The 57,671-nt window shown below is 71.2% G+C and carries 55 protein-coding genes (1 of these 55 running past the window's edge); 48 read left to right on the plus strand and 7 right to left on the minus strand.

Going from position 1 to position 57,671, the window contains the following annotated elements:
* The 9 genes from EDF19_RS09530 to rbfA form a co-directional block, all read left to right on the plus strand.
* Positions 1–1,287: RIP metalloprotease (locus EDF19_RS09530; protein WP_260217070.1), on the plus strand; the 1,287-nt coding region annotated here is incomplete at its 5' end.
* 24 nt (positions 1,288–1,311) lie between these two features.
* On the plus strand, positions 1,312–2,784 hold the full coding sequence (locus tag EDF19_RS09535) for a cytosine permease (protein WP_123294297.1): 1,473 nt from the start codon (positions 1,312–1,314) through the stop codon (positions 2,782–2,784).
* On the plus strand, positions 2,781–3,341 hold the full coding sequence (locus EDF19_RS09540; RefSeq protein WP_123294298.1) for a cysteine hydrolase family protein: 561 nt from the start codon (positions 2,781–2,783) through the stop codon (positions 3,339–3,341). The genes EDF19_RS09535 and EDF19_RS09540 overlap by 4 nt, the downstream gene beginning before the upstream one ends.
* Before the next feature lie 74 nt (positions 3,342–3,415).
* Positions 3,416–4,549 (plus strand): flavodoxin-dependent (E)-4-hydroxy-3-methylbut-2-enyl-diphosphate synthase, encoded by a 1,134-nt coding sequence (ispG, locus tag EDF19_RS09545; RefSeq protein WP_111083888.1) that lies wholly within the window; start codon positions 3,416–3,418, stop codon positions 4,547–4,549.
* A 201-nt stretch (positions 4,550–4,750) separates the two neighbouring features.
* Positions 4,751–6,502 carry a proline--tRNA ligase gene (locus tag EDF19_RS09550; RefSeq protein ID WP_123680688.1) on the plus strand — a complete coding sequence of 584 codons (1,752 nt, stop codon included), beginning with the start codon at positions 4,751–4,753 and terminating at the stop codon, positions 6,500–6,502.
* Between the two features lie 173 nt (positions 6,503–6,675).
* Positions 6,676–7,671: a transcription termination factor NusA gene (gene nusA / locus EDF19_RS09555; protein ID WP_123680689.1), complete on the plus strand. Its 996-nt coding sequence runs from the start codon at positions 6,676–6,678 to the stop codon at positions 7,669–7,671.
* Positions 7,672–7,737: 66 nt separating this feature from the next.
* Positions 7,738–8,049 carry a YlxR family protein gene (locus EDF19_RS09560; protein ID WP_123680690.1) on the plus strand — a complete coding sequence of 104 codons (312 nt, stop codon included), beginning with the start codon at positions 7,738–7,740 and terminating at the stop codon, positions 8,047–8,049.
* A gap of 73 nt (positions 8,050–8,122) precedes the next feature.
* Positions 8,123–10,966 (plus strand): translation initiation factor IF-2, encoded by a 2,844-nt coding sequence (gene infB / locus EDF19_RS09565; protein WP_123680691.1) that lies wholly within the window; start codon positions 8,123–8,125, stop codon positions 10,964–10,966.
* A 150-nt stretch (positions 10,967–11,116) separates the two neighbouring features.
* On the plus strand, positions 11,117–11,578 hold the full coding sequence (rbfA, locus tag EDF19_RS09570) for a 30S ribosome-binding factor RbfA (RefSeq protein WP_123680692.1): 462 nt from the start codon (positions 11,117–11,119) through the stop codon (positions 11,576–11,578).
* Between the two features lie 21 nt (positions 11,579–11,599).
* Here the strand turns inward: rbfA and EDF19_RS09575 are convergent, their stop codons facing one another.
* On the minus strand, positions 11,600–12,454 hold the full coding sequence (locus EDF19_RS09575; RefSeq protein WP_123680693.1) for an A/G-specific adenine glycosylase: 855 nt from the start codon (positions 12,452–12,454) through the stop codon (positions 11,600–11,602).
* 139 nt (positions 12,455–12,593) lie between these two features.
* Here EDF19_RS09575 and EDF19_RS09580 point away from each other — a divergent pair, with 139 nt between their 5' ends.
* From EDF19_RS09580 to EDF19_RS09600, 5 genes are read left to right on the plus strand one after another with little or no spacing between them, the layout of a single operon-like run.
* Positions 12,594–13,040 carry a hypothetical protein gene (locus EDF19_RS09580; protein ID WP_123680694.1) on the plus strand — a complete coding sequence of 149 codons (447 nt, stop codon included), beginning with the start codon at positions 12,594–12,596 and terminating at the stop codon, positions 13,038–13,040.
* Between the two features lie 22 nt (positions 13,041–13,062).
* Complete coding sequence (gene truB, locus EDF19_RS09585) at positions 13,063–14,004, plus strand: tRNA pseudouridine(55) synthase TruB (protein ID WP_123680695.1); 942 nt, start codon at positions 13,063–13,065, stop codon at positions 14,002–14,004.
* The gene (locus EDF19_RS09590) at positions 14,001–14,366 is read left to right on the plus strand and encodes a hypothetical protein (RefSeq protein WP_123680696.1); all 366 of its coding nucleotides are present in this window, start codon (positions 14,001–14,003) and stop codon (positions 14,364–14,366) included. The genes truB and EDF19_RS09590 overlap by 4 nt, the downstream gene beginning before the upstream one ends.
* A gap of 45 nt (positions 14,367–14,411) precedes the next feature.
* Positions 14,412–14,891 (plus strand): hypothetical protein, encoded by a 480-nt coding sequence (locus tag EDF19_RS09595; RefSeq protein ID WP_260217072.1) that lies wholly within the window; start codon positions 14,412–14,414, stop codon positions 14,889–14,891.
* Between the two features lie 8 nt (positions 14,892–14,899).
* Complete coding sequence (locus EDF19_RS09600; RefSeq protein ID WP_123680697.1) at positions 14,900–15,862, plus strand: bifunctional riboflavin kinase/FAD synthetase; 963 nt, start codon at positions 14,900–14,902, stop codon at positions 15,860–15,862.
* A gap of 302 nt (positions 15,863–16,164) precedes the next feature.
* Here the strand turns inward: EDF19_RS09600 and EDF19_RS09605 are convergent, their stop codons facing one another.
* Both EDF19_RS09605 and EDF19_RS09610 read right to left on the minus strand, forming a co-directional pair.
* Positions 16,165–17,397, minus strand: a complete 1,233-nt coding sequence (locus EDF19_RS09605; RefSeq protein ID WP_185022768.1) for a DUF349 domain-containing protein — start codon at positions 17,395–17,397, stop codon at positions 16,165–16,167.
* Positions 17,398–17,509: 112 nt separating this feature from the next.
* Positions 17,510–18,322: a peptidylprolyl isomerase gene (locus EDF19_RS09610; RefSeq protein ID WP_185022769.1), complete on the minus strand. Its 813-nt coding sequence runs from the start codon at positions 18,320–18,322 to the stop codon at positions 17,510–17,512.
* Between the two features lie 129 nt (positions 18,323–18,451).
* On the opposite strand from EDF19_RS09610, the gene EDF19_RS09615 reads away from it, so the two are divergent.
* The 9 genes from EDF19_RS09615 to aroB all read left to right on the plus strand — a co-directional run bounded on the left by EDF19_RS09615 (position 18,452) and on the right by aroB (position 28,885).
* Positions 18,452–19,804, plus strand: a complete 1,353-nt coding sequence (locus EDF19_RS09615; RefSeq protein ID WP_123680988.1) for a replication-associated recombination protein A — start codon at positions 18,452–18,454, stop codon at positions 19,802–19,804.
* A gap of 237 nt (positions 19,805–20,041) precedes the next feature.
* A complete protein-coding gene (gene rpsD / locus EDF19_RS09620; protein WP_071255814.1) occupies positions 20,042–20,671 on the plus strand; it encodes a 30S ribosomal protein S4 in 630 nt (209 codons plus the stop codon).
* 123 nt (positions 20,672–20,794) lie between these two features.
* Positions 20,795–20,977, plus strand: coding sequence for a hypothetical protein (locus EDF19_RS09625; RefSeq protein WP_123680699.1), 183 nt, complete (start codon positions 20,795–20,797; stop codon positions 20,975–20,977).
* 55 nt (positions 20,978–21,032) lie between these two features.
* Positions 21,033–23,690 carry an alanine--tRNA ligase gene (gene alaS, locus EDF19_RS09630; RefSeq protein WP_123680700.1) on the plus strand — a complete coding sequence of 886 codons (2,658 nt, stop codon included), beginning with the start codon at positions 21,033–21,035 and terminating at the stop codon, positions 23,688–23,690.
* Between the two features lie 8 nt (positions 23,691–23,698).
* Positions 23,699–24,142, plus strand: coding sequence for a Holliday junction resolvase RuvX (gene ruvX, locus EDF19_RS09635; RefSeq protein WP_185022793.1), 444 nt, complete (start codon positions 23,699–23,701; stop codon positions 24,140–24,142).
* A 71-nt stretch (positions 24,143–24,213) separates the two neighbouring features.
* Entirely contained in the window at positions 24,214–25,839 is a 1,626-nt protein-coding gene (mltG, locus tag EDF19_RS19380; protein WP_260217073.1) for an endolytic transglycosylase MltG, read from the plus strand.
* Between the two features lie 42 nt (positions 25,840–25,881).
* Positions 25,882–27,102 carry a chorismate synthase gene (aroC, locus tag EDF19_RS09645; protein WP_123680702.1) on the plus strand — a complete coding sequence of 407 codons (1,221 nt, stop codon included), beginning with the start codon at positions 25,882–25,884 and terminating at the stop codon, positions 27,100–27,102.
* Entirely contained in the window at positions 27,099–27,791 is a 693-nt protein-coding gene (locus EDF19_RS09650; RefSeq protein ID WP_311317103.1) for a shikimate kinase, read from the plus strand. Before aroC ends, EDF19_RS09650 begins: the two co-directional genes overlap by 4 nt.
* Positions 27,788–28,885 carry a 3-dehydroquinate synthase gene (gene aroB, locus EDF19_RS09655; protein WP_185022770.1) on the plus strand — a complete coding sequence of 366 codons (1,098 nt, stop codon included), beginning with the start codon at positions 27,788–27,790 and terminating at the stop codon, positions 28,883–28,885. Before EDF19_RS09650 ends, aroB begins: the two co-directional genes overlap by 4 nt.
* Positions 28,886–28,939: 54 nt before the next feature.
* On the opposite strand, the gene EDF19_RS09660 is transcribed toward aroB, so the two are convergent.
* On the minus strand, positions 28,940–30,253 hold the full coding sequence (locus tag EDF19_RS09660) for an LLM class flavin-dependent oxidoreductase (RefSeq protein WP_123680703.1): 1,314 nt from the start codon (positions 30,251–30,253) through the stop codon (positions 28,940–28,942).
* 443 nt (positions 30,254–30,696) lie between these two features.
* Between EDF19_RS09660 and EDF19_RS09665 the strand changes: the two genes are divergently transcribed.
* Positions 30,697–31,311 carry a deaminase gene (locus tag EDF19_RS09665; RefSeq protein ID WP_123680704.1) on the plus strand — a complete coding sequence of 205 codons (615 nt, stop codon included), beginning with the start codon at positions 30,697–30,699 and terminating at the stop codon, positions 31,309–31,311.
* 10 nt (positions 31,312–31,321) lie between these two features.
* On the opposite strand, the gene EDF19_RS09670 is transcribed toward EDF19_RS09665, so the two are convergent.
* A complete protein-coding gene (locus tag EDF19_RS09670) occupies positions 31,322–31,501 on the minus strand; it encodes a hypothetical protein (RefSeq protein WP_123680705.1) in 180 nt (59 codons plus the stop codon).
* 434 nt (positions 31,502–31,935) lie between these two features.
* Here EDF19_RS09670 and EDF19_RS09675 point away from each other — a divergent pair, with 434 nt between their 5' ends.
* From EDF19_RS09675 to EDF19_RS09740, 14 genes are all read left to right on the plus strand, one after another.
* Positions 31,936–33,627, plus strand: a complete 1,692-nt coding sequence (locus tag EDF19_RS09675; protein ID WP_185022771.1) for an AarF/ABC1/UbiB kinase family protein — start codon at positions 31,936–31,938, stop codon at positions 33,625–33,627.
* 114 nt (positions 33,628–33,741) lie between these two features.
* On the plus strand, positions 33,742–34,305 hold the full coding sequence (gene efp, locus EDF19_RS09680) for an elongation factor P (RefSeq protein WP_017887175.1): 564 nt from the start codon (positions 33,742–33,744) through the stop codon (positions 34,303–34,305).
* Between the two features lie 11 nt (positions 34,306–34,316).
* Positions 34,317–34,769 carry a transcription antitermination factor NusB gene (nusB, locus tag EDF19_RS09685; protein WP_123680707.1) on the plus strand — a complete coding sequence of 151 codons (453 nt, stop codon included), beginning with the start codon at positions 34,317–34,319 and terminating at the stop codon, positions 34,767–34,769.
* A gap of 24 nt (positions 34,770–34,793) precedes the next feature.
* On the plus strand, positions 34,794–35,393 hold the full coding sequence (pyrR, locus tag EDF19_RS09690) for a bifunctional pyr operon transcriptional regulator/uracil phosphoribosyltransferase PyrR (protein WP_311317105.1): 600 nt from the start codon (positions 34,794–34,796) through the stop codon (positions 35,391–35,393).
* Positions 35,393–36,352, plus strand: a complete 960-nt coding sequence (locus EDF19_RS09695; RefSeq protein WP_123680708.1) for an aspartate carbamoyltransferase catalytic subunit — start codon at positions 35,393–35,395, stop codon at positions 36,350–36,352. The genes pyrR and EDF19_RS09695 overlap by 1 nt, the downstream gene beginning before the upstream one ends.
* Entirely contained in the window at positions 36,349–37,707 is a 1,359-nt protein-coding gene (locus EDF19_RS09700; protein ID WP_123680709.1) for a dihydroorotase, read from the plus strand. Before EDF19_RS09695 ends, EDF19_RS09700 begins: the two co-directional genes overlap by 4 nt.
* Positions 37,704–38,267 carry a hypothetical protein gene (locus EDF19_RS09705; protein ID WP_123680710.1) on the plus strand — a complete coding sequence of 188 codons (564 nt, stop codon included), beginning with the start codon at positions 37,704–37,706 and terminating at the stop codon, positions 38,265–38,267. The genes EDF19_RS09700 and EDF19_RS09705 overlap by 4 nt, the downstream gene beginning before the upstream one ends.
* On the plus strand, positions 38,264–39,463 hold the full coding sequence (gene carA, locus EDF19_RS09710) for a glutamine-hydrolyzing carbamoyl-phosphate synthase small subunit (protein WP_123680711.1): 1,200 nt from the start codon (positions 38,264–38,266) through the stop codon (positions 39,461–39,463). Before EDF19_RS09705 ends, carA begins: the two co-directional genes overlap by 4 nt.
* Entirely contained in the window at positions 39,463–42,756 is a 3,294-nt protein-coding gene (carB, locus tag EDF19_RS09715; protein ID WP_123680712.1) for a carbamoyl-phosphate synthase large subunit, read from the plus strand. Before carA ends, carB begins: the two co-directional genes overlap by 1 nt.
* A gap of 11 nt (positions 42,757–42,767) precedes the next feature.
* Positions 42,768–43,652: an orotidine-5'-phosphate decarboxylase gene (gene pyrF, locus EDF19_RS09720; protein ID WP_260217075.1), complete on the plus strand. Its 885-nt coding sequence runs from the start codon at positions 42,768–42,770 to the stop codon at positions 43,650–43,652.
* A complete protein-coding gene (gene gmk / locus EDF19_RS09725; RefSeq protein WP_395859840.1) occupies positions 43,649–44,572 on the plus strand; it encodes a guanylate kinase in 924 nt (307 codons plus the stop codon). The genes pyrF and gmk overlap by 4 nt, the downstream gene beginning before the upstream one ends.
* Before the next feature lie 27 nt (positions 44,573–44,599).
* Complete coding sequence (gene rpoZ / locus EDF19_RS09730) at positions 44,600–44,863, plus strand: DNA-directed RNA polymerase subunit omega (RefSeq protein WP_114849971.1); 264 nt, start codon at positions 44,600–44,602, stop codon at positions 44,861–44,863.
* A gap of 5 nt (positions 44,864–44,868) precedes the next feature.
* Positions 44,869–46,080, plus strand: a complete 1,212-nt coding sequence (gene metK / locus EDF19_RS09735; protein ID WP_123680714.1) for a methionine adenosyltransferase — start codon at positions 44,869–44,871, stop codon at positions 46,078–46,080.
* A gap of 8 nt (positions 46,081–46,088) precedes the next feature.
* Entirely contained in the window at positions 46,089–48,089 is a 2,001-nt protein-coding gene (locus tag EDF19_RS09740) for a primosomal protein N' (RefSeq protein WP_123680715.1), read from the plus strand.
* A 238-nt stretch (positions 48,090–48,327) separates the two neighbouring features.
* Here EDF19_RS09740 and EDF19_RS09745 read toward each other — a convergent pair whose 3' ends face one another.
* Positions 48,328–48,783 (minus strand): DUF4383 domain-containing protein, encoded by a 456-nt coding sequence (locus tag EDF19_RS09745; RefSeq protein ID WP_123680716.1) that lies wholly within the window; start codon positions 48,781–48,783, stop codon positions 48,328–48,330.
* Between the two features lie 96 nt (positions 48,784–48,879).
* Here EDF19_RS09745 and EDF19_RS09750 point away from each other — a divergent pair, with 96 nt between their 5' ends.
* Complete coding sequence (locus EDF19_RS09750) at positions 48,880–49,815, plus strand: methionyl-tRNA formyltransferase (protein ID WP_123680717.1); 936 nt, start codon at positions 48,880–48,882, stop codon at positions 49,813–49,815.
* Positions 49,812–51,386, plus strand: a complete 1,575-nt coding sequence (locus EDF19_RS09755; protein ID WP_260217077.1) for an RsmB/NOP family class I SAM-dependent RNA methyltransferase — start codon at positions 49,812–49,814, stop codon at positions 51,384–51,386. Before EDF19_RS09750 ends, EDF19_RS09755 begins: the two co-directional genes overlap by 4 nt.
* A gap of 16 nt (positions 51,387–51,402) precedes the next feature.
* Here the strand turns inward: EDF19_RS09755 and EDF19_RS09760 are convergent, their stop codons facing one another.
* Complete coding sequence (locus EDF19_RS09760) at positions 51,403–52,056, minus strand: NAD(P)-dependent oxidoreductase (RefSeq protein WP_123680719.1); 654 nt, start codon at positions 52,054–52,056, stop codon at positions 51,403–51,405.
* A 62-nt stretch (positions 52,057–52,118) separates the two neighbouring features.
* On the opposite strand from EDF19_RS09760, the gene EDF19_RS09765 reads away from it, so the two are divergent.
* The 8 genes in view from EDF19_RS09765 to EDF19_RS09800 are tightly spaced (at most 59 nt apart) and all read left to right on the plus strand, a layout consistent with a single transcriptional unit that may run on beyond the window.
* Entirely contained in the window at positions 52,119–52,721 is a 603-nt protein-coding gene (locus tag EDF19_RS09765) for a TetR/AcrR family transcriptional regulator (protein ID WP_123680720.1), read from the plus strand.
* 47 nt (positions 52,722–52,768) lie between these two features.
* On the plus strand, positions 52,769–53,428 hold the full coding sequence (gene rpe / locus EDF19_RS09770; RefSeq protein ID WP_123680721.1) for a ribulose-phosphate 3-epimerase: 660 nt from the start codon (positions 52,769–52,771) through the stop codon (positions 53,426–53,428).
* Positions 53,429–53,487: 59 nt separating this feature from the next.
* The gene (locus EDF19_RS09775) at positions 53,488–53,751 is read left to right on the plus strand and encodes a phosphoribosyl-ATP diphosphatase (RefSeq protein ID WP_111084162.1); all 264 of its coding nucleotides are present in this window, start codon (positions 53,488–53,490) and stop codon (positions 53,749–53,751) included.
* A gap of 44 nt (positions 53,752–53,795) precedes the next feature.
* Positions 53,796–54,635, plus strand: coding sequence for an ATP phosphoribosyltransferase (gene hisG / locus EDF19_RS09780; protein WP_123680722.1), 840 nt, complete (start codon positions 53,796–53,798; stop codon positions 54,633–54,635).
* The gene (hisF, locus tag EDF19_RS09785) at positions 54,632–55,429 is read left to right on the plus strand and encodes an imidazole glycerol phosphate synthase subunit HisF (protein ID WP_185022772.1); all 798 of its coding nucleotides are present in this window, start codon (positions 54,632–54,634) and stop codon (positions 55,427–55,429) included. The genes hisG and hisF overlap by 4 nt, the downstream gene beginning before the upstream one ends.
* A 25-nt stretch (positions 55,430–55,454) precedes the next feature.
* On the plus strand, positions 55,455–55,856 hold the full coding sequence (gene hisI / locus EDF19_RS09790; RefSeq protein ID WP_123680723.1) for a phosphoribosyl-AMP cyclohydrolase: 402 nt from the start codon (positions 55,455–55,457) through the stop codon (positions 55,854–55,856).
* Positions 55,853–57,397: an anthranilate synthase component I gene (locus EDF19_RS09795; protein WP_123680724.1), complete on the plus strand. Its 1,545-nt coding sequence runs from the start codon at positions 55,853–55,855 to the stop codon at positions 57,395–57,397. Before hisI ends, EDF19_RS09795 begins: the two co-directional genes overlap by 4 nt.
* Positions 57,394–57,671, plus strand: the start of a protein-coding gene (locus tag EDF19_RS09800) for a Trp biosynthesis-associated membrane protein (protein ID WP_123680725.1). The gene runs 412 nt beyond the window's last position; only the first 278 of its 690 coding nucleotides appear in the window; the start codon lies at positions 57,394–57,396; its stop codon lies beyond the right edge, outside the window. The genes EDF19_RS09795 and EDF19_RS09800 overlap by 4 nt, the downstream gene beginning before the upstream one ends.

The raw sequence follows: 57,671 nt of genomic DNA on the forward strand, positions 1-57,671 counted from the left end.
ATCATCGGCCTGCTGGTCTCGATCGGACTCCACGAGCTGGGGCACCTGTCCTTCGCGAAGCTGTTCAACGTCAAGGTGACGCAGTACTCGCTGGGGTTCGGCAAGGCCATGTGGTCGTTCAAGCGGGGTGAGACCGAGTACGGCATCCGCCCGATCCTGCTCGGCGGCTACATCTCGATGGTCGGCATGCTCAAGCCGCGTGCCTCCGGCCGCCCGAGTGCGATCACGAACACCGGCATGTACGGCGCGTTCGTGCAGGACGCCCGCCAGGCCAGCGCGGAGCAGATCGCAGACTCCGGCGGCGACGACTCCCGCGCGTTCTACCGACTCACCCCGTGGAAGCGCATCATCGTGATGGTCGCTGGACCCGCGATGAACCTGGTGATCGGGATCGTGCTGTTCGGCGTGCTGCTGTGCGGCTTCGGGTCGCCGACCACGACGTTCACGTCGAGCGTCGACTGCGTCCTGCCGACCAGCCAGACGACAGAGTGCACCTCGGGCGATGCGGAGTCGCCGGCGAAGCAGGCCGGCATCGCGTCGGGCGACGTCGTGCTGTCGGTGAACGGTGAGCAGGACCCGACCATCGCGCGCGTCTCCGAGGTCTTCCAGAAGTCGGCCGGCGAGCAGGTGACCGTCGTCGTCGAGCGTGACGGTGCCCGGAAGACGCTCGAGATCACCCCGACGACCGCCACCCGCGACGTCTACGACGCCGAGGGCAAGGTCGTCACGAACGACGACGGCACGACGAAGACCCAGCGGGTCGGTGTCGTCGGCGTCAGCATCGGGCAGTCGCTCGTGCGGCAGTCGCCGGCCGAGGTCCTGCCCGCGACGGGTGCGCAGATCGCCGCGTCGGCGCACCTCATCATCGACCTGCCGCAGCGCCTGGTCGCCGTCTGGAACGCGGCGTTCGGCGCGCAGGAGCGGTCGCAGGACAGCCCCGTGTCGGTCGTCGGTGTCGGCCGCGCGATCGGCGAGGTCTCGTCGATGAGCGGTGTGCCGGTGGTGGACAAGGCGTACACGATCCTCGGGCTGCTGGCCTCGCTGAACATCGGCCTGTTCGTGCTGAACATGGTGCCGCTGCTGCCGCTCGACGGCGGGCACATCGCCGGCGCCCTGTGGGAGGCGATCAAGCGACGGTCCTTCAAACTCGTCGGCAAGGCGGACCCGGGCCCCATCGACCTGGCGAAGACGATGCCGCTCACGATGGTCGTCGTGGTGCTGCTGGCGGGGATGAGCGCGCTGCTGATCTACGCCGACATCGTGCGGCCCGTGAACCTGTTCGGGTAGTCGCTGCGGCGCTACGCTCAGCGGATGAGCACAGCGCCCACGAACTCCGGGCCCACCACCGCCGCGCCCGAGGTCCGCACCGTCGAACGGCAGGGCCTCGACGTCATCGCCGAGTCCGACCGCAAGGGCACCCCGCGGGGACTCTTCTGGCCGTGGTTCGCGGCGAACATCTCCGTCCTCGGCATCGCCTACGGGTCCTTCGTGGTCGGCTTCGGCATCTCGTTCTGGCAGGCCACCGTCGTCTCGGTCATCGGGGTGGTGTTCTCGTTCCTGCTGTGCGGCGTCGTCGCGATCGCCGGCAAGCGGGGGTCGGCGCCGACGATGGTGCTGAGCCGCGCGGCCTTCGGGGTCCGCGGCAACCGGGTGCCCTCGTTCCTCAGCTGGATCCTCACCGTCGGGTGGGAGACCGCCCTCGCCGCACTGGCGGTCCTCGCGACCTCGACGGTGTTCACCGAGCTCGGCTGGGACGGCGGGGTGCTGACGAAGGTCGTCGCCCTCGTCGTGGTCGCCGCGCTCGTGGTCGGTGCCGGCGTCGCGGGCTTCGACGTGATCATGCGCCTGCAGACCTGGATCACGGTCATCACCGCTGTGCTCACGGTCGTCTACGTCGTGCTCGCGGTGCCGTCCATCGACTTCGCCGCGATCGCCGCGATGCCGACGGGCAGTGCCCAGCAGTTCATCGGTGCGCTCGTGCTCGTGATGACCGGCTTCGGGCTGGGCTGGGTGAACGCCGCTGCCGACTACTCGCGGTACCTGCCGCGGTCGTCGTCCACCGGGGGAGTCGTCGGGTGGACGACCTTCGGCGGTGCCCTCGCACCGGCGATCCTCGTGGTCTTCGGTGTCCTGCTCGCCGGGTCCTCGCCGGACCTGAGCGCGGCGATCGGTGCCGACCCGATCGGCGCGCTCACCACGATCCTGCCGGTGTGGTTCCTCATCCCGTTCGCCCTCGTCGCGATCCTCGGGCTCGTCGGCGGCGCGGTGCTCGACATCTACTCGTCGGGCCTCGCGCTGCTGAGCGTCGGCGTGAAGATCCCGCGGCCGGTCGCCGCCGGGGTGGACGGCGTGTTCATGGTGGCGGGTGCGATCTACATCGCCTTCTTCGCGACGGACTTCGTCGGCCCGTTCCAGGCGTTCCTCATCACCCTCGGCGTCCCGATCGCCGCCTGGGCCGGCATCTTCGTCGCGGACGTCCTGCTCCGGCGCACGGCCTACGCCGAAGGCGAGCTCGACGACCGTCGCGGCCGCTACGGCGACGTCCGGTGGGGCGCGATCGCCCTGGTCGCGGTCGGCACGGCGCTCGGGTGGGGCCTCGTCACGCTGGCGTCACCGGCGTGGCTGTCGTGGCAGGGCTACCTGCTCGGGCCGTTCGGGCTCGGCGGACGCGACGGCGCCTGGGCCTACGCGAACCTCGGTGTGCTGGTCGCGCTCGTCGTCGGGTTCCTCGGCACCCTGCTGTTCGCCCGGGGCTCCGTCCGGCGCCAGGAAGCACAGCGGTGAGCACGGGCGTCCTCGACGACGCCTGGCTCGTCGTCATCGACATGCAGCAGGTCTTCACGGGGGAGTCTCCGTGGGCGGCGCCGCGGTACGACCACGCCGGGGTCGGTATCGAACGCCTGCTGCCCCGGTTCACCGGACGCACGGTGTTCACCCGGTTCGTCGCGCCCCAGCGCCCGCAGGGCGCCTGGGTGCCGTACTACCGCGAATGGCCCTTCGCCCTCGTGCCGGACGCCGACCCGCTGTACGCGCTGACCGAGCCCTTCGCGAGTGCGGCAGGGGACCGGAACGACCCCGTCGTGACCGAGCCGACGTTCGGCAAGTGGGGGACGGGCCTCCAGGCAGTCGTCGGTGACCACCCGCACCTGGTGCTCACGGGGGTGTCGACCGACTGCTGCGTGCTGTCGACCGCCCTGGCGGCGGCGGACGCCGGAGCGACCGTGACGGTCGTCGCGGACGCCTGCGCCGGGGCGAGCGACGCGGACCACGAGCGGGCGCTCGACGCGATGCGACTGTACGCGCCGCTCATCACCGTGGTGGACAGCGCCGCTCGGCTCTGAACGTCCGGTGTGACCGGGCCGGGACGCTCGGAGCGAGCGCGTAGAGTGCTCACGTGCCCGCTGTGAACCTCGGTATGCCCAAGTCGCCCGAAACCCTCGCCCCCCGACGCAAGTCGCGCCAGATCCGGGTCGGCAAGGTGCTCGTGGGCGGCGATGCTCCGGTGTCCGTCCAGTCGATGACCACGACCCCGACGACGAACATCAACGCGACGCTGCAGCAGATCGCCGAGCTCACGGCCTCGGGCTGCGACATCGTCCGGGTCGCCGTGCCGACGCAGGAAGACGCCGACGCGCTGCCGATCATCGCGAAGAAGTCGCAGATCCCGGTCATCGCCGACATCCACTTCCAGCCGAAGTACGTGTTCCAGGCGATCGACGCCGGCTGTGCCGCGGTCCGCGTGAACCCGGGCAACATCCGCAAGTTCGACGACCAGGTCGGTGCGATCGCCGCCGCGGCGAAGGCCGCAGGCGTGTCGCTCCGCATCGGCGTCAACGCCGGGTCGCTCGAGCCGAGCCTGCTGCAGAAGTACGGCAAGGCCACACCCGAGGCGCTCGTCGAGTCCGCCGTGTGGGAAGCCAGCCTGTTCGAGGAGCACGACTTCCACGACTTCAAGATCTCGGTCAAGCACAACGACCCGATCGTCATGGTCAAGGCCTACCGACAGCTCGCCGCCGCCGGTGACTGGCCGCTGCACCTCGGTGTGACCGAGGCCGGTCCCGAGTTCCAGGGCACCATCAAGAGCGCCACCGCGTTCGGCATCCTGCTGGCCGAGGGGATCGGCGACACCATCCGCGTGTCCCTGTCCGCGCCGCCCGCGCAAGAGGTGAAGGTCGGCCTGCAGATTCTGCAGTCGCTCAACCTCCGCGAACGCAAGCTCGAGATCGTCTCGTGCCCGAGCTGCGGCCGGGCCCAGGTCGACGTCTACCAGCTGGCGAACGACGTCACCAAGGGGCTCGAGGGCATGTCCGTCCCCCTGCGCGTCGCCGTCATGGGCTGCGTCGTGAACGGCCCGGGCGAGGCGCGCGAGGCCGACCTCGGCGTGGCGTCGGGCAACGGCAAGGGCCAGATCTTCGTGAAGGGCAAGGTCGTCAAGACGGTGCCGGAGCACGAGATCGTGCAGACCCTCATCGCCGAGGCGAACCGCATCGCCGACGAGATGGGGCCGGAGGCCGCGCTCGGCAGCCCCGAGGTCATCACCACCCCGTAGCGCGAGTACACCCCTCGCACCGTGCGAGGCGGTCTCGGCGCGCTGCGCTCCCGTGCGAGGTTCCGTACTCGGTGCGAGTCTCCCTGCCCCGCACCGAGTACGCAACCTCGCACCGTTCGCCAGGGACCCCGCACCGTTCGCCCGGGACCTCGCACGGTGCGAGCGCCGCCCGCGGTGCGCGCACGCCGCTAGGCTGGCCCCGTGGTCACACGGCTTTCGCATCTGTTCCTCCGTACGCTCCGCGACGACCCCTCCGACGCCGAGGTGACGAGCCACAAGCTGCTCGTCCGCGCCGGGTACGTCCGTCGCCAGTCGCCGGGGATCTTCGCCTGGCTGCCGCTCGGTCTCCGGGTGCGCGCCAAGATCGAGGGCATCATCCGCGACGAGATGGTGGCCGCCGGCGCGCAGGAGGTCCTGCTGCCCGCGCTCCTGCCCCGAGAGCCGTACGAGGCGACGAACCGTTGGACCGAGTACGGCGACGGCATGTTCCGTCTGCAGGACCGCAAGGGCTCCGACTACCTGCTCGCCCCCACGCACGAAGAGATGTTCGCGCTCCTGGTGAAGGACCTGTACTCGTCGTACAAGGACCTCCCCGTCACGCTGTTCCAGATCCAGGACAAGTACCGCGACGAGGCCCGTCCCCGCGCCGGGCTCCTGCGCGGCCGCGAGTTCACGATGAAGGACGCGTACTCGTTCGACCTCACCGACGAGGGGCTCGAGCGCAGCTACCAGGTGATGCGGGACGCCTACGAGAAGATCTTCGCGCGGCTCGGCCTCGAGTACGTCATCGTCAAGGCGGACGCCGGAGCCATGGGCGGCTCCAAGTCGGAGGAGTTCCTGCACCCGATCGCCGTCGGCGAGGACACCTTCGTCCGCAGCGCGAACGGCTACGCGGCCAACGTCGAGGCATACGTCACGCCGGTGCCCGAGTCCCGGCCGATCGAAGGGCAGCCAGACGCCGTGCTGCTCCCCGCCGCGGACACCCCGACGATCGACACGCTCGTCGCCCACGCCAACGAGGTCGCGCCGCGCGACGGCGCCCCGTGGACCGCTGCGGACACGCTGAAGAACGTCGTGCTCGCGCTGACCCACCTCGACGGCACCCGTGAGGTCGTCGTCGTCGGACTCCCCGGCGACCGCGACGTCGACCTGAAGCGCGCCGAGGTCGCGTTCGCTCCGGCCGAGGTCGAGCCCGCTGGCGACGACGACTTCAAGAAGCACAAGGGCCTGGTCAAGGGCTACATCGGCCCGCAGGTACTCGGTGCCGAGAGCGCCACCGGCATCCGCTACTTCGTCGACCCCCGCGTGGTCGACGGTACGAGCTGGGTCACCGGCGCGAACGAGCGCGGCGTGCACGTGTCCGGCCTCGTCGCCGGTCGTGACTTCGTGGCCGACGGCGTCGCCGAGGTCTCCGACGTCCGTGCGGGGGACCCTGCTCCCGACGGCTCCGGGCCCCTCGAGACCGCGCGCGGCATGGAGATCGGCCACGTCTTCCAGCTCGGCCGCAAGTACGCCGAAGCCCTCGGGCTCAAGGTGCAGGACGAGAACGGCAAGCTCGCGACGGTCACGATGGGCTCGTACGGCATCGGCGTGACGCGCATCCTCGCGATCCTGGCCGAGGCGCACAACGACGAGAAGGGCCTGGCTTGGCCGAAGAACGTCGCGCCGTTCGACGTGCACATCGTCGCCACGGGCCGTGACCAGGTCGCGTACGAACTGGCGACGTCGATCGTCGCCGAGCTCGAGGGCGAGCGGTTCGACGTGCTGTACGACGACCGCCCGAAGGTCTCGCCCGGTGTGAAGCTCCGCGACGCCGAGCTCCTCGGCATGCCGATCGTCGTCGTCGCCGGCCGTGGTGCCGCCGACGGCGTCGTCGAGCTGTGGAACCGCGCGAGCGGCGAACGCCGTGACGTGCCGGTCGCCGAACTGCTCGACGCGGTCCGCGCGATCTAGCGGGTCGCGTCCTGGACGCGACCACCTGACGGACGGGAGGCCCGTGGCGACACCGCCACGGGCCTCCCGTCCGTCTCCGCTCCGGTCCGAGAGCCGCAGTGCGGTACCCTTGTGGCCGACTTCTGCGCAGTTCCATCCGCAGGAGCGACTCATCTGAATACGGAGGCACCTCGGTGAAGATCGATCTCGCAGTCCTGCGACTCATGGAGCGCGAGCGGGAGATCCCGTTCGACGAACTGGTCCAGATCATCGAATCTGCCATCCTGACCGCCTACCACAAGCACACCGACGAGAACGGTGAGCCGGCCGACGCCCAGTCCCGCGTCGAACTCGACCGCAAGTCGGGCGAGGTCAGCGTCTACGTCCCCGAGCGCGACGACGAGGGCACCGTCATCGGTGAAGCCGTCGACCAGCCGAGCGACTTCGGCCGGATCGCTGCCTTCGCGGCGAAGCAGGTCATCAACCAGCGCCTGCGCGACATCGGGGACGACAAGATCCTCGGCGAGTTCCGCGGCAAGGAAGGCGACATCGTCGCGGGCATCGTCCAGCAGGGACCGAACCCGAAGATGGTGCACGTCGACCTCGGTTCGATCGAGGCGATCCTGCCTCCTGAAGAGCAGGTGCCGGGGGAGACCTACGCGCACGGTTCCCGTATCCGTGTCTACGTGACGAGCGTCGCCCGCGGCAACAAGGGCCCGCAGATCACCGTGTCGCGGACGCACCCGGGCCTGGTCCGGAAGCTCTTCGCGCTCGAGGTCCCGGAGATCGCGTCCGGCGTGGTGGAGATCACCTCGCTCGCGCGCGAGGCCGGTCACCGCACGAAGATCGCGGTCAAGGCGAACGAGCCCGGCGTCAACGCGAAGGGTGCGTGCATCGGCGAGCTCGGCGCGCGTGTCCGTGCCGTCACGAACGAACTCGGTGCCGAGAAGATCGACATCGTCGACTGGTCGTCCGACCTTGCGTCGTTCGTCGCGAGCGCCCTGTCGCCGGCGAAGGTGACGAGCGCGTTCGTGCTCGACGCCTCGACGAAGGCCGTCCGCGCCCTGGTGCCGGACTACCAGCTGTCGCTCGCGATCGGCAAGGAAGGGCAGAACGCCCGCCTCGCCGCGAAGCTCACCGGCGCCCGGATCGACATCCAGCCGGACTCGATCCTGGACGGCGAGGACTAGGCGATTTCGCCTCCGGCGTGCCCCGAAGGGCGCGCCGGATCGCGGTCGTCCGAGGCAAGGAGTAGAGTGGTTCCCGTCAGAACGTGCATCGGCAGTCGTCGTCGCGCTTCCCGATCCTCACTCCTCCGAGTCGTCGCCCTGAGCGATGGCCGTGTCGTGGCGGATCCGAAGGCAGTCATGCCGGGCCGGGGAGCATGGCTCACACCGACCGTCGATGCCTACGACCTGGCCGTCAAGCGCAGGGCTTTCCGCCGTGCACTCCGGCTGGATCGCGATCCCGACACGTCCGCGGTGCTCGACCACATCGTCGGTCTCCCAGAGACCACGACCGAGCGCCCGGACATGACAGAACAGGCTGAACGGCTTATGGACAACTGATGAGCGGCTCGAAATGAGACCCGTCATCCATTGAGTCCTGCCCTTTACGGGGTGGGACCCGTGAAGGAGAACAGTGGCTAAACCACGCGTACACGAGATCGCAAGCGAACTCGGCGTCGACAGCAAGACCGCACTCGAGAAGCTCAAGGAGCTCGGCGAGTTCGTCCGGGGTGCCAGCTCGAGCATCGAGCCCCCCGTGGCACGGAAGCTCCGTGCCGCCCTGCAGGCAGACGGCGTCCCCGCGTCGAAGCCCGCCGCCTCGGCCGCAGCGCCGAGCACACCGGCCAAGGCCAGTGCCCCCAAGTCCAGCGCGCCCAAGCCCGGTGGCCCCCGCCCCGGCCCGGCTCGTCCGGCACCCGCTCCCGAGCCCGAGGCACCGGCTGCACCCGCAGCCGACGTCCCGGCACCGGCTGCACCGAAGTCCGTCGCCCAGCGACAGGCCGAGGCCGAGGCCGCGCAGAAGGCGCGCGCCGAGAAGCAGGCAGCAGAGCAGGCCGCAGAGTCCACGGACTCCGCGCCGAAGACCGACGCGGTGAAGCCGGGTACCAACCCGCGCCCCGCCGCGGCCGGCCCGAAGCCGGGCGGCCCCAAGCCCGGTGCACGTCCGGGCAACAACCCGTACTCGTCGAACCAGGGCATGGGCTCGCGCCCGCCGCGCCCCGGCAACAACCCGTACTCCTCCAACCAGGGCATGGGCCAGCGTCCCGCTGGCGGTGCCGGTGGTGCTGGTGGCGCCGGGATCCCGCGTCCGCAGCCCCCGCGTCCGGGTACGCCGCGTCCGGGTGCTCCGCGTCCGGGTGGTCCCGGTCAGGGCAACCGTCCCAACGGCTTCGGGCAGCGCCCGGGTCAGGGTGGCGGCGGCCGTGGCGGCCCCGGTGCTCGTCCGGGTGCCGGCGGCGGTGCCGGTGGCGGCTTCCCGCGTCCGGCCTTCAGCGGCCCGCGTCCCGCCGGTGGCGGTGGCCGCGGTCGTGGCCCCGGTGGCGGTACCGCTGGTGCGTTCGGTCGCGGTGGCGGCAAGAGCCGTGCCCGCAAGTCGAAGCGGACGAAGCGCGCCGAGTACGAGATGCGTCAGGCCCCGTCGCTCGGCGGTGTGCAGGTCCCTCGTGGCGACGGCAACACGGTCGTCCGACTCCGTCGTGGTGCGAGCATCTCGGACTTCGCGGACAAGATCGACGCCATGCCCGGCAACCTCGTGACGGTGCTGTTCCACCTCGGTGAGATGGCGACCGCGACCGAGTCGCTGGACGAGGCCACGTTCGAGGTCCTGGGCGAGGAGCTGGGTTACAAGATCCAGATCGTCTCCCCGGAGGACGAGGACAAGGAGCTCCTCGAGGGCTTCGACATCGACATCGACGCCGAGTACGCCGACGAGGACGACTCCGTCCTGCAGCAGCGTCCCCCGGTCGTCACGGTCATGGGTCACGTCGACCACGGCAAGACCCGACTGCTCGACGCGATCCGCAACTCGAAGGTCGTCGAGGGTGAAGCCGGTGGCATCACCCAGCACATCGGTGCCTACCAGATCGTCGCGCAGCACGAGGGCGTCGACCGCCCGATCACCTTCATCGACACCCCGGGTCACGAGGCCTTCACGGCCATGCGTGCTCGCGGTGCCCAGGTGACGGACATCGCGATCCTCGTGGTCGCGGCGGACGACGGCATCATGCCGCAGACCATCGAGGCGTTGAACCACGCGCAGTCGGCCGGTGTGCCGATCGTCGTCGCGGTCAACAAGATCGACAAGGAAGGCGCGAACCCGGCCAAGGTCCGCCAGCAGCTCACCGAGTACAACCTGGTGGCTGAGGAGTACGGCGGCGACGTCATGTTCGTCGACGTGTCGGCGCGGCAGAACATCGGCATCCAGGAGCTCCTGGACGCCGTGCTGCTCACCGCGGACGCCGGTCTCGACCTGCGCGCCAACCCCGACAAGGACGCTCGAGGCGTCGCGATCGAAGCCCGGCTCGACAAGGGTCGCGGTGCAGTCGCCACGGTCCTCATCCAGTCCGGCACGCTCCACATCGGTGACGCCATCGTGGCGGGGACGGCCTACGGCCGTGTCCGTGCGATGACGGACGAGAACGGGGTCGCGGTCAAGGCCGCGACGCCGAGCCGCCCGGTCCAGGTGCAGGGTCTGTCCTCGGTGCCCCGCGCCGGTGACACGTTCCTCGTCACCGAAGAGGACCGTACGGCTCGTCAGATCGCTGAGAAGCGTGAAGCCGCCGAGCGCAACGCCCTGCTGGCGAAGTCCCGCAAGCGCATCTCGCTCGAGGACTTCACCCGTGCTCTCGAAGAGGGCAAGGTCGAGTCGCTCAACCTCATCATCAAGGGTGACGTCTCCGGTGCCGTCGAGGCACTCGAGCAGTCGCTCCTGGACATCGAGGTCGACGACAGCGTCCAGCTCCGCATCCTGCACCGCGGTGTCGGCGCGATCACCGAGTCGGACATCGACCTCGCCACGATCGACAACGCCATCGTCATCGGCTTCAACGTCCGTCCGGACGTCAAGGCCCGTGAGCGTGCGGCGCGCGAAGGCATCGACGTGCGCTTCTACTCGGTCATCTACAACGCACTCGACGACATCGAGCAGTCCCTCAAGGGCATGCTCAAGCCCGAGTACGAAGAGGTCCAGTCGGGTGTCGCCGAGATCCGCGAGGTGTTCCGTTCCTCGAAGTTCGGCAACATCGCGGGTGTCATCGTCCGCTCCGGCACGATCACGCGCAACGCCAAGGCGCGCGTCATCCGCGAGGGTGTGGTGATCGCCGATGGCCTGGCCATCGAGTCGCTGCGTCGCTTCAAGGACGACGTCACCGAGGTCCGCACGGACTTCGAAGCCGGTATCGGTCTGGGCAAGTTCAACGACATCCAGATCGGCGACGAGGTCGAGACGACCGAACTCGTCGAGAAGCCGCGCGACTGATCGTGTGACTACCCTGGGCCCCGGCCTCCCTCTGCGGGAGGTGCGAGTCCAGGTGGGCCCCGGCCTCCCCTGGTGGGAGGTCGGGGCCCGTCCCCTTTCCACGAAGAACCACCGGCGGGAAGCGTCCCGCCACTGCCTCAGGAGGCACCCATGGCCGATCCGCAGCGCGCACGCAAGATGGCGGACCGCATCAAGGAAGTCGTCGCACGTCGACTCGACAAGGGTCTCCGCGACCCGCGTCTCGGGTTCGTGACGATCACGGACGTCCGTGTGACGGGCGACCTGCAGCACGCTTCGGTCTTCTACACCGTGTACGGCACCGACGAGGAGCGCGCCGACTCGGCCGCTGCGCTCAAGGCCGCGACCGGCATGCTCCGCACCGAGGTCGGCAAGAACATCACGGCGCGGTTGACCCCGTCACTCGAGTTCATCGCCGACGCGCTGCCGGAGACCTCCGCGCACATGGAGGACCTGCTGGTGCAGGCGCAGATCCGCGATGAGCAGGTCCGTGCGGCGTCGGTCGGCGCGACCTACGCCGGCGACGCCGACCCCTACAAGCGGGACGAAGACGAGGAGTCGGACGACGACGAGGACGCCGAAGCCCGGGCCTAGCACCCAGCGTCCGCGCCGGGCCTACCCCTCGGGGAGCTGGTAGCCGCTCGCGTCGTCCCCGACGGCCAGGCCGTCGCGCAGGAGCGACGCGAGCGCCCGCTCCCGTTGTTCCGCGTCCGGCCAGACCGGATCGATCTCGGACCGCATCACCGGGACGTCGCTCGCGCGGAGCTCGGCCATGATGAGGCCGCGCACCTGCCGGTCACTGCCTGCGAACTTCGCCTGCCGTGGCGCCCGAGGGCCGTCGTGCTCCGGGTAGCCCGCTGCGCGCCAGGCGCACCGGTCGGCGATGGGGCAGGCGTCGCACGCGGGGGAGCGGGCGACGCAGACGAGCGCACCGAGTTCCATCACGGCGGCGTTCGTCGCCGCCGCGTCGTCGCGGTCGACCGGCAGTACCGACTCCATCAGGGGCAGGTCCTGCTTGGCCTTCGCCGGTCCGGGCTCGCCCTGGCCGAGGAGTGCCCGTGCGAGCACCCGGCGGACGTTGACGTCCACCACCGGGTGCCGGTCGCCGTACGCGAAGACCGCGACCGCGCGGGCGGTGTAGTCGCCGATGCCGGGCAGCGCGAGGAGCGCGTCGACGTCGCGCGGCACGACGTTGTCGTGCTCGGTCGAGATCGCGGTCGCCGCCGCGTGCAGCGCGAGCGCCCGTCTCGGGTAGCCGAGCCGGTCCCAGGCACGCACCGCGTCCGACGGAGGTGAGTCCGCGAGGTCGCGAGGCGTCGGCCAACGGGTGAGCCATGCCTCCAGGCGGGGGATCACGCGCGCGACCTGCGTCTGCTGCAGCATGATCTCGCTGACCAGCGTTCCCCACGCGGGGAAGCCGGGTCGGCGCCACGGCAGGTCGCGGGCTTCCTGACGGAACCAGGCGATCAAGGGGGTTGCGAGATCGCGGGCCGGCGCGTCGGGTCGTCCCGGCGTGGCCGGTTCCTCCACACCGCGTCGCGTGGCCGGGTTGTCCACATTCTGCCTGGAGGCCCGACTCGCGTTCACCACGACAGCCTACGGTGGACACATGGCACGCTGGGCACCCGAAGAGACCGACACCATGGCTGCGATCGCTGCAGAGGCGATCGCGCAGGTCGGCACCAACCGCACCGTGATCGGCATCGACGGTCAAGTCGGCACCGACCTCGAACACGTCGCCGCCGCGCTCGTCGCCGGCTTCGAGCAGCACGGGGTGTCCGCGATGGCCGCCGCGGCACCCTCGGGTGACGCCGACACGCTGCGTTCCGACCTCGTCACGCCGTTCCGGACGACCGGTGCGGGCGACGGCGTGCTCGTGGTGCACGGGCACGGGCTCCTCGCGCCGGGTGTCCGCGGGCTCTGGCGCTGGTCGCTCTGGGTCGAGCAGGAGACCGGCCGGCTCGAACGCCGCGCCGACGTGAAGATCGCCGCCTCCGCCGTCCTCGACGTCACCGATCCCGAGCACCCGCGACGCGAGTGGAACGACGCCTGCTGACGAGCGCTGGTAATCTCCTCTGGTGCTCGAAACCGCGCCGGACGGCATCCTCCTCGTCGACAAACCGCAGGGGATCTCCAGCCACCGCGTGGTCTCCATCGCCCGCCGGCGACTCGGCCTGAAGAAGGTCGGTCACGCGGGCACGCTCGACCCGATGGCCACCGGCCTGCTGCTGCTCGGCATCGGCCCGTCGACCCGCCTGCTCACGCACCTGGTCGGCCTCGGCAAGACCTACACCGCGACGATGCGGCTCGGCGTCGCGACCGACTCCGACGACGCGGACGGCACACCCACCGCCGCGCTCGGCGTCACGGGCGCGGACGTCTCGGACGCCGCCGTCGAGTCGGCCGTCGCCCTGCAGCGCGGGCAGATCGACCAGGTGCCCTCGACGGTCAGCGCCATCAAGGTCGACGGTCGTCGTGCGTACGACCTCGCGCGGAAGGGCGAGACGGTGGAGCTGAAGTCGCGCTCCGTCACGATCTCCCGCTTCGACGTGACCGGCCGGAACGACCGGACCGTCTCGGTGGACGGCGCCGAGGTCCAGGTGGTCGACCTCGACGTCGTGGTCACCTGCTCCTCCGGCACGTACGTCCGTGCGCTCGCCCGTGACGTCGGCGCCACCCTCGGCACCGGTGCGCACCTCACCGCGCTCCGGCGGACCGAGGTCGGCCCGTTCGACGTGCAGGACGCCATCGACCTCGAGGACGACGACGTCGACGTCCGTGCGGCACTCGCCCGACCGGCGGACGTCGCCCGCCGACTGTTCTCGTCGGTCTCGCTCGACGCCGCTGCGGCGAAGGACCTGACCGACGGCAAGCGCGTCGCAGCCGACCACCCCGACTCCGACGGTCCCGTCGCCGCCGTGGCCGTCGACGACGACCGGCTCGTCGGGCTGGTCTCGGTCCGGCGCGGACTGCTGCGGGTCATCACCAACTTCCCGGCGCCGACGGAGGTCCGCGCGTGATCGAGTGGTTCATGTGGGTGCAGCTCGTCGTCGCCGTGCTCGCCGGGCTCTTCGCGGTCGTAGTCGGGTTCATCGGCTGGAAGCCCAACGACTACACCGTCGGGTCCCTCGTCCTCGTCGAGCTCCTGCTGCTGGCGCAGGGCGTCATCTCCATCGTGCTGCCCGCGACCGGCAGCCCGCCGGACGGCAACGCGCTCGAGTTCGGCGTGTACGCGGTGTCGGTCCTGCTCGTCCCGCCGGCGACCATCGTCTGGGCGCTCATCGACCGCACGCGGTGGAGCACCGTCGTGCTCGGGGCCGGCGCCTTCACCGTCGCGGTGATGATCTACCGGATGTACCAGATCTGGTTCGCGCTGAACTGACGCCGGAGGTCATGCTCGCCCCCGCACATCGGTAGAATCGGTGCAATGGCGACCAGATCTTCACTCGCGACCGGCATCGGCCGCGTCCTCATCGCCGTGTACGGCATCCTCGCCCTGGCGGCGACGGGCCGGAGCGTCGTCCAGATCATCGAGAAGTTCTCCTTCGCGCCGTTCGCCTACACCGTCAGCGCGATCGCGGCCGTCGTCTACATCGTCGCGATGATCGCGCTCATCGTCCCCGGCCGGGCCTGGTACCGCGTGGCCTGCGTCACGATCGTCTTCGAGATGACCGGGGTGCTCGTCATCGGGACGCTCTCGCTCATCGACCGGCAGCTGTTCCCCGACGACACCATCTGGTCGTACTACGGCATGGGCTACGCCTTCGCGCCGCTCGTGCTGCCGATCGCCGGGCTCTGGTGGCTCCGCAAGCACCACCGCACCGCGGCTGCGCCGGCTGTCGGTACGACGGCCGGTTCGACGGCCGGTTCGACGACCGCCTCGACCACCGTTCCGGCGGGCGAGTAGGAGTCCCCGTGCAGTACTACGACGAGATCGCCGACGTGGCTCAGGGCTTCGGTCCCAGTGCCGTGACGATCGGCAAGTTCGACGGCGTCCACGTCGGGCACCGCGCCGTGATCGCCCACCTCGAGCGCGCCGCGCAGGAGCAGGGCCTCGTCTCGACGGTGGTCACCTTCGACCGGCACCCGCTCAACGTCATCGACCCGCAGCACGTGCCGCCGGCCCTCACGAGCATCGCGCAGCGTCGCGAGCTCCTCGAGGACGTCGGGGTCGACGCCACCCTGCTGCTGTGCTTCGACGAGGACCTGCAGTCGAAGTCGCCCGAGACCTTCGTGTCCGAGATCCTCGTCGACACCCTGCACGCCCGGCTCGTGTTCGTCGGCAGCGACTTCCGGTTCGGCGCGAAGGGTGCCGGCGACGTCGCACTCCTCCGCCAGCTCGGACAGGTCCACGGCTTCACGGTCGAGCTCATCGACGACGTGGACCTGGTGGACGACGTCCGGCCCGACGGCGAACGCCGGGTCTCCTCCACGTGGATCCGCGAGCTCCTCGGCGACGGGCGGGTGGCAGAGGCCGCACGGCTCCTCGGCCGGGAGCACGCCGTCCGCAGCACCGTGGTGCACGGCAACCAGCGCGGGCGGGCGATGGGCTACCCGACGGCGAACCTCGACCCCGCGATCGAGGGCTTCGTCCCCGCCGATGGCGTGTACGCGGCCCGGGTGCTCCACGAGGGCACGGTGTACCCCGCCGCGGTGTCTGTGGGCAACAACCCGACGTTCGAGGGCGTGCCCGCCAAGCAGATCGAGGCGCACCTGCTCGACGTCGACATCGACCTGTACGGCGACCGCATCTCGGTGCTGTTCGTGTCCTACGTGCGCGGCATGGTGAAGTTCGGATCGATGGACGAGCTCGCCGAACAGATGCGGCAGGACGACCGCGACATCCGGCTGCTGCTCGGGTTGCCCGCGCCGGTCTGACGCACGTGCCCTCGCACGGTGCGGGGCCGTGTGGGGCCGTGCCGTCGCACGGTGCGAGGTGCGGGGTGCGGAGCCGTGCGTGGCCTCGCACGGTGCGAGGCGCGGAGCCCGTCGGCGCCACGGTGCGAGGTTCCGTGCGCTGTGCGACCCGCGCGCCGTGCCACGGTGCTCGGAACCTCGCACACTGCGGGTCGGGCGGCACGGGCAAGCACCGGCAGTGCCCGTGCGAGCACCCCGCCCCGCGCACACGACACCCCCGCGACCGATCGGTCGCGGGGGCGTCGTGTGCGGTGCCGGTGGTGTCAGCCGCCGAGGGCGTCGAGCCAGATCTTGCGGGCGTCGAGCGCTTCCTGGGCGTCCTTGATCTTGCGGGCATTGCCCGAAGCCTGTGCGTCGGCGAGCTCGGACTCGAGCTTGCCGATGGCGTCCTCGAGCTGGCTGGCGAGCCCGTTCTGGCGCGCCTTGCGCTCCGGGTTGGACTCCTTCCAGTGCGCGTCCTCGAGCCCACGCACGTGGTCCTCGATCGCACGCAGCTTGTCCTCGATGCGGCGGACGTCCCCGCGGGGGACCTTGCCGATCTCGTCCCAACGGCGCTGGATCCCGGTGAGGGTCTTCCGCGCGGCGACACGGTCGGTCGCGGTGAGGAGCGGCTCGGCTTCGGTGAGGAGCTCCTGCTTGGCCTCGAGGTTGCCGGAGAACTCCTCGTTCTCGGCGGCGCTCTCGGCGTGGCGCTGCTCGAACAGCACGTCACCGGCGGCCTTGAAGCGTGCCCACAGCGCGTCGTCGTGCCGCTTGCCCGCTCGCCCGGCGCTCTTCCAGTCGTCGAGCAGCTGGCGGTACTCCGGGATGGCGTCGGAACCGCGGGACGCGAGTGCCTCTGCCTGCGTCACGAGCTCCTGCTTGCGGGTCCGGGCGTCGCGGTGCTGCGCGTCGAGCTCCGAGTAAAAGGCGCGGCGGTGCTGGTCCACCGTGGAGCGGGCCGCACGGAACCGCTTCCACAGCTCGTTCGCCTCGTTCTTGGGGATGCGCGGGCCGTCGTGCTGGTGCTGCTGCCACCGCGCGAACACGTCGTCGAGCTGTGCGGTGATCTGCTTCCACTGCGCGCGGGCAGGGTCGACCGCAGCGAGCGCCTCGGCCTCTTCCACCAGGGCCGCGCGGTGGGCCAGTGCGTCGTTGAGAGCCTGCTGCGCCTGCTCGGCCTGCTCCTTGGTGAGGGAGCCCAGCTGCTCGGAGAGCGCACCGACACGGGTCTCGAGCGACTTGATGTCGCCGACCACCCGGGCCTCGGCCACCAGGGCCGTCAGGTGCTCGACCGTCCGGGCGACGTCGTTCGCCGACGCACCACGCTGGACGCGCTGCTCGGAGATCTTCACCTGCCCCTCGAGGTCGGCGTACTTCCGCGCGAAGTAGGCGAGGGCTTCTTCGGGGGTGGCGTCCGGGTACTCACCGACAGCACGTTCGGTCTCTTCGTACCGGACGTACACGGTGCCGTTCTCGTCGACCCGCCCCCAGGTCGTTGCTTCGTCAGATCCCACAGGTCTCGCCTCGATCGTGGTCGTGCATCGCCGACGTCACCGTCGGCACGGTCAGGTCGTCAGCCTATTGCACGGACGGGCTCCGCGGCCCGCCGGTGCACCGGGTTGTGGACTACTTCTCCTGCTCGATGGTCGCGCCGGTGATCTTCGTGGCCACCTTCGGCTCGCCCGTGCCGTCGTCGCCGGGGGAGGAGATGCCCTTCGATGCGATCTTCGACTGCAGGTCGGACAGGCCGCTCGTGACCTTGCCGACGACGGTGTAGCCGCCGGTCGAGGAGTCCAGCGTCGTGTCGCCGTAGACGATGAAGAACTGGGTCGACTGCGAGTAGGGGGAGGTGCTGCGGGCGATCGCGATGGTGCCCTTGGCGTAGACGCCGTCGCTCGGCACGTTCTCCAGCGGGCCGTACTCGAAGCCGGCGTCCCCGGTGCCGTCGCCGTTGGCGGAGCCGCACTGCAGGAACTTCAGCCCGTCGCTGTCCGCGAGTCGGTGGCAGGTGGTGCCGTTGTAGAACTGGTCCTTGATCAGCGAGATCTCGGCGCTCGTCGCCTGCGGGGCCTTCGCACCGTCCAGCTCGATGCCCAGGTCGATCGACTTGTTCAGTGTGAGCGTGCCGGTCCAGGTCGAGCCCTTCGCGATCGACTTGCTCGGCACGTCACCGGTGTTGGCTGCCGTGGCGCTTGCCGAGGGCGTCGGGGTGGCGGTCGCGGATGCGCTGGCGTCGGCCTTCGTCGTCCCGTGCGACCCGGCGAACGCCAGCTGCGAGCCGGTTGCGAGGGCCGCGACGAGCACGAGGACGCCGGCACCGATCAGGTTGTCGCGGACGCGACGGCGTCGCTGCCGCGCGTGCAGACCCTGTCGTGCCTGGTAGAGACGGAGGCGCTCGCGCGCCTCGCGGTTGTCACGCGCTTGGTTCTTCGGTGCCACGGTGCTGTTCTGCCCTCTCGTCGCAGTGTGCAACGAGCGTAGCCGAGTCGGTGCCATCAACGGCCTGGAGGCGCGTGGCTGTCAGTCGGTCGGCCTACGATTGGCGACATGGCAGCGGACCGTTCGGGCATGCGTGCGCCCACCACGGGTGGTCGCGCCGGTCTCGCGCAGGGTTCCGTCCCGCTCGCGGTCCGGATGCGCCCCACCAGCCTCGACGAGGTCGCCGGCCAGCAGCACCTGCTCGGTCGCGGGTCGCCGCTCGTCCAGCTCGCCACCGGTACCCGCGAGAACCCGGGTGGCGTCTCGGTCATCCTGTGGGGGCCGCCCGGTACCGGCAAGACCACCCTCGCCCAGGCGATCGCGCGGCAGTCCGGTCGTGAGTTCGTCGAGCTCTCCGCCGTGACCGCCGGTGTGAAGGACGTGCGCGAGGTGATGGAGAAGGCCCTCACGCACCGCGATCTCTACGGATCGACCACGGTGCTCTTCCTCGACGAGATCCACCGCTTCAGCAAGGCGCAGCAGGACGCCCTCTTGCCCGGTGTCGAGAACGGCTGGGTGATCCTCATCGCCGCCACCACCGAGAACCCCTCGTTCTCCGTCATCTCACCGCTGCTCTCCCGCTCGCTGCTCCTCACCCTCAAGCCCCTCACCGACGCCGACCTCGGCATGCTCGTCGACCGTGCGGTCGAGGACGCCCGCGGCCTCGGCGGATCGGTGGTGCTCGGTGACGAGGCCCGCGGGGCGATCGTCCGCCTGGCCTCCGGGGACGCCCGCCGCGCGCTCACCGCGCTCGAGGCCGCAGCAGCCTCTGCGGCCGCCGCCCAGGACGAGGACGACGACATCGTCCCCGCGGTGGACGCGGACACCGTCGCAGCCGCCGTCGACCGTGCGCTGCTCCGGTACGACCGCCAGGGCGACGAGCACTACGACGTCATCAGCGCCTTCATCAAGTCGGTGCGGGGGAGCGACGTCGACGCGGCCCTGCACTACCTCGCCCGCATGATCGAGGCGGGCGAGGACTCCCGTTTCATCGCACGGCGGATCATCATCTCCGCGTCGGAGGACATCGGCATGGCCGACCCGCAGGCCTTGCCGATCGCGGTCGCTGCCGCCCAGGCCGTGCAGTTGATCGGCATGCCCGAGGGACGGATCCCGCTGGCCGAGGCCGTGGTGTACCTGGCCACTGCACCGAAGTCGAACGCCGCGTACAACGGCGTGAACCAGGCGATGGCGGACGTCAAGGCCGGACGCATGGGCACGGTCCCGATGCACTTGCGAGATGCGCACTACGCCGGCGCGAAGCGGCTCGGGCACGGCAAGGGCTACGTCTACTCGCACGACGCCGAGCACGGTGTCGCCCAGCAGCAGTACCTTCCGGATGCGCTCGAGGGCACCGAGTACTACACGCCGACCGCGAACGGGTACGAGCGCGAGGTCGGCCCCCGGCTCGAACGACTCCGGAAGATCACGCGCGGCGAGTAGGAAGCCGCGTCGAGTTCCTGCTAGCATTACCGGGCCTAAGTCCTGGTCCTCGTGTGCGGCTGCACCGAGGACAGAGTGCCACTCCGGTGGTACGGGGGCAGAGGTTCGGACTGTAGCCGTCCGATCCCACAGGCTCATCCCTCTGGATCCCTTCGCCGGGTTCGAGCGTCCACGTGAGAAGCGTGCCCGCTCGTGTGTGCCCGCCGAGTATTCAGTTCGAACAGAGAAAAGGACCCTGTGTCTACCAAGTCACGTACCCGTAGCAAGACCCGCCTGTCGCGCGCCCTCGGCATCCCGCTGACGCCGAAGGCCGCCCGTTACCTCGAGAAGCGCCCCTACGGCCCCGGTGAGCACGGCCGTACGCGCCGTCGTGCGGACAGCGACTACGCCGTCCGCCTCCGTGAGAAGCAGCGTCTGCGCGCCCAGTACGGCATCCGCGAGAAGCAGCTCCGCATCGTCTTCGAAGAGGCCCGCAAGACGAAGGGCCTGACCGGTGAGAACCTGGTCGAGCTCCTCGAGCAGCGCCTCGACGCCCTCGTGCTGCGTGCCGGCTTCGCCCGCACCACCGCGCAGGCTCGCCAGCTGATCGTGCACCGCCACATCCTCGTCGACGGCAAGCTCGTCGACCGCCCCTCCTTCCGCGTCAAGGAGGGCCAGCAGATCCACGTCAAGCAGCGCTCCGAGTCGCTCGAGCCCTTCCAGGTCGCCGCTGCCGGTGGCCACCAGGAAGTCCTCCCGAAGGTCCCGGGCTACCTCGAGGTCGAGATCGACAAGCTCCAGGCCCGCCTCGTGCGTCGCCCGAAGCGCGCCGAGGTCCCCGTGACCTGTGAAGTGCAGCTCGTCGTCGAGTACTACGCAGCTCGCTGATCCACTGATCACACCCGAACGGCGGGTCGTCCTCTCCAGGGCGACCCGCCGTTCGGCGTTCCGGGACCGACGGCTAAGCTTGTCCGGGCATGCACCGCCCGGGTGCACAGAGGGAGAGGCACCGTGAAGCAGCTGTTCTTCGTCGCCGTCGGAGTCGTCATCGGGTTCGCCGCCGCACACCAGGTCGCCAAGACCACCGGTGGCGCGCGCTTCTTCGCCGATGTGAACGCCAGGACGAAGGCCTTCACGGGAGCCGTCGCCGACGGGTACCGGTCCCGCGAAGCCGAGCTCCGCACCGACGTCTGACCCGGCCACCGCCGGACGCCCCGCCCCTCCCACCCACGACCACCCAGGAAGCACCATGCAGACCGCAGAGATCCGCCGCCGTTGGCTCCAGTTCTTCGGTGACCGCGGCCACACCGTCGTCCCGTCCGCGTCCCTCGTCTCCGACGACCCGTCGCTCCTCTTCACGGTCGCCGGCATGGTGCCGTTCATCCCGTACCTGACCGGGCTCGTCCCCGCGCCGTACCCCCGCGCCACGAGCGTGCAGAAGGTCATCCGCACGAACGACATCGAAGAGGTCGGCAAGACCCCTCGGCACGGCACGTTCTTCCAGATGAACGGGAACTTCTCGTTCGGCGACTACTTCAAGGAGCAGGCGATCGAGTTCGCCTGGGAGTTCTTGACGAAGCCGGAGGCCGACGGTGGGCTCGGTTTCTCGCCGGACGACCTCTGGGTCACGGTGTACGAGGAGGACGACGAGGCGATCGCGTTCTGGAAGCAGCACTCCTCCCTGCCCGACGAGCGGATCCAGCGCCTCGGCAAGGACACGAACTACTGGTCGACCGGGCAGCCCGGTCCGGCGGGCCCCTGCTCGGAGATCTTCTTCGACCGCGGCCCCGAGTACGGCATCGACGGTGGCCCGGTCACCGACGACGACCGCTACGTCGAGATCTGGAACCTCGTGTTCATGCAGTACCAGATCGCCAACGTCCAGTCGAAGTACGACTTCGACATCACGGGCGAGCTGCCGAACAAGAACATCGACACCGGCATGGGGCTCGAGCGCGTCGCCTTCATCAAGCAGGGCGTCGACAACATGTACGAGATCGACCAGGTCCGCCCGGTGCTCGACCGTGCGTCCGAGATCTCCGGCCGCCGCTACGGTGCCGACCACGAGGACGACGTCCGGATGCGCGTCATCGCGGACCACGTCCGTTCGGCACTCATGCTCATCGCCGACGGCGTCAGCCCGTCGAACGAGGGCCGCGGGTACATCCTGCGCCGCCTGCTCCGCCGAACGGTCCGCGCGATGCGCCTCCTCGGTGTCGAGACGGCGACCTTCCCCGAGCTCTTCCCGGCCTCGCGCGACGCGATGCGGGACGCGTACCCCGAGGTGGCGTCCGACTACGACCGCATCTCGCGCATCGCCTACGCGGAAGAGGAGACGTTCCTCCGCACCCTCGCGCAGGGCACCACGATCCTCGACGTCGCGGTCGAGCGCGCGAAGCAGGACGGCGCGCCCTCGATCGGCGGCGACACGGCGTTCCTGCTCCACGACACGTTCGGCTTCCCCATCGACCTGACGATGGAGATGGCGGAAGAGGCCGGCGTGCACGTCGACCGGACGGCGTTCGAGACCCTGATGTCCGAGCAGCGTGCACGGGCGAAGGCCGACGCGAAGAGCAAGAAGACCACGATCGCGGACCTCAGCGTCTACAGCGCGTTCCGGGCGAAGGGCGAGACCGTCTTCCTCGGGTACGACGAGCTCGAGGCCGATACGAACGTGCTCGGCATCATCGTCGACGGCGTCAGCGTGGACCGTGCAGTGGCCGGCGACATCGCCGAGGTCATCCTCGGTGAGACCTCGCTGTACGCCGAGTCCGGTGGGCAGGACGCCGACCAGGGATCGATCGTCGGCAAGGGCTTCGACCTCGAGGTGCTCGACGTGCAGCGTCCCGTCGCCGGCCTCTGGAGCCACACCGTGCAGGTGCGATCCGGCGAGGTCGGCGTGGGCGACGCGGCGAGCACCGTCGTCGACGCCGAGTACCGCCGTGGCGCGACGCAGGCGCACTCCGCGACGCACCTGGTGAACGCCGCGCTCCGCGACATCCTCGGCCCGGAGGCACTGCAGGCCGGTTCCTACAACAAGTCCGGCTACATGCGCCTCGACTTCTCGTGGTCGCAGCCGGTGTCGCTCGAGACCCGTTCCGAGATCGAGGAGGTCGTGAACACCGCGATCCGCACCGACCTCGAGGTCTCGACCCGGATCCTGCCGATCGACGAGGCGAAGGCGCTCGGCGCACAGGCGCTGTTCGGTGAGAAGTACGGCGCCGAGGTCCGGATGGTCGACATCGGTGGCCCGTGGTCCCGCGAGCTCTGCGGTGGCACGCACGTCGCCTCGAGCGCGCAGGTCGGCCTGGTCAACCTGGTGGGGGAGTCGAGCGTCGGTTCGACCAACCGTCGTGTCGAGGCACTCGTCGGGCTCGAGGGCTTCCGCGACCTCGCTGTCGAGCGGACCATCGTGTCGCAGCTCTCCAGCGCGCTCAAGGCTCCGCGGGCCGACCTGCCGACGCGCGTGCAGTCGCTGATGGAGGACCTCCGGACCGCGCAGAAGAAGCTCGCCGAGTACGAGTCGGCGAACCTGCAGCAGCGTGTCCCGACCATCGCCCGGTCCGCGACGACGATCGGTGCGACCACGGTCGTCGCCGAGACCGTCGACGGACTGCAGTCCGGCGACGAGCTCCGTTCCCTGGCCACGGGTGTCCGCGCCCAGCTCGGCGACGGTGCGGCCGTGGTCGTCCTCGGCGCAGTGGTGGGTGGCAAGCCGATCGTGATCGTCGCGACGAACGACGCCGCACGCTCCGCCGGGGTGCAGGCGGGCCCGCTCGCCAAGGAAGCCGCCGGCGTGCTCGGTGGCGGCGGTGGCGGCAAGCCGGACCTCGCACAGGGCGGCGGCACCGATGCGGCCGCGCTCCCCGCGGCGCTCCGTGCCGTGACCGCGCGGCTCGCGGGCTGACCGTGGGCATCCGGTCCGGGCGTCGTCTCGGCGTCGACGTCGGGCGCGCCCGGATCGGCGTCGCCGTGTGCGACCGTGACGGGCTGCTCGCGACGCCGGTCGAGACCGTGCGCCGCGACGACAGCGCCGACCTGCGCCGCATCCTGGAGATCGCCGACGAGTACGACGCGCTCGAGGTCGTCGTCGGACTGCCGCTGTCGATGTCCGGCGGCGACACCCCGTCCACCGAGGACGCCCGGGCCTTCGCGGCACGGATCGCGGCGCACCGACCCGTGCGGCTCGTCGACGAGCGACTGTCGACCGTGACGGCCCAGCGCGGGCTGCACCAGGCGGGCAAGAACACGAAGAAGTCGCGGTCCGTGATCGACCAGGCCGCCGCTGTTATCATTCTGCAACATGCGCTCGACCACGAGCGCAGTGCCGGTGCCCCTCCGGGCACCACGCTCCCCTGACAGGGCTGCCCTTCCGTCACAGCGACACGACGGTGCGCAGGTGGAGTTCCCGACCGAGAGACCGAGGACCGTTGGCAGACGATCTGGACTGGAACGCGATCATCGCGCCCGGCAGCGACGCCGAACGGCGGAACACCCCTTCCGACCGTACGGCGGGTACCGGTGACCGCGACGACGCCGTCCGTTCGACCCCGCAGCCCGACCGCCCGATGTCCCGCCGCGAGGCGCGAGCACTCGAGGCGGAGCGCGCACGTCGCGACGCCGAGGCTGCTCCGGTGGCCGAACCCGCTGTCCGTGAGTCCGAGCCCGTCGAGCCGGCGGTGCAGCGCCCGTCCCTCGAGCGCCCCGTCTCACCCGCGGACGCCCCGGTCGCGCGCCGACCCGAAGAACTGCACCCCGAGGTCGCCGCTCTGCTGACGGGCGAGATCCCTCGAGACGCCCCGTCAACCGGCGGGCCCGGCGCGAACGGCCCCGACGGGACCGACGGAACCGACGGCGCGGGCGCGACCGACGGCGCGGGCGCGACCGGCGGCGCGGGCGCGACCGGCGGCGGTGGAGCCGGGGGACGTGGCGGACGCGGGGGACGCGGCGGACGTGGTGGAGCCTCCAGGCCGCCGCGCGGACCGAAGCCGAAGCGTCGACGCGGACCGCTCATCGCCGGCATCGTGATCGTCGCCGTCGTGCTCGCGGGCGGAGTCGGCGCGTACGCGTTCGCCGCCCCGAAGATCCAGCAGGTCATCTCGGCGATCGGCGGCTCGAAGGAGCCGGACGACTACAGCGGGACCGGCACGAGCAAGGTCACCATCACGATCAAGCAGGGCGACATCGGCGAGAACGTCGCCGCGACCCTGCAGCGCAGCGGTGTCGTCAAGGACTCGAAGGTCTTCTACAAGCTCCTGCTGGCGTCCCCGGACGTCCAGTTCCAGCCTGGTTCGTACGCGCTCAAGAAGCAGATGAGCTCGAAGTCGGCGCTGGCGGCGCTGCAGGACGACAAGAACCGCGTGCAAGCGTCGATCGTCATCCCCGAGGGCACCGCGCTGGCCGACATCGAGGCCGGCATGGTCTCGAAGGCCGGGCTGACCAAGACCGAGGTCGCGAACGCCGCGAAGGACGTCTCCGCCTACGGCCTGCCGTCCGGCGTCACCACGCTCGAGGGCTGGCTGTTCCCGGCCACGTACCCGATCAACCCGGGTTGGACGGCGAAGCAGTACTTCCAGTCGATGGTCGACACGATGCAGGAACACCTGGCGGCCGCCGGCGTCAAGGAGGCCGACCAGGAGCACGTCATCGTGTTCGCGTCGCTCGTGCAGAAGGAAGCCGGCCTCGCAGCCGACTACCCGAAGGTCGCGCGGGTGTTCCAGAACCGCATCGACCAGGGCATGCGCCTGCAGTCGGACGCCACCGTCGCGTACGGCACGGGGAACACGCACACCGTGACGACCACCGATGCCGAGCGGGCCGACGCGTCGAACGAGTACAACACCTACGTGCACGACGGCCTGCCGCCGGCACCGATCTCGAACCCCGGGGACATCGCCATCAAGGCCGTCACCAACCCGGCGGCCGGCAAGTGGCTGTACTTCGTGACCGTCGACCTGGAGACCGGCGAGACGGTGTTCTCGGACACCTACGACCAGCACCTCGTCGCGGTGAAGCAGTTCCAGGCGTGGCTCCGCGCGCACCCCGACTACCAGTAGGGCGCGACGACTCGGAGCGGAACGCTGTGGGAGGATTGCTCCATGCTTCGTTGGTTGACTGCTGGTGAGTCCCACGGACCCGAACTGATCGCGATGCTCGAGGGCCTGCCCGCGGGTGTCCCGGTGTCGTTCGAGTCCATCCGTACCGATCTCGCGCGCCGCAAGCTCGGCTACGGTCGCGGCTCGCGGATGAAGTTCGAGCAGGACGAGCTGCACGTGTCCGGCGGTGTCCGGCACGGGTACTCGCTCGGCAGCCCGATCGCGATCCGGATCGGCAACACCGAATGGCCGAAGTGGGTCGAGGTGATGAACCCGGAGCCGGTCGAGTCCACCGAGATGTCCCGTGGTCGCAGTGCGCCCCTCACCCGGCCGCGTCCCGGCCACGCCGACCTGGTCGGCATGCAGAAGTACGGCTTCGACGAGGCCCGGCCGATCCTCGAGCGTGCGAGCGCCCGCGAGACCGCGGCCCGTGTCGCCCTCGGCGCCGTCGCGAAGTCCTTCCTGGCCGAGCTCGGCATCCGCTCCGTCGCCCACACCCTGCAGGTCGGCACCGTCCGCGTACCGGACGGCACCGCACTGCCGCTGCCCGACGACGTGGACCGTCTCGACGAGGACCAGCTGCGCTGCTTCGACGCCGAGACGTCGGCCCGAATGGTCACCGAGGTCGAGGCCGCGAAGAAGGACGGGGACACGCTCGGCGGTGTCGTCGAGGTCCTGTTCTACGGGGTCCCGCCGGGGCTCGGATCGCACGTGCAGTGGGACCGTCGGCTCGACGCCCGCCTCGCCGCGGCGATCATGGGGATCCAGGCGATCAAGGGCGTCGAGGTCGGTGACGGCTTCGCGACCGCCGGCCGCCGCGGATCCGCCGCCCACGACGAGCTGTACCGCGAGGACGGCGAGATCTACCGCACGAGCGACCGTGCCGGCGGCACCGAGGGTGGCATGTCCACCGGGACGGTGCTGCGGGTCCGCGCAGGCATGAAGCCGATCGCGACCGTGCCGCACGCGCTGCACACCATCGACGTCGTCTCCGGTGAGGACGCCTCGGCGCACCACCAGCGTTCGGACGTCTGCGCAGTGCCGGCTGCGGGTGTCGTGGCCGAGGCCATGGTCGCCCTGGTCCTCGCCGACGCCGTGCTCGAGAAGTTCGGCGGCGACAACGTCGTCGAGACGAAGCGCAACCTCGACGCCTACCTCGCAGCGATCCCGGAGACCCTACGGACCCGTCGGACGGAGCCCGCGGCACCGGCCGACGCCCAGTGAGCACGGCCGGCGGCGCCGCGGCCGGCGGCGGGGACACGGCCGGCGGCGGGGACGCGCCCGCGCCCGTCGTCGTCATCGGCCCGATGGGCGCCGGCAAGTCGAGCGTGGGCAAGCGCGTCGCGAAGGCGCTCGGCGTGCCGTTCACCGACACCGACCGTGTGATCGTCCGCGAACACGGACCCATCCCCGGGATCTTCGCCGACCGCGGGGAACCTGCGTTCCGCGCCCTCGAGGCCGAGGCGGTCCGGACGGCCCTGGCCACCGGCGGCGTCATCGCCGTCGGCGGGGGAGCGGTCACCCACGCCGCGACCCGCGATGCCCTCGCCGGCGCTCGCATCGTCCTGCTCACCGTCTCGCCGGAAGCGGTGGCGGAGCGCATCGCCGGGTCCGACCGGCCGCTCCTGGCGAGCGGGGGCATCGACGCCTGGCAGACGATCATGGACGAGCGTGCGGCCACCTACGCGGAGCTCGCCCACGTGGTCGTGGACACCTCACGCCGACCGATGTCCCGCGTCGTCGACGAGGTCGTGGCCTGGCTGACGAGCGACAGCAGCGCCACCGACACCGGCGTCACCAGCACCGGCGGCACCGACACCCGCGCCATCAGCACCGGCGACAACGACACCGTCGCCACCAACCCCAGCGCCCCCAGCAGCACCAGTGACACCAGCACCGAAGGAGCACCGTGACCGAGTCGATCCTGCCCGCCGGCACCACCGAGATCCGCGTGGGCGGCGACGACGGCTACGTGGTCGCCGTCGGATCCGGTCTGCTCGACTCGCTCCCCGCGGTCCTCGGCCCGCGCGTCGCCAAGGTCCTCATCGTGCACGCCCCGACGCTCGGTGCGCGGGCGAACGACCTCCGTGCGCTCCTGGCCGACGCCGGACTCGAGGCCCTCATCGCCGAGGTCCCCGACGCCGAGGGTGCCAAGCGCGTCGAGGTCGCCGCGTTCTGCTGGCAGATCATGGGGCAGTCGGACTTCACCCGCACCGATGCCGTCATCGGTCTCGGCGGCGGCGCCGTGACCGACCTCGCCGGCTTCGTCGCCGCCACCTGGCTGCGCGGGGTGCCGTACGTGGCGGTCCCGACGAGCGTGCTCGGCATGGTCGACGCGAGCGTCGGCGGCAAGACCGGGATCAACACGAACGAGGGCAAGAACCTCGTCGGCGCCTTCTTCGCTCCCCGCGCGGTCATCGCGGACCTCGACCTCGTCCGCACGCTGCCACGGAACGAGATCCTGACCGGCTTCGCCGAGATCGTGAAGGCCGGGTTCATCGCCGTGCCCGAGATCCTGGACATCATCGAGGCGGACGTCGCCCGGGTGACCGACCCGACGACGCCGGAGTTCCGTCGCGTCGTCGAACTCGCGATCGCCCTGAAGGCCGAGGTGGTCTCCGACGACTTCACCGAGCAGGGCCGCCGCGAGATCCTGAACTACGGCCACACCCTCGGCCACGCCATCGAGCACGCCGAGCGCTACCAGTGGCGGCACGGTGCCGCGGTGTCGGTCGGCATGGTCTTCGCCGCCGAGCTCGCGCGTCTCACCGGGCACCTGGACGACGCGACGGTGGACCGGCACCGGGCGATCCTCGACTCGCTCGACCTGCCGACGACCTACGGGCTGGGGCGCTGGCAGGGCCTCCTCGCCGCGATGCGCCGGGACAAGAAGGCCCGTGCCGGCATGCTCCGGTTCATCATCCTGGACGGCGTCGGCAAGCCGACGATCCTCGAGGGCCCCGAGGACCACCTGCTCTTCACCGCCTACCAGGAAGTCGGCGTCTAGCCGAAGCGCGGCGTCGCAGCGCAGCGCAGCGCAGCAGCGCAGTGGCGCCGCGCCTCAGTACTTCGCGACCCCCAGGTGGTCGCGCAGGTGCTCGCCGGTGTACTCGGTCCGGTGCAGTCCGCGGCGCTGCAACTCCGGCACCACGAGCTGCGTGAAGTCCTCGACCCCGGTCGGGAAGTGCGTCGGCACCGCCAGGAACCCGTCGCACGCTCCGCCCTCGACCCACTCCTGCATGGTGTCGGCGATGGTCGACGGCGAGCCGATCATCTTCCGGTAGCTGCCCTCGGCGAAGTACCGGGCGGTCTCGATCACCGAGAGTCCCTGCTGGCGGGAGACCGCCATGATCGCTTCCCGGTGTGACTTGCCGGCGTTCGACTCCGGCAGGTCGGGGACGGGCGCGTCGAGGTCGAACTGGGTGAAGTCCACGCCGCCTGCCAGCGGCTTGAGGTTGCTCAGGGCGAGGTCGTCGGGGATGAGCGCCATCATCCCGTCGGCGAGGTCTTGGGCGTCCTGGTCGGTCGCGCCGACGATCGGGGTCATCCCCACCAGGACCTTGACGTGCTCCGGGTCGCGTCCGAAGCGTTCGGCGCGTGCCCGGATGTCGTCGCGGAAGGCGCGGCTCTCCACCGGGTCTGACTGCAACGTGAACACGACGTCAGCGGTCCGGGCGGCCAGTTCGCGACCCGGTTCGGACGCCCCCGCCTGGAACACGACGGGTCGACCCTGTGGGCTCCGCCCGGTGGTGAGCGGCCCGCGGACGGTGAAGTGCTCACCGCGGTGCTGCAGGAAGTGCATCTTGTCGAGGTCGAAGTAGGTGCCGGACTCCTTGTCGCGCACGATGGCGTCGTGCTCCCACGAGTCCCAGAGGCCCGTGACGACGTCGACGAACTCTCCGGCCCGTTCATAGCGGGCGGCGTGTTGCACGTGGGCGTCGAGTCCGAAGTTCTGCGCCTCGTCCTCGTTGAACGACGTCACCAGGTTCCAGCCCGCGCGGCCGTTGCTGATGTGGTCGAGCGTGGAGAACCGTCGCGCCGTGTTGTACGGGTCGTTGTAGGTCGTGGTCGAGGTGGCGGCCAGCCCCAGGCGCGAGGTCCGCATCGCCAACGCGGGCAGCAGCATGGTCGGGTCGAAGTGGATGGACCGCGGGTTCGCGGCCCCGTGGGTGTCGCCGGCGAGTATGTCGTTGCTCCGCCGGACGGCGGCCTGGTCCTCGAAGAACAGGGCGTCGAGCTTCGCGGCTTCGGCGAGCTCGGCGGCTCGCACGTAGTGCTCGATGCCGAGGTCGAGTTCGGGCACGGCGTCCGGCAGGCGCCAGGCACCGAGGTGGTACCCGGGGAACAGGAACAGGGCGAGGTGGATCGTGGTCATGAGGGGTCCTCTCGACAGGGGACGGCGGAACGGCTGGGTGGGTGCCTCCGGCAGACGGCCTGGAGGCACGGGGCCGGGTCTGCGCACCGGCTCGCGTCGACGAGACGGGCGGCGTTCCACGGCACGGGGACGGGTCACGACGACGACGCGCGACGAGCGGACGGCGTGCGTGCGGCGCCGAACGGGCACCGCCGCGGACGTCAGTGCAGCGGACGTCGGTGCCCGCTGACGTCAGTGTGTGCGAACGTCAGTGTCCGTGTGCGATCGCGCCGCGGGGCCAGCGTCGGGGCGTGTACGCGGAGTCGTGTGCCGTCATCGCCGCCCCTTCCGTTCCCGGTGCCCCGACCGCTGCCGAGGCTGTTCCCGACGCTACGGGCGAGGTGTTTCCGTGGCGTTTCGACCGGGAAACACCGCGGAAACGATGCGGGGTTAGCGTCACCGCCATGTCCAGCGCAGCCCTCGCCCCGTTCCCGACCGAGCTCCGGGTCGGCGTGCCCGACTGGCTCCGCGACGCGCACGCAGCGGTGCCGGAGCGGCTCCCGACCCGTGCCGAGCGGTTCGCCCTCGTGAACGCACTGGCCGCCCGGAACATCGAGGAGGGGACCGGTGGCCCGTTCGCCGCGGCCGTCGTCGACGAGGAGACCGGCGACGTGCTGTCGATCGGGGTGAACCTGGTGCTGCACTCGAACGTCTCGTCGATGCACGCCGAGGTCGTCACCCTCGGGCTCGCCCACAGCCGGACCGGGTCGTGGAACCTTGGCCGCGACGTCGGTCACCGCCGCGTGCTCGTCGTCAACGCGCAGCCGTGCGTGATGTGCCTCGGGGCGCTCCTCTGGTCGGGTGTCTCCGCGCTCGAGTTCGCGGCCGACGGGTCGACCGTCGAGCGCATCACGGGGTTCGACGAGGGGCCGGTGCCCGCGGACTGGCGTGCCCAGCTCGTCGAGCGGGGGATCGACGTGCACCAGGAGGGGGATACCGGCGAGGAGGTCGCACTCGAGCGCTACCGCGACCTCGTCGAGTCCGGCACCACCGCGCGCTACAACGGCAGCGGCGCCTGACAGCTGCGCGTCAGCGGAGCACGCGCCGTGTCCGCCGCCACCACCACTTGATCCGCAGGGACACGGTGAGCACGCCGGTCCGCCGCCACTCACGGAATTCGGGAACGGTGGCACCGTTGTCCCAGGCGAAGAGCACGTCGTCGTCCTCATCGACGTCCGGCGCGTCCGGGAGGGGTCGCAAGATCGACATCAGGGGGGTCCTCTTCCTGTGGGTGAGCGTGATCGGGTGCGATGCGTCTCCGGAGCGCACGGGTGGCGAGCCGTCGGTCGGCCTTCGACCACCACCGTACGGTCTCGAGGTCACGAAGCACAGTTGTTGAAATGTCGTATGCAACGCTGCTCGTACGCTGCGTGACCGACCAGGTGAACCGCCGCCAGGCGTGGTCTCGGTCGGTCGTCCGTCGGCTCTGGAACGCCCCGAACCAGCTGACGATCGCGGCCACGATCGCCGCGCCTGCGGCGATGAACGCCGCGACCAGTGCTGTCTCCATGGGGCCAGCCTGCGGCAGTGGACGCGACCGGGCGCCCGCGGTCGGCCGAACTGTGGAGGCCGCCCCGCTCCTCCCGGCCTGTGCGGGACAGAGCGCACCGAAGGTGAGCAGGCAAGGGGAGCAGACTGACGACGTGCCCACCCCACCCCGACTGAGCGACCTCTCCGGCCCCCCGGCCACCGACACCGGCACCCTCCGCTCCCGCAGCCGGCGCTTCACCGAACTGCTCGGCATCGCCAGACGCCACCATCTCGTGCCCTTCCGTCGGCTCGACTTCTCACGCGACCCGGCAACGTCCGACCTCCGCCGCAGCCAGGCCGAGCACCTGCGTCGGGCGCTCGAGGAGGCCGGCGGCGGCTTCGTGAAGATGGGCCAGCTGCTCTCGACCCGTGACGACCTGCTGCCGGACGAGTGGACCGAGGGGCTCGCGCACCTGCAGCGGAACGTGACCGCGGCGCCGGCGGACCAGGTACGGGCCCTGCTCGAGCAGGAGCTCGGCGCCCCGGTCGACGAGGTCTTCCAGGCCTTCGACCCCGTGCCCGTCGCCGCCGCCTCGATCGCCCAAGTGCACCGCGCCCGGCTGCACGACGGCACCGCGGTCGCGGTGAAGGTGCAGCGCCCCGGCATCGACGCCGCGGTCCGCCGTGACGTCGACATCGCCCTGCGCGTGGTGCGGTTCATGGCCCGGTGGTCGACCGAGGCGCGCCAGGTCGGTGTGCAGGACGTCGCGGCCCAGTACGCGGCGGACCTCGTCCGCCAGGTCGACTTCGTCTCGGAACTCCGGAACCTGACGGCCCTCCGTGCGGCACAGGCCCGGAGTGCCCGGCCGGACGAGGTCCGCTTCCCCGATCCGTACCCGGACCTGTCCGGCCGTCGGGTGCTCGTGATGGAGTTCCTCGAGGGCGACACCCTCAGCGCGATCCGCGCCGAGCGCGCGGACCGCGACCTGGACGGCCCGATGCGGACGATCCTCCGCGCCTTCCTCCGGCAGGTCGTCTTCGACGGGCTGTACCACGCGGACCTGCACCCGGGGAACGTGCTGGTGCTGCCCGACGGTCGGCCCGCGTTGATCGACTTCGGATCGGTCGGGAGGCTCGACCCGACCCTCAGGGACACGGTGCAGGACCTGCTGGTCGCGTACCTGCAGGACGACACGTCCCGGATCGCCGACGCGGTGCTGCGGATGGCGCCCGTGCGCGACGCGCACGACGAACCCGACTTCCGTCGGGACATCGCGCGGTTCGTCGCCGACGAGCTCGGCCCCGGCGCGCGCATCGGCGTGGAGACCGTCGACGACGCGGTCGAGGTCTTCGGGCGCTACCGGTTGAAGGCCCCGGCGGACTTCGTCGCGGCGGCCAGGGCCCTGGCGATCTTCGAGGGGACGCTCCGGACCCTCGCGCCGTCGTTCGACCTGCTCGAGGAGTCCCGCGGTCTGGCACGCGAGCAGATCACCGACCAGCTGCGTCCGGGCAAGCTGCGTGACCTCGCGGCGAAGGAGCTCATCGGGGTGGTGTCCGCGGCACGGCGGCTGCCGCGTCGGGTGGACCGCATCGGCGAGGCGATCGAGACCGGCAAGTTCACCGTGAACATCCGCCTCTTCGCCGATCGACGTGACCGCGACCTGGTGTCCGGCATGATCCGTCGCATCCTGCTCGTGCTGCTCGGCGCCGGTGCCGGGATCCTGGCGATCGTGTACCTGGCACTGCCGGCACGACCCGACGCCGCGATCACCACGGTGGTGGCGGGGGCGCTGCTCGGCGGTGCGGCGGTGGTGCTGCTCGGCTGGGCGGCGATCGACTCCTGGCGCGCCCGGCGACGGCGGTGACCCAGTGGCGCGCACCGCGCCGCGAGCAGCGCGCGGGCGTCCGCTACACTCGTCCGGGACCCAGCGCGGTCCGAAGACCTTTCACAACACGACCGAACGGGACACCGAAGACTCATGGCCAGTACCACTGACATCAAGAACGGCGCCGTTCTCATCATCGACGGCCAGCTGTGGTCGGTCGTGGAGTTCCAGCACGTCAAGCCCGGCAAGGGTGGCGCGTTCGTCCGCACCAAGCTGAAGAACGTCGTCTCCGGCAAGGTCGTCGACCGCACCTTCAACGCCGGTGCGAAGATCGACACCGCCGTGGTCGACCGCCGCGACTACCAGTTCCTCTACGAGGACGGCGACTCCTACGTGTTCATGGACACCGACACGTACGACCAGATCCCGGTCTCGGCGACGGTCGTCGGCGACGCCAAGAACTACCTGCTCGAGTCCGCGATGGTCACCATCGCGATGAACGAGGGCAACCCGCTCTACGTCGAGCTCCCGACGTCCATCGTGACCGAGGTCGAGACCGAGCCGGGCCTGCAGGGCGACCGTTCCTCCGGTGGCACGAAGGACGCGACCATCATCGCGACCGGCCACCGCATCCAGGTCCCGCTGTACCTGGAGAGCGGCACCCTGGTGAAGATCGACACGCGCGACGGCAGCTTCCTCGGCCGCGTGAACTCCTAGGCGCTGACCGTATGAGTGCTCGTTCGAAGGCCCGCAAGCGCGCCCTCGACATGCTGTACGTGGCCGAGGTGCGCGACCTGCCGATCGCTGACGTCCTCGCCACCGAGACCGTCCGGCACCTGGACAACCCGGAGCGTGCGTCCAGCTGGGACTACGCGCGTCAGATCGTCACCGGTGTCGACGAGGCCCGGCACGAGATCGACTCCGTGATCATCGACCACGCCCAGGGCTGGTCCATCGCGCGGATGCCGGTCCTCGACCGCTGCATCCTCCGCATGGGCGTCTGGGAGCTCCGGTTCAACGACGAGGTGCCCGACGCCGTCGCCATCGCCGAGGCGGTGGAGCTCGCCCAGTCGCTCTCGACGGACGACTCCGCGGGCTTCGTCAACGGCGTGCTCGGCGCCGTCGCGGGCGGTCGTGCACCGTCCGGTCGGACGGTCGCAGGGGACCAGGAGTCCCGGTAGGGTTGACCACGTCAGCATCCTTTAATGCCGTCCAGTGAGGCGGGGAAGGGGGTCGACGTGGGCACCAGAACGGTCCTGCAGCAACCCGACATCACGCGTGCTCTGACACGCATCGCGCACGAGATCCTCGAGGCCAACCACGGCGGCTCGGACCTCGTCCTCCTCGGCATCCCGACCCGGGGCGCCGTCCTGGCCGAACGGCTCGGCCGCATCCTGGCGGACATCGAGCCCGACTGGCAGTCCGCGGTCGCGGGCATCGGTTCCGAGCGTGTCGGCACGCTCGACGTCACGATGCACCGTGACGACCTCGGGCACGGCATCGGCCGGGCGCCGCACCGCACGGTGATCCCCGCCGGCGGCATCGACGGCAAGGTCGTCGTGCTCGTGGACGACGTGCTCTACTCGGGCCGGACGGTCCGGGCAGCACTCGACGCGCTGCAGGGGATCGGTCGACCGCGTGCCGTCCGCCTCGCTGTGCTCGTCGACCGCGGCCACCGCGAGCTGCCGATCCGCGCGGACCACGTCGGCAAGAACCTGCCGACCGCGTCCGACGAACGGGTCACCCTGCACCTGTCCGAGACCGACGGCGACGACACCGTGTTCATCGAGCAGGGGGTGGCGTGATGCGGCACCTGCTCTCCACCGCCGACCTCTCCCGCGACCAGGCCGTGCACATCCTCGACGTCGCCGAGGAGATGGCCGAGGTCAACACCCGCGAGGTCCGGAAGCTCCCGGCGCTCCGCGGCAAGACCGTCGTGAACCTCTTCTTCGAGGACTCCACGCGCACGCGCATCTCGTTCGAGGCCGCCGCGAAGCGCCTCTCCGCCGACGTCCTGAACTTCGCCGCGAAGGGCTCGAGCGTCTCGAAGGGCGAGTCCCTCAAGGACACCGTGCAGACGCTCGGCGCGATGGGCATCGACGGCATCGTCATGCGCCACGGTGCCTCGGGTGCACCCCGGGTGCTCGCCGACGCCGACTGGATCGACGTCCCGGTGGTGAACGCCGGCGACGGCACCCACGAGCACCCGACGCAGGCGCTCCTCGACGCCTTCACCATGCGACGCCGCCTGCACGGCGCGGGGTCGCGGGGCCAGGGACTCGACGGCGTCCGCGTCCTGATCATCGGCGACGTGCTGCACAGTCGCGTCGCCCGGTCGAACGCCTGGCTCCTCCGTACCCTCGGTGCGACGGTGACGTTCGCCGCCCCGCCGACGTTGCTGCCCGCGACCACGACGCCGTTCGGCGCAGCGGTGCACCACGACCTCGACGTCGCGCTGGCCGAGGACCCGGACGTCGTGATGACCCTCCGCATCCAGCAGGAGCGGATGAACGACGCGTTCTTCCCGAACCCGCGCGAGTACACGCGGCACTGGGGGCTCACGGCGGCGCGGTTCGCGCGGCTGTCGGAGCGCACACTGATCATGCACCCCGGGCCGATGAACCGCGGGCTCGAGATCGCCGGCGTCGCCGCCGACGACCCCCGCTCGACGGTCGTCGAGCAGGTCGAGAACGGCGTCTCGGTCCGGATGGCAGTCCTCTACCTGGCCCTGACGGGCACCGAATCGAAGGAGACCGTCGCATGACCGCACACCTGATCCGCGGCGCGCAGCTGGTCGACGGCTCGCGTGCCGACATCCGGCTGCAGAGGGGGCGCATCACCGCGGTCGGGTCCGGTCTCGACGTGGCCGGTGCCACGGTCGTCGACGCGGACGGGTTGATCGCCCTCCCCGGTCTCGTCGACCTGCACACCCACCTGCGTGAGCCCGGTCACGAAGAATCCGAGACGGTCCTCACCGGCTCGCGGGCGGCAGCGGCCGGCGGCTTCACCGCCGTCAACGCGATGGCGAACTCGAGCCCCGTGGCGGACACCGCCGGCGTGGTCGAGCAGGTCCAGGCGCTCGGCGACGACGCCGGCTACGTGACGGTCCGACCGATCGGCGCGGTGTCGCAGGGGCTGCAGGGCACGCACCTGTCGGAGATCGGCGCCATGGCGACGAGCAGGGCGAAGGTCCGGGTCTTCTCGGACGACGGCTCGTGCGTGTCCGACCCGCTCCTCATGCGCCGCGCACTCGAGTACATCAAGGGCTTCGGCGGCGTGCTCGCGCAGCACGCCCAGGAGCCCCGCCTGACCATCGGTGCGCAGATGAACGAGGGCCGGCTGTCGTCGGAGCTCGGGCTCGCGGGCTGGCCGGCCGTCGCGGAAGAGGCGATCATCGCCCGCGACGTCCTGCTCGCCGACCACGTCGGGGCTCGGCTGCACGTCTGCCACGTCTCCACCGCCGGCAGCGTCGAGGTGATCCGATGGGCGAAGTCCCGCGGCATCGACGTCACCGCCGAGGTCACCCCGCACCACCTCGTGCTGACGGAAGACCTCATCGCAGGCCGCGACGGAGCTCCCGGCTACGACGCCCGCTACAAGGTGAACCCGCCGCTCCGTGCCCGCGAGGACGTCGACGCCCTGCGCGCGGCCCTCGCCGACGGCACCATCGACATCGTCGCGACCGACCACGCGCCGCACACGGCCGAGGCGAAGTGCTGCGAGTGGCCGGCGGCGGCGAACGGCATGGTCGGCCTCGAGTCGGCGCTGAGCGTCGTGCAGTCCGCCGTGGTCGACAGCGGCCAGCTCGACTGGGCCGACGTCGCCCGGGTGCTGTCCGAGGCTCCGGCACGCATCGGCCAGGTCGAGGGTCACGGGCAGCGCATCGCCGAGGGCGCTCCCGCAGAGATCACCCTCTACGACCCGACGGCCAGTCGCGAGTTCGCCGTGACCGACCTCGCGGGCCAGTCGCAGAACTCGCCGTACCTCGGCATGACGCTGCCCGGCCGGGTCGTCGCGACCTTCCACCAGGGCTACGCGACGCTGCTCGACGGTCAGCTCGTCGACGCGGACACGATCGCCGCGCACGCCGCGGCGCTCCGGACCGGGGCCCGCGCATGAGCGGCGACGCCGGACGCTGGCTGCTCGGCGGGGTCATCCTGCTCGCGGTGGCCGCGCTCTTCGTCGCCATGGCACGCACCTGGCGGACGCGAGCCAGGAAGCAGGCGGAAGCCGTGCCTCCAGTCCGCGTCCCCGCCACCGTCGGACCGGCGGTCGGGTCGTGGGACGGGTTCACCGTCGCGACGACCCGCGCCGACCAGCCACTCGAGCGCCTGACCGCGGGCGGACTCGGTTTCCGGGGTCGCGGCGGCGTGACCGTCCACGACACCGGGGTGGTGCTCCACCTCGCCGGTGCCGACGACCGCTGGGTCGCGCGCGACGCGGTCCGCGGTGCTGACCGCGCCACGTGGGCGATCGACCGGGTGGTCGAGCCCGGGGGACTGGTCCGTCTGCGATGGACGGCGACCGGCGCCGCAGGAGCGACGGACCTCGACACCTACTTCCGGTTCCCGGAGGGCGACGCAGCCGCGCTGCACGCCCTGCAGGGACTGACCGTGACCGGGCCGCAGGCAGCTGCGGCCGATGCCCCGCGAACCGCGGGCGAAGGGAAGAAAGCATGACACGCGAACGGGCCGTCCTGGTCCTCGAAGACGGCACCCGGTACGACGGCTGGGCCTACGGCGCCCGTGGGCGCACGCTCGGCGAGGTGGTCTTCGCGACCGGCATGACCGGGTACCAGGAGACGCTCACCGACCCCTCGTACGCCGGCCAGATCGTGGTGCAGACCGCTCCGCACATCGGCAACACCGGTGTGAACGACGAGGACCCCGAGTCCCGTCGCATCTGGGTCGCCGGGTACGTGGTGCGCGACCCCAGCCGCGTGGTCTCGAACCACCGCGCGAACGCCTCGCTCGACGAGCACCTGGTGCGCGACGGCATCGTCGGGATCTCCGGGATCGACACGCGTGCGCTGACCCGTCGCATCCGCGACGCCGGCGCCATGAAGGGCGGCGTGTTCAGCGGCGAGGACGCGCGGCTGTCGGAGGCGGAGCAGCTGGACGCCGTCCGGTCGCAGGCCACGATGGCCGGTGCGAGCTTCTCGGCGATCGTGTCCACCCCCGAGACCTACGTGGTCCCGGCAGAGGGCGAGCAGATCGGCCGGCTCGCCGTGCTCGACCTCGGCGTGAAGGCGTCGACGACCCGGTACCTCGCCCAGCGCGGCTTCGAGGTGCACGTCGTGCCGCAGGACATCTCCGCTGCCGATCTCGAGGCGTTGGCGCCGGACGCGCTCTTCTACTCGAACGGCCCAGGCGACCCCGCGGCGAGTGACGCCCAGGTGGAACTGCTGCGTTCGAGCCTGTCCACGGGGCGTCCGTTCTTCGGCATCTGCTTCGGCAACCAGCTGCTCGGCCGGGCGCTCGGCTTCGGCACGTACAAGCTGCCCTTCGGGCACCGCGGCATCAACCAGCCGGTGCTCGACACCACGACCGGCAAGGTCGAGATCACGAGCCAGAACCACGGCTTCGCGGTCGACGCACGCCTCGGCGAGGTCCTCGAGTCCCCGGCCGGCTTCGGTCGGGTCGAGGTCTCGCACTACTCGCTGAACGACAACGTGGTCGAGGGCCTCCGCGCGCTCGACGTGCCCGCGTTCAGCGTGCAGTACCACCCCGAGGCCGCCGCTGGTCCGCACGACAGCATGTACCTCTTCGACCGGTTCGCGGACCTGGTGCGCGCGCGACGTTACGGGGAGCCGCTCGACGCGGCCACCGCCGACGCGACCACCCCCGCAGCAGACATCACCAAGGAAGCGAACTGATGCCCAAGCGCGCAGACATCAACTCCGTCCTCGTCATCGGTTCCGGCCCGATCGTCATCGGTCAGGCCGCCGAGTTCGACTACTCCGGCACCCAGGCGTGCCGCGTCCTCCGCGCCGAGGGCGTCCGGGTCATCCTCGTGAACCCGAACCCCGCGACGATCATGACCGACCCCGACTTCGCCGACGCGACCTACATCGAGCCGATCACGAACGCGTGCCTCGAGGAGATCATCCGCATCGAGAAGCCGGACGCCGTCCTGCCGACCCTCGGTGGCCAGACCGCCCTGAACGCCGCGATCGCCCTCGACGAGGCCGGGATCCTCGAGAAGCACGGCGTCGAGCTCATCGGCGCCAAGGTCGACGCGATCCAGCGTGGCGAGGACCGGCAGCTCTTCAAGGAACTCGTCCTGGAGTCCGGTGCCGACGTCGCCCGCAGCCACATCGCCCACACCCTGGAAGAGGCGAAGGAATTCGCGAAGGACCTCGGCTACCCGCTGGTCGTCCGCCCGTCCTTCACCATGGGTGGCCTCGGCTCCGGCTTCGCGTACAACGAGGCCGAGCTCGTCCGCTTCGTCGGTGACGGGCTGCAGTCCAGCCCGACGACGGAGGTCCTGCTCGAGGAATCCATCCTCGGCTGGAAGGAGTACGAGCTCGAGCTGATGCGCGACAACTACGACAACACCGTCGTCATCTGCTCCATCGAGAACGTCGACCCGGTCGGTGTGCACACCGGTGACTCGATCACCGTCGCCCCCGCGCTGACGCTGACCGACCGCGAGTACCAGAACATGCGGAACATCGGCATCGACATCATCCGTCGCGTCGGCGTCGACACCGGGGGCTGCAACATCCAGTTCGCCGTCGACCCGTCGAACGGCCGCGTGATCGTCATCGAGATGAACCCGCGCGTCTCCCGCTCGTCGGCCCTGGCGTCGAAGGCCACCGGGTTCCCGATCGCCAAGATCGCCGCGAAGCTCGCCATCGGCTACCGCCTGGACGAGATCCAGAACGACATCACGAAGGTCACCCCGGCGAGCTTCGAGCCGACGCTCGACTACGTGGTCGTGAAGACCCCGCGGTTCGCGTTCGAGAAGTTCCCCGCGGCGGACGCCACCCTCACCACGACGATGAAGAGCGTCGGCGAGGCGATGGCGATCGGTCGCAACTACGCGACGGCCCTGCAGAAGTCGCTGCGCTCGCTCGAGAAGCGCGGCTCGAGCTTCCACTGGGACACCCCGGCGGCGGAGCTCGACAAGGACGCCCTGCTGGCGAAGTCCGCGATCCCGACCGACGGCCGCATCGTCACGGTGCAGCAGGCCCTGGTCGCCGGCGCCACCGCGGACGAGGTCTTCGAGGCCACCAAGATCGACCCCTGGTTCATCGACCAGATCGTGCTCATCAACGAGGTCGCCGCCGAGGTCGCCGCCGCCGAGACCCTCGACGCCGACACCCTGCGCTGGGCGAAGGAGCACGGCTTCAGCGACACCCAGATCGCGTCGCTGCGGAGCACCGAGGCGGCGCCGGTCAGCGAGCAGCAGGTCCGCGACGACCGCCACGCGCTGGGCATCCGCCCCGTCTTCAAGACCGTCGACACCTGCGCCGGCGAGTTCCCGGCCCTGACGCCGTACCACTACTCGTCGTACGACGCCGAGACCGAGGTCGTCCCGAGCGACCGCAAGAAGGTCGTCATCCTCGGCTCCGGCCCGAACCGCATCGGGCAGGGCGTGGAGTTCGACTACTCCTGCGTGCACGCGTCCTTCGCGCTGAGCGACGCCGGCTTCGAGACGATCATGATCAACTGCAACCCCGAGACGGTCTCCACCGACTACGACACCTCGGACCGCCTGTACTTCGAGCCGCTCACGGCCGAGGACGTCCTCGAGGTCATCGAGGCCGAGGCCGCGTCCGGTGAACTCGTCGGCGTCGTGGTCCAGCTCGGCGGCCAGACCGCCCTGGGCCTGGCGAAGCCGCTCGAGGCGGCGGGGATCCCGATCCTCGGCACCTCGCCGACCGCGATCGACTCGGCCGAGGAGCGCGGACAGTTCTCCGCCATCCTCGACGCCGCCGGCCTGCTCGCCCCCCGGAACGGCACCGCACACGACCTCGCCAGCGCGGCCGCGGTCGCCGAGGAGATCGGCTACCCCGTCCTCGTCCGCCCGTCCTTCGTGCTCGGCGGCCGTGGCATGGAGATCCTCTACGACACCCCGTCGCTCGCCGACTACTTCGACCGGATGGCCGACCAGGCGATCATCGGCCCGGAGCTCCCGCTGCTGGTCGACCGGTTCCTGGACGACGCGGTGGAGATCGACGTCGACGCGCTGTTCGACGGAGAGCGCCTCTACATCGGCGGCATCATGGAGCACCTGGAAGAGGCCGGCATCCACTCCGGGGACTCGGCGTGCACCCTGCCGCCGGTCGGCCTCGGCCGCGCCGAGATCCAGGGCGTCGTCGACGCGACCGAGAAGATCGCCCGCGGCATCGGCGTCCGGGGTCTGCTCAACGTCCAGTTCGCCATCGGTGCCGGCGTGCTCTACGTCCTCGAGGCGAACCCGCGCGCCAGCCGCACCGTCCCGTTCGTCTCGAAGGCGCTCGGCATCCCGCTCGCGAAGGCCGCGTCCCGCATCATGACCGGCACCAGCGTCGACGAACTCGTCGCAGAGGGCATGCTGCCCGCCCGGGACGGCGCGTTCGTCCCGATGGAGGCACCCGTCGCCGTCAAGGAGGCCGTGCTGCCCTTCCGACGCTTCCGCACCCGCGAGGGCCAGGTCGTCGACTCGGTGCTCAGCCCCGAGATGCGTTCCACCGGCGAGGTGATGGGCATCGACCGCGACTTCCCGCGGGCGTTCCTGAAGTCGCAGGACGCCGCGTACGGCGGCCTGCCGACCAGCGGCACGGTCTTCGTGAGCGTCGCAGACACCGACAAGCGCGCCATCGTGCTGCCGGTGCACCGCCTGCAGCAGCTCGGCTTCACGATCATCGCGACGGAGGGCACCGCCGAGGTGCTCCGTCGCAACGGGATCGAGGTCCGGATCGTCGGCAAGTTCAGCCAGGGTGGCGAGAGCGTCGTCGACCTGCTGACCCGCAACGAGGTCGACATCGTGATCAACACCCCGTCGGGTGCCGCCGGCCGTGCCGACGGGTACGAGATCCGTGCGGCGACGGTCGCGGCGGACAAGCCGCTGTTCACGACGATCGCGCAGATCGGAGCAGCGGTCGCGGCGATCGAGACGATCGGTACGCCGCTCAACGTCCGCAGCCTGCAGGACTACGCGCTCGAGCGCGCCACCTGGTGACGGCTGCGAGCGTGGACACGACCCGGTCGGGAGGCACGGCCTCCTTCGGCGTCCGCCTCGCGGCCGCCATGGGGGAGCGTTCACCCCTCTGCGTCGGCATCGACCCCCACGCCGCCACCCTGGCGGCGTGGGGCCTCGGCCGCGACGAGCAGGGTCTCACCGCCTTCGGTGCGACCCTGGTCGACGCGGCCGTCGGCCGCGCCGCGATCGTGAAGCCGCAGATCGCCTTCTTCGAGGCGGCGGGGGTGGCGGGCTACCGCGCGCTCGACGCGACCATCCGTCGTGCACGCGATGCGGGCCTCCTGGTCGTCGCCGACGTGAAGCGGGGCGACATCGGGTCCACCGGTGACGACTACGCGCTCGCCTGGCTGGACCGCGACGGGCCGTTCGCGGCCGACGCGATGACGGTCTCGCCGTACCTCGGCTTCGGGTCGCTCCGGGGCACGATCGACGTCGCCCGCGAGAACGGTGCCGGCGTGTTCGTGCTCGCGGCGACGAGCAACCCCGAGGCCCGCGTGCTGCAGACCGCCGTGCTGGCCGAGGGGCCGCGTGCCGGACGGTCCGTCGCTGCCGGTATCGTCGTGGACGTGGCAGACGACAACCGGGCCGCGGGCGATCGAGCCCTCGGCGACGTCGGGCTCGTGCTCGGCGCGACCCTCGACCTCGACGACTTCGGCATCGACGCGGCGGACATCGGTTCCGCGCCGATCCTGGCTCCGGGCTTCGGTGCCCAGGGTGCCCGGATCGAGGACCTCCGAGCGCTGTACGGCGCCCGCGCCGACCAGGTGCTCGTGAGCGAGTCCCGCGGGCTCCTCGCCGACGGCCCCGACGGCGTCGCTGCCCGGATCGCGGACCGCGCCGAGCGCATCCGCACCGCGCTGGGATCCGCCGCGTGACCGACGACCGGCCGGACCTGCCCGCGCACCGCACCCCACCGGAGGTCGACCGTGTCGCCGCCGCACAGGCCGCGGTGGCCGCGCGACGCGCCCGGGCCGCGGTGAAGGCCGCGATCGCGTCGGGGGAGCGCTCGGCCCTCGAGGTCGCGCGTTCCGCCTGGGACGACTCGCTCGTCGAGACCACGTCCGCCGAACGGTCCCTGCGCGTGCGGGACCTGCTCGTCAGCCTGCCTGGCATCGGCCCGGCGCGCGCCGAGTCGATCATGGGCACCCTCCGCATCGCACCGTCGAAGCGGCTCGGTGGCCTCGGCACCCGGCAGCGGGTCGCCCTGGCCGACTGGCTCGCCGCCCGGGGCCGGAAGCGCGGGTCGTCGAAGCTCGTCGTCCTCGCCGGCCCGACCGCGGTCGGCAAGGGCACCGTCAGCGCGCACATCCGCGAGCAGTACCCGGACGTCAACCTCAGCGTCTCCGCGACGACCAGGAAGCCGCGCCCCGGCGAGGTCGACGGCGTGCACTACTACTTCGTCGACGACGCCGAGTTCGACCGGATGATCCGCGACCGCGAACTGCTCGAGTGGGCCACCGTGCACAACTCGTACCGGTACGGCACCCCGCGGCCGCCGATCGACCGTGCGCTCGACGCCGGCGAGAAGGTCATGCTCGAGATCGACCTGCAGGGCGCCCGGCAGGTCCGCGACGCCATGCCCGAGGCCGTGCTCGTGTTCCTGCTGCCCCCGACGTGGGAGGAACTTGTGCGCCGGCTGATCGGCCGCGGCACCGAGTCACCCGAGGAACAAGCGCGCCGACTCGACACCGCGAAGGTCGAACTGGCCGCCCAGGACGAGTTCGACGTCCGGATCGTGAACTCCGATGTCGGCACCGCGGCACGTGAGGTCGTAGACTTGTTCTCTGCGCCCTGACGGGTGCACCGACTTCGAGGAGACACCATGGCCAACCCCCAGGGCATCATCGACCCGCCCATCGACGACCTGCTCAGCAAGGTCGAGTCGAAGTACGCGCTCGTCATCTTCGCCTCCAAGCGTGCGCGCCAGATCAACGACTACTACGCCGACCTGCACGAGGGCTCGCTCTTCGACAACGTCGGCCCGCTCGTCGACTCGACGATCGACGACAAGCCGCTGTCCGTCGCGCTCCACGAGATCAACGAGGACAAGCTCACCGTCACCAAGCAGCAGCAGCCCTCCGACTGATCCCGGTGACTGCAGCTGCTCTGCGCCTCTTCACGTCCGAGTCGGTGACCGAGGGGCACCCCGACAAGATCTGTGACCAGATCTCGGACAGCATCCTCGATGCGTTGCTGACGGTGGACCCGAACGCTCGTGTCGCCGTCGAGACCATGGTGACCACCGGGCTCGTGCACGTCGCGGGCGAGGTCACGACCTCCGGCTACGTGGAGATCCCGAAGATCGTCCGAGACGTCATCACGGGCATCGGGTACAACTCGTCCGAGGTCTCCTTCGACGGCCACACCTGTGGTGTCGAGGTCTCGATCGGTGCGCAGTCGCCGGACATCGCCCAGGGCGTGGACGAGTCGCTCGACTCCCGCTCCGGCGCCGTCGACCCGCTCGACCGCCAGGGTGCCGGCGACCAGGGCATCATGTTCGGGTTCGCGACGAACGAGACCCCCGAGTACATGCCCGTCGCGATCTGGCTGGCACACCGCCTGGCCGAGCGACTGGCAGCGGTCCGCAAGTCCGGCGAGCTGACGTTCCTGCGTCCCGACGGCAAGACCCAGGTCACCGTCGGGTACGACGGCGTCGTCCCGAAGACCGTCGAGACCGTGGTCCTGTCGACGCAGCACGCGCCGAGCGTCTCGCTCGAGCAGCTCACCGCCGACATCACCGAGCACGTGATCCGTCCGGTGCTCGACCTGGTCGACCTCGACTCGTCCCACGTGGACGTCATCGTGAACCCGACCGGTCGGTTCGAGATCGGTGGCCCCCAGGGCGACGCCGGCCTCACCGGTCGCAAGGTCATCGTCGACACCTACGGCGGGGCATCCCGTCACGGTGGCGGTGCGTTCAGCGGCAAGGACCCGTCGAAGGTCGACCGCTCGGCCGCGTACGCCCTGCGCTGGGTCGCGAAGAACGCCGTCGCGGCGGGCCTCGCCGACCGGCTCGAGGTCCAGGTCGCCTACGCGATCGGCCGCGCGGCGCCCGTCGGGCTCTACGTCGAGTCGTTCGGCACCGGGCACGTCGACGACGCCACGATCGAGGCCGCGATCCGTCAGGTGTTCGACCTGCGCCCGGCCGCGATCATCCGCGACCTCGACCTGCTCCGTCCGATCTACGCGCAGACCGCGACGTACGGGCACTTCGGCCGTGAGCTCCCCGGGTTCACCTGGGAGCAGCTCGACCGTGTCGAGGAACTCCGCGCCGCCGCAGGACTCGTCGCCGCAGCCGTCTGAAGCACCGCGTGACCACCGTCGCGCGCGTCGTCCTCGACTCGCCGCTCCCGCAGTTGGACCGTCTGTTCGACTACCGGGTGCCGGCCGAGCTCGAGGACGACTGCGTTCCGGGCGTCCGCGTGAAGGTGCCGCTCCGCACCGGCGCGCGGATGTCCGACGGCTACGTCGTCGAGATCGTGTCAGAGGGCGAGTACCCTGGCGAGCTCAGCCAGATCGAGACCGTCGTGTCACCCGTGCCGGTCCTCGCGCCGGAGATCTGGACGCTCGCCCGGGCGGTGGCGGACCGGGCAGCCGGCGTCGCGTCCGACGTGCTCCGGCTCGCGGTGCCGACCCGGCAGGTCCGTGCCGAGAAGGCCTGGCTGGGCCGGGACACCGCATGGTCGCCCCCGCCGGTGACCGCCCCGCCCGTCACCGGCTACGCCGACGGCGTCCTGGAGGCACTGGTCGCGGACCGCGGACGTGCTGCGGTCGCCGCCGTGCCCCACCCCGTGGCCCTGGCCGGCCCCGCGGACTCCGGTGCCGCCGGCGAGCCCGTCTGGGTGCCCGGGTGGGCCGCCACGCTGGCGCAGGCCGCCGCGCACACCCTGGCCGCCGAGCGGTCCGCCGTGATCGCCGTCCCCGACTTCCGCGACGTCACCGATCTCGAACGGGCACTCCTCGCGGTGCTCCCGCCCGAGCGTGTCGTCCGGTTCGACGCCAAGCAGACGAACGGGCAACGGGCCAAGGCGCTCCTGCAGGCCCGGACCCACGCGGTCGTCGCGATCGGGAACCGTGCGGCGGTGTACGCGCCGGCGACCGACCTCGGGCTCATCGCGATGTGGGACGACGGGGACGCCTCGTTCATCGAGCCGCGGGCGCCGTACGTGCACACGCGCGACGTCGCCCTCGTCCGAGCCGCGCAGTCCGGTGCCGCCCTGCTGTTCGTGTCGCACGCGCGGAGCACCGACGTGCAGCGCCTCGTCGAGCTGCACTGGTTGCAGGACGTCACGCCGTACCGGGTGAAGACCCCGAAGGTCATCCCGACGGTGCAGCAGACCGGTGCCGAGGGCTACGCCGCACAGGCACGCATCCCCAGCTCGGCGTGGCGCGCCGCACGACAGGCGAGTCAGCACGGCCCGGTGCTCGTGCAGGTCGCCAGCCCCGGCTTCGGCACCGGACTCGTCTGTGCCGAGTGCGGGGAGCGCGCGCACTGCCGGGTCTGCGGCGGACCGCTCGGCAGCCCGCACCGAGGCGCCACGCCCGAGTGCCGGTTCTGCGGCGCACTCGCGGTCGGGTTCCGCTGTCCGACGTGCGGCAACGGCACCGTGAAGCCCGTCGGGCAGGGGGCGCAACGCACCGCGGACGAACTCGGCCGGGCGTTCCCGGGGACCCGGATCGTCGTCGCCGACGGGTCACGCCCACTCGACGAGGTGCCCGCGAAGCCCTCCGTCGTCGTCGCCACCCGCGGTGCCGAACCGTCCGTGCCGGGTGGCTACGCCTGCGTCCTGCTGCTCGACGGCGAGAAGATGCTCGCCCGAGAAGGCCTCCGGGTGCAGGAGGACGTGCTGCGGTTCTGGACCAACGCGGCCGCGAAGGGCGCTCCCGGCGCCGAGGCGTACCTCGTCGGCATCGGCGGGAAGCTCGCGACGGCGATGGCCCTGTGGCGGCTCGACGGCCCGGCGCACGACGAACTCACGGACCGCCGCGAGCTGCACTTCCCGCCGGCCGTCCGGGTCGCGACGATGACGGGCACCGACGAGGCCGTCACCGCGGCGGTCGAGGCCCTCGAAGGTGCGACCGTCGGACCGGTGCTCGGCCCCGTCCCGGTCGAGGACGACGCGCTGCCCGGTACCGTGCGTGCGATCGTGCGCTTCCCGTACGCGCACGGCGCCGAGGTCGCGGCGACCCTGAAGGCCGAGGTGATCCGGCGGTCGTCCACCAGGCGGGTGCTCAAGGGCGGGAACCGGCGCCGAGCGGCCCCGACGCTGCGGGTCCGACTCGACGACGCCGAGCCGTTCACCGAGGTCTGACCCAACCGTCTGTCGGACCGACGTGTGCGGGGCGGAGCTGCGCCGTGCCTCCCGGCCCGCATGCGTGAGCATGTTGCGACGTTCCACGCGTCGATCGACTCGTGTTCTGTCGGACGATGCGCACGGGACCGATGTGTGTGCACCTTCCGACGAACCACGCGTCGATCTCCTCGTGGATCGTCGCAGAAGGCGCGTCCCGCGGCCCGCGCCCCGCAGCGCCCGCGCCCGCCGCGCCCCGTCAGGCGCCGACCGGGCGCCGACGCTCGCGCGGGAACACGATGCCGAGCGCGACCATGCCGACCGCGAGCACGAGGTGCAGCCAGTTGTCGGCCCAGTTCAGCGGGACGAAGTTCGCGCCCGACATGTGCCCGGCGGTGAAGAGCCCGTAGACCCACAGCACGAAGTAGACGACCCCTCCGATCACGAGGTACATCCGCGACCCGGTGGCGTACCCGGCGGCGAGCAGCCCGACGACCCCGAACAGCAGGTGCACGACGTTGTGCAGCACCGACACCTGGAAGAGCCCGAGCAACATCGCCATCGAGCCGTGACCAGCGCCGCCCAGGTCGCCGGTCGTCAGCCCGGGGACGAACCCGGCGATCCCGACGAGCAGGAAGACGATGCCCACCAGGAGCGCCACCTTCTGGATGCTGGAGCCTGCGTAGCGGTTGGTGGACGACGTGACGTCGGACATGGGAACCCTCCTCGTTCGGTGGCGCCGACCGTACCCAGGTCCTCCCGGCCCGGTTCGGGTCAGTCCGCGGAGCGCGCTCGTGGGAGGATCGAACCCATGCGTCTCGTCGTCGCCGGCAGCCCCGCTGCGGCCGTCCCCACCCTCCGCCGTCTGGCGGCGTCCGAGCACGAGATCGCCGCGGTCCTGACCCGTCCCGCCACGCCGCAGGGCCGGAAGCGCGTCCTCACCCTGACGCCGGTCGCGCAGGCCGCCGCGGAGCTCGGCCTCCCCGTGATCGAGGCGTCCCGGGTGGACGACGCAGTCACCGCCCAGCTCGTCGCACTCCAGGTCGACCTCGGCGTCATCGTCGCCTACGGGGCACTGCTCCGTCGCCCGGCCCTGGACGCGCCGCGCCTCGGCTGGATCAACCTGCACTTCTCCGACCTGCCGGCGTACCGCGGTGCCGCGCCGGTGCAGCGTGCCGTGATGGCGGGGGACTCCCGCACCGCGGCCGCCGTCTTCCAACTGGTCGAGGCCCTCGACGCCGGCCCGGTGTACGCCGCCGACCCGTTCGACATCGACCGGGAGGCCACCTCGGGCGAGGTCCTCGCCGCCATGGCCGAGTCCGGCGCCGACACGGTCGCCCGGGTGGTCGACGCGATCGCCGCCGGCACCGCCGTCGCGACCGAGCAGACCGGTACCCCGACCCTCGCGCCGAAGCTCACGATCGACGACGGCCGCATCGACTTCGCCGCACCGGCAGCGGTCGTGCACGCTCGCCTGCGTGGCGTGACGCCCGAGCCCGGCGCGTACGCCCACCTCGGCGACACCCGCGTGAAGCTGCTCCGCAGCAACCGCCTGCCAGGAGGCACCGCGGACCCCGCCCCGCAGCTCACGCCCGGCGCGCTCGCACTCCACGGCGGTCGGCTGCTGGTCGGGACCGGTGACACTCCGCTGGCGCTGCTCGAGGTGCAGCCTGCCGGCAAGAAGGCGATGGACGCCGCAGCCTGGGCCCGTGGCCTCGGCGAACTCGACGGGAAGGTCCTCGCATGAGCCCCCAGACGAAGCCCCAGGGAGCCCGCCGCGGCGCACGTCCGGCGAACGCCCGTCGAGTAGCGTTCGACGTGCTCCGCGCCGTGCAGGTCGACGACGCCTACGCAAACCTGCTGCTGCCGTCGCGCATCCGCCGTGCCGGCCTGACCGCCCGTGACGCTGCCTTCGCCACCGAGCTCACCTACGGCTCCATCCGGATGCTCGGCCGGTACGACGTCATCATCGCGCTGGCCTCCGGTCGACGCGCGGAGAACATCGAGGCCGACGTGCTCGACGTGATGCGCCTCGGTGCCCACCAGTTGCTCGCGATGCGCACCCCGACGCACGCCGCCGTCGACGCCACGGTCGAGCTCGCCCGCGAGGTCGGGGCCCGCCGCGCCACCGGGTTCGTGAACGCCGTGATGCGCAAGATCGCCGCCCGCACCGACGAGGAGTGGGACGCCCAGATCACCGAGGGCCGTGGCGGCGACGCCTTGCTCGCGACCCGGTGGTCGCACCCGGTCTGGGTCGTCTCGGCCCTCCGCGACGCACTGGCCGCCGAGCGTTCCCGCGACGAGCTCGCGGCCCTGCTCGCCGCGGACAACGCCGCGCCCCGGGTGCAGCTCGCCGCGCTGCCCGGGCTCGCCACCGACGAGGACATCGCCACCGCGACCGCGCGCACGGTGCCGGAAGCAGATGACGACGCCGATGCCGCGTTCGCCGACGCGACCGGCGCGGCCGACGCACCGGCGGCCCTGGTGCCCGTCGACGACGAACCGGAGGCCGACGGCGCGACCGGCACCGTGCCTCCCGTCCGGACCGCCGACCCCGTGGCGGAGGCGGACGCCCTGCCGGTCTCGCCCGTCGGGATCCGGGGCATCTCCGGCGACCCCGCGCGCGTGCCGGGCGTCGCTGCCGGACGCCTGCGCGTGCAGGACGAGGGCTCCCAGCTCGCCGCCCTCGCGCTGAGCCGCTCGTCCGAGGTCCGCGCGGGGGAGCGCTGGCTCGACATGTGCGCCGGCCCCGGCGGCAAGGCCGCGCTGCTCGCCGCCGAGGCGCAGCAGGGCGGCGCGACCCTCGTCGCGAACGAGCTCGTGCCGGCGCGTGCCGGACTCGTGCGGAACGCCCTCGGGGTGTTCGGCGACCACGTCCGCGTCGTCGAGGGCGACGCCCGGCGCTACGGCCGCGACGGCACCGGGATGACCTTCGACCGCATCCTGCTCGACGCGCCGTGCACCGGCCTCGGCGCGCTGCGTCGCCGTCCGGAGGCACGCTGGCGGAAGACCCCCGAGGACGTCCAGGAGCTCGCCGCCCTGCAGACCGAGCTGCTCGATGCCGCGGTCCGGGTGCTCGCCCCGGGTGGGACGCTCGCCTACGTGACGTGCTCGCCGCACCTGGCCGAGACACGCGGGCAGGTCGACGCGCTGATGGGGCGGCACGGGGGAGTGCTCGAGCAGCTCGACACCGCGACGATCGTGCGCCACGTCGCCGCGCGCGACCCGGAGATCGCGGACGGGAACACGGCGCAGCTCTGGCCGCACCGGGTCGGGACGGACGCGATGTTCATCGCGCTGTTCCGTCGCGTCGGCTGAGCGGGTCGCTCGCCGTTCAGGCCCGTCGCCGGTAGGCGCTGCCGTCGCACGTGTGCACGGCCGTGTCGTCGAACAGGGCGCGCAGGTTGTACGTGGCGCAGTCCCGGAACGTGCCGATGCTGATCCACCGCGCCGACCGGCGGAGCTCGCCCTTCGTGGGACCGTCCGAGCCGATGCCGGCCCGGTGGACGGTCCAGGCGATGTCCTGCGCTTCGGCGTCGAGGTAGCGCATGACCGCCTCGTTGTCCGCGTGCTGGCCGCGGTAGTCCCGCGCGAGCGTCGACCGGACGACGCGGAGCACGGGGGCGAGCCGCTTGCCGGGAGGGGCGCTCAGCCCGCCGGCCTGGTACAGCAGGCGCCGGGTGCCGTTCCGACGCATGGCCGGGACGAGGGCGCGGACGAACTGCGTGTTGACGAGTCGCTCGCGTTGCGCGGCGACGTCCCCGAGCATCACGACCACGCCCGTCACGCCGTCGAGCAGCGCGTCGAGGTCGAGGTCGCCGGTGACCGAGCCCTGCACGACCTGCAGGTCGTCGTGCGGGACGGGCAGCTTCGACGGCGTCCGGACGACGGCGCGGACGCGGTGACCGGCGTCGAGCGCGAGCCGGGTGAAGTGCTGGCCGGTCTGGCCGGTCGCGCCGAACACGAGGAGGGTCTGATCTGGAGGCATCTGGTCAAACTAGGCGTCGCCTAGAAAATAGTCAATGCCTAGTTCGGGTCTAGGATGTCCTCATGACGGAGCGGCCCTTCCACCACGGGAACCTGCGGGCGGTGCTGCTCGACGAGGCCGTCGCGGTGCTGCGGGAGTCCGGGGTCGACGGACTCTCGCTCCGCGACCTCGCCCGTCGCGCCGGGGTCAGCCACGGCGCTCCCCGGAGCCACTTCGTCGATCGGCAGGCGCTCCTCGACGCCCTCGCCGAACTCGGCTTCGACCGGCTGACCGCTGCCGTGCGCCGGGCGCTGTCCGGTGCCGACGGGGTGGACGACCGGTTCCGTCGGGTCGCCCTGGCGTACGTGGACTTCGCGATCGACGACGCGGCGCTGATGGACCTCATGTTCCAGGCGAAGACGACCGGCCGACCCGGGCCGGTACAGGCCGCCGCGGAGTCGCTGTTCGCGGTGCTCGAGGGTGCCGTGGGAACCGTGGCGGCAGGCGACGACGGTCCGGACGCCCGACTGCTCTTCGAGCTCCTGTTCGCGGCGACCATGCAGGGCATCGCCACCCTGGTCGTCTCGCGCCGGATCGACCGGGCGCAGGGCGAACGGCTCGTCGACGCCGCGCTCGGGACGATGCTCGGCTCGGAGCTCGGCACCCGGGTGGTCGGCGCCCGCTGACGTCGTCGCGGAGCGGCTCGGCAGGCTCGCGCCGGTAGGCTTGCCGGGTGACGATCCGCATCTCGCCGAGCATCCTGTCCGCCGACTTCGCGAACCTCGAGCGTGAGCTCCACCGCATCGAGACCGCCGACCTGGTGCACGTCGACGTGATGGACAACCACTTCGTGCCGAACCTGACGCTCGGGCTGCCGATCGTCGAGCGCCTGCAGCAGGTGTCGCCGGTGCCGCTCGACGTGCACCTCATGATCACCGACGCCGACACGAACGCGCCGAAGTACGCCGAGACGGGCGCGTCCAGCGTGACCTTCCACTTCGAGGCCGCGGACGACCCCGTCGCGACGGCCGCCGCGATCCGCTCGAACGGTGCCCGTGCCGCCGTCGCCGTGAAGCCCGGCACCCCGATCACGCAGGTGCTGCACCACCTCGACGCCTACGACATGATCCTGCTCATGACGGTCGAGCCGGGCTTCGGCGGCCAGTCCTTCATGCCGTCCGTCATGCCGAAGCTCGCCGACGCCCGCGCGGCCGTCGACGCCTCCGGTCTGGACGTCTGGCTCGAGGTCGACGGCGGCATCTCGGTGGACACCGTGCCCGAGGCCGTCCGCAGCGGCGCCGACACGCTCGTCGCGGGGTCGGCCGTGTACGGCGGCGAACCGGCCGCGCGGATCACCGACCTGCGCGAAGCGGCCGCCCGGGCCCGCGCGTGAGTGCGCCCCGTCCGGACGGTACGTCGGCGGCGTCGGCGGAGACCGGTAGCCTGGTCGGCGTGAAGACGTTCGACGACCTGTTCCAGGAGCTCACCGAGAAGGCGCGCACGCGCCCCGAGGGCTCCGGCACCGTCGCCGAACTGGACGCCGGCGTGCACCAGATCGGCAAGAAGATCGTGGAAGAGGCCGCCGAGGTCTGGATGGCGGCCGAGTACGAGGGCGACGAGCGCACCTCGGAGGAGATCTCCCAGCTCGTGTACCACCTGCAGGTCCTCATGGTCGCGAAGGGGCTGTCCCCGGCGGACATCTGGCGACATCTCTGATCCGCTGATCAGCCGCCGACCCTCCACCAGAAAGCAGACCCCTGATGCTCCGCATCGCCGTGCCCAACAAGGGTTCACTGTCCGAGACCGCCTCCGAGATGCTGCGAGAGGCCGGGTACGCCGGTCGCCGCGACCCGAAGGCGCTGCACCTGCTCGACGAACGCAACGGCGTCGAGTTCTTCTTCCTCCGCCCGCGTGACATCGCGACGTACGTCGGTTCCGGCGCGCTCGACGTCGGCATCACCGGGCGCGACCTGCTGCTCGACTCCGGTTCCGAGGCGCACGAGGTCGACGCGCTCGGGTTCGCGGACTCCACGTTCCGGTTCGCCGGCACACCGGGCAGGTACACGACCCTCCAGGACCTCGACGGCGTCCGTGTGGCGACGAGCTACCCGGGCCTGGTGGGGGACTTCCTCGCGAAGCACGGGGTGACGGCCACGCTCGTGAAGCTCGACGGTGCGGTCGAGAGCGCCGTGCGCCTCGGTGTCGCCGATGCCGTCGCCGACGTGGTGTCGACGGGCAGCACGCTCCGTCAGGCCGGCCTCGAGATCTTCGGCCCGGTGATCCTCGAGTCCACCGCGCTCCTGGTGTCCACCGACGAGACGATCCCGGGCATCGAGGTGCTGCGTCGCCGGCTGCAGGGCGTCCTGGTCGCGCGCGGTTACGTGATGCTCGACTACGACATCCCGACCGACCTGCTCGAGCAGGCAACCGCGGTGGCGTCGGGCATCGAGTCGCCGACGGTGTCCCCGCTGCACGGTCGTGACTGGTCCGCCGTCCGGGTGATGATCCCGCGCGAGGACGCCAACCTCATCATGGACGCGCTCTACGACCTCGGTGCGCGCGCCATCCTCGTCAGCCCGATCCACGCCGCACGCCTGTGACCGCCGCGTCCGGCACCGGCACCACCGCGCTCGGCGGGGTGTCGATCCGCGTCATCCCGTGCCTGGACGTCCAGGGTGGCCGGGTGGTCAAGGGCGTGAACTTCCTCGACCTGCAGGACGCCGGCGACCCGGTCGAACTCGCGGCGCGCTACTACGAGCAGGGCGCGGACGAGCTGACGTTCCTCGACGTCGGTGCCACGGTCGAGAACCGCTCCACGATGTACGACACGGTCACCCGCACCGCCGAGCAGGTCTTCATCCCGCTCACGGTCGGTGGCGGCGTCCGTTCCGTCGACGACGTGTCCCGGCTGCAGCAGTGCGGCGCCGACAAGATCGGCGTGAACAGCGCGGCGATCGCCCGTCCCGAGCTCGTCGGTGAGATCGCCGACCGGTTCGGCGCGCAGGCGGTCGTGCTCTCGCTCGACGTGAAGCGTTCCGACCGGATGCCCTCCGGGTTCGTGGTCACCACGCACGGGGGCCGCACCGAGTCCGACCTCGACGCGATCGCCTGGGCGCAGGAGGCGGTCCAGCGCGGTGCGGGGGAGCTGCTCGTCAACTCGATCGACGCCGACGGCACGAAGAACGGGTTCGACCTCGACCTGGTGGCCGCGGTGCGGTCCGTCTCGTCGGTCCCGGTCATCGCCTCAGGAGGCGCGGGTCGGCTCGAGCACTTCGCCCCGGCCGTCGACGCGGGAGCGGATGCCCTCCTCGCCGCGTCCGTCTTCCACCGTGGCGAGATGACCGTGGGGGACGTCAAGGGCGCGCTGCGCGCGGCCGGCCACGCCGTCCGCTGATCCGTCGCCGTAGGCTAGGAGTCTCATGACCGACAGCACCAGCTCCAGCACCGACGCGGTCCTCGACCGTGCACGCTTCGGTGCGGACGGGCTGCTCCCCGCCATCGTGCAAGAAGAGTCCTCGAAGGACGTCCTCATGCTCGGCTACATGGACCGGGAAGCGCTCCGACGCACCCTCACCGAAGGGCGTGTGACCTTCTGGTCGCGGTCGCGGAACGAGTACTGGCGGAAGGGTGACACCTCCGGTCACGCGCAGTACGTGCGCGGTGCGGCGCTGGACTGCGACGACGACACGCTCCTCGTCACCGTGCAGCAGGTCGGGGCGGCGTGCCACACCGGTGCGCACCGGTGCTTCGACGTCGACCCGCTCGCGCCCGTGACGGCGTCCGCGCCGGACGGCACCACGGCAGTGGAGGCGACCCGATGACCACCGCGACGATCTCGGACGCGCCGCACACGACCTCCAGGCCGGAGTTCGACACGCTCCTGCCGGACCACCGCGTGATCCCGGTGGTCCGCGCGCTCTACGGCGACAGCGAGACGCCCGTGGGCGTCTACCGCAAGCTCGCGGACGGCCGTCCCGGTTCGTTCCTGCTCGAGTCCGCCGGCCAGGGCGGCCTGTGGTCGCGCTGGTCGTTCGTCGGCGTGCGCAGCTTCGGCGTGCTCACCCAGGACGGCGACCGTGCCGCGTGGATCGACACCGGCATCGACGCGGCCCGCGCCGTCGGGTCGCTCGAGGGCGAGCCGCTCGAGGTCCTGGCGCGCCTGCACGAGCGCTGGGCCACCCCGCGGGTCCCAGGTTCGCCGCCGCTCGTCGGTGGCACCGTCGGGTTCATCGGGTGGGAGGCCGTTCGGCAGCTCGAACACCTGCCGAACGTCCCGCCGGCCGACTTCGACGTGCCCGGCCAGGCGCTGTCCTTCGTGTCCGAGCTCGCCGCCCTCGACAACCGCACCGGGCTCGTGCTGCTCGTCGCGAGCGTCCTGAACGACGGCACCGACGACGCCGAGACGCTGTGGGCCGACGCGCAGGCCCGGCTCGACCGCATGCAGGCCGACCTCGTGCAGCCCTCCGTCGCCACGGTGGCCGAGGCGTTCGAGATCGCCGAGCCGACCCCGACGTACCGGTCGACGGCGGCCGAGTACATGGCATCGGTGGAGCGCTCGAAGGAGTTCATCCGCGACGGCGACGTGTTCCAGGTCGTCATCTCGCAGCGCTTCGACCACGAGGTCACGGCCGACCCGCTCGACGTCTACCGGGTGCTCCGGACGCTGAACCCCAGTCCGTACATGTACTTCCTCGCCCTGGCGGACACCGCCGACGAGCGCTTCTGGATCGTCGGCGCATCACCGGAGGCCCTGGTCAAGGTGCAGGGTGGCCGGGCCATCACGCACCCGATCGCCGGCTCCCGTCCGCGGGGCGCCACGCCCGAGCAGGACGTCCGATTCGGCGACGACCTGCTCGACGACCCGAAGGAGCGCGCGGAGCACCTGATGCTCGTCGACCTGGCGCGCAACGACCTGCAGAAGGTCTGCGAGCCCGGGTCCGTCGCGGTCACCGAGTTCATGACGGTGGAGCGGTTCAGCCACATCATGCACCTGGTGTCGAGCGTCGAGGGCGCGATCCGCCCGGACGCCTCGGCGATCGACGTGTTCCGGGCGACGTTCCCGGCCGGCACGCTGTCCGGCGCGCCGAAGCCGCGCGCGCTCGAGATCATCGACGAGCTCGAGCCCGCCACGCGCGGCGCGTACGCCGGGGTGGTCGGGTACTTCGACTTCGCCGGGGACGCCGACATCGCCATCGCGATCCGCACCGCCCTGATCAAGGACGGCATCGCCCGGGTGCAGGCCGGAGCCGGCCTCGTCGCCGACTCCGACCCGGCCACCGAGCACGAGGAGACGATCAACAAGGCGGCGGCCCCGCTCCGTGCGGTCGCCACCGCCAACCGGATGCGCGAGGTCCGCTCGTGAAGCGCTCCCGCCCGATCGTCGTCGTCGCCGGGCTCCTGGTGGCCGGCGTGATCATGCTCGCGTGGACCCAGACGTGGTTCACCGTGCACCTGCACGCCGGCGCTGCCGTGACGTCCCGGGTCGAGGCCGACGGCGCCGCCGTCGTGCCCCAGTACACCGCGCTGGCCATCGCGAGCCTGGCGCTGTTCCTCGCGATGACGATCGCCGGCCGCGTGCTGCGCGTCGTGCTCGCGTGCGTCGAGGTCCTGCTCGGCATCGGCGTCGTGGTCAGCGG

The sequence above is a fragment of the Curtobacterium sp. PhB115 genome (assembly GCF_003752025.1).
GTDB lineage: Bacteria > Actinomycetota > Actinomycetes > Actinomycetales > Microbacteriaceae > Curtobacterium.

Coding starts and splice junctions, on each gene's coding strand:
- EDF19_RS09670 (WP_123680705.1), bottom strand. CDS start 31,501: ATGTCGATCTTGCGACCCCTCCCGGACGCGCCGGACGTCGATGAGGAC.
- pyrR (WP_311317105.1), top strand. CDS start 34,794: ATGCCGTCCAGTGAGGCGGGGAAGGGGGTCGACGTGGGCACCAGAACG.
- EDF19_RS09745 (WP_123680716.1), bottom strand. CDS start 48,783: ATGTCCGACGTCACGTCGTCCACCAACCGCTACGCAGGCTCCAGCATC.
- EDF19_RS09700 (WP_123680709.1), top strand. CDS start 36,349: ATGACCGCACACCTGATCCGCGGCGCGCAGCTGGTCGACGGCTCGCGT.
- EDF19_RS09795 (WP_123680724.1), top strand. CDS start 55,853: ATGACCACCGCGACGATCTCGGACGCGCCGCACACGACCTCCAGGCCG.
- EDF19_RS09705 (WP_123680710.1), top strand. CDS start 37,704: ATGAGCGGCGACGCCGGACGCTGGCTGCTCGGCGGGGTCATCCTGCTC.
- rpoZ (WP_114849971.1), top strand. CDS start 44,600: ATGGCCAACCCCCAGGGCATCATCGACCCGCCCATCGACGACCTGCTC.
- EDF19_RS09750 (WP_123680717.1), top strand. CDS start 48,880: ATGCGTCTCGTCGTCGCCGGCAGCCCCGCTGCGGCCGTCCCCACCCTC.
- EDF19_RS09595 (WP_260217072.1), top strand. CDS start 14,412: ATGGCGACCAGATCTTCACTCGCGACCGGCATCGGCCGCGTCCTCATC.
- EDF19_RS09760 (WP_123680719.1), bottom strand. CDS start 52,056: ATGCCTCCAGATCAGACCCTCCTCGTGTTCGGCGCGACCGGCCAGACC.
- EDF19_RS09580 (WP_123680694.1), top strand. CDS start 12,594: ATGGCACGCTGGGCACCCGAAGAGACCGACACCATGGCTGCGATCGCT.
- EDF19_RS09660 (WP_123680703.1), bottom strand. CDS start 30,253: ATGACCACGATCCACCTCGCCCTGTTCCTGTTCCCCGGGTACCACCTC.
- rbfA (WP_123680692.1), top strand. CDS start 11,117: ATGGCCGATCCGCAGCGCGCACGCAAGATGGCGGACCGCATCAAGGAA.
- carA (WP_123680711.1), top strand. CDS start 38,264: ATGACACGCGAACGGGCCGTCCTGGTCCTCGAAGACGGCACCCGGTAC.
- alaS (WP_123680700.1), top strand. CDS start 21,033: ATGCAGACCGCAGAGATCCGCCGCCGTTGGCTCCAGTTCTTCGGTGAC.
- EDF19_RS09765 (WP_123680720.1), top strand. CDS start 52,119: ATGACGGAGCGGCCCTTCCACCACGGGAACCTGCGGGCGGTGCTGCTC.
- ispG (WP_111083888.1), top strand. CDS start 3,416: ATGCCCAAGTCGCCCGAAACCCTCGCCCCCCGACGCAAGTCGCGCCAG.
- efp (WP_017887175.1), top strand. CDS start 33,742: ATGGCCAGTACCACTGACATCAAGAACGGCGCCGTTCTCATCATCGAC.
- EDF19_RS09535 (WP_123294297.1), top strand. CDS start 1,312: ATGAGCACAGCGCCCACGAACTCCGGGCCCACCACCGCCGCGCCCGAG.
- EDF19_RS09755 (WP_260217077.1), top strand. CDS start 49,812: ATGAGCCCCCAGACGAAGCCCCAGGGAGCCCGCCGCGGCGCACGTCCG.
- hisI (WP_123680723.1), top strand. CDS start 55,455: ATGACCGACAGCACCAGCTCCAGCACCGACGCGGTCCTCGACCGTGCA.
- nusB (WP_123680707.1), top strand. CDS start 34,317: ATGAGTGCTCGTTCGAAGGCCCGCAAGCGCGCCCTCGACATGCTGTAC.
- hisG (WP_123680722.1), top strand. CDS start 53,796: ATGCTCCGCATCGCCGTGCCCAACAAGGGTTCACTGTCCGAGACCGCC.
- aroC (WP_123680702.1), top strand. CDS start 25,882: ATGCTTCGTTGGTTGACTGCTGGTGAGTCCCACGGACCCGAACTGATC.
- EDF19_RS09615 (WP_123680988.1), top strand. CDS start 18,452: ATGCGTGCGCCCACCACGGGTGGTCGCGCCGGTCTCGCGCAGGGTTCC.
- carB (WP_123680712.1), top strand. CDS start 39,463: ATGCCCAAGCGCGCAGACATCAACTCCGTCCTCGTCATCGGTTCCGGC.
- EDF19_RS09695 (WP_123680708.1), top strand. CDS start 35,393: ATGCGGCACCTGCTCTCCACCGCCGACCTCTCCCGCGACCAGGCCGTG.
- EDF19_RS09665 (WP_123680704.1), top strand. CDS start 30,697: ATGTCCAGCGCAGCCCTCGCCCCGTTCCCGACCGAGCTCCGGGTCGGC.